Below are 57,671 nucleotides of genomic sequence, written 5' to 3' on the forward strand. Positions count from 1 at the left end.
CTCTTGATCCAACTGCCAGGTATGATTTAATGGCTAAGGCCTTTGGTGGTGATAATTATTTTGTAAGTGATTACGATGAGATGAAAAATGTTTTTGCAAGAGCTGTTGACTCGGGGCGACCAAATATTATTAATGTTCAAATTGCACCATCGATGGGAAAAGAATCTGGCCATATTGGGAATCTAAATCCAAAGCTTAATTTACAACCACTTGAAGAAAATGAGAGGAGCCATCATAATGACTGAACAAAGTGAAAATGCACCATTAAAAGGAATTAAAGTTGTTGACTGGACGCAGGTTCAATCGGGGCCTTCTTGTACTCAGCTTTTAGCATGGCTAGGAGCGGATGTGATTAAAATTGAACGGACTAATACCGGCGACCCAACTCGTAATGAACTGCTTGATATTAAAGATTCATGGAGTCTTTATTATTTACAATTAAACGCAAACAAAAAATCATTAACTCTTGATATTAAAACTCCAGAAGGTCAAAAAATAATGTATGACTTACTCAAGAAGGCTGATGTCTTTGTGGAGAATATCAGGCCTGGTGCGGCGACTAGAGCAGGCTTTGGCTGGAAAAAAGTACACGAATTAAATCCACGTTTAATCATGGCCTCGTTAAAAGGGTTTAATAAGGGATCACGTTTTGCCAATGTAAAAGCCTTTGAACCGGTTGCGCAATCTGCTGGTGGTGCGGCTTCGGCAACGGGATGGAATGAAGGAGATGCAAATATCCCAACGCAGTCAGCAGCGGCATTAGGAGATTCTAACTCTGGAATGCATTTAACGATTGCAATTTTAGCTGCTTTGCTACAACGAGAGCATACTGGTAAAGGGAGCTATGTTTATCAATCAATGCAGGATGCGGTTATTAACCTTTGTCGGATTAAATTGCGGGATCAATTGATGTTAGACAATCTCGGCGCATTGCCATTCTATGCAGTCTATCCTAACTATAAATGGGGAAAAGCAATTCCTAGGTCCGAAAATAGTGAAGGTGGGCAAGTGATTGGCTGGACTTATAAGGCAAAAGGTTGGGAAACGGATCCTAATGCCTATGTTTATATTAATGTCTTTAGACCTAGTTGAGTGCGCGAGCAGAGCGAGTGCACGAAACAAAAAACCACCTGCTATGCGGGTGGGCGATAAAAATTATATAAAAAAGGCCTCTTTTGCCTTAAGATGTAGGTGTTCAAGCCAAAGTCAATAAGGGAAAAGAGGTTATATAAATATGGCTAATAAATTAAATAGCTTAGCCCATACGAAGTGGTTATGTAAGTATCACATCGTATTCATACCAAAGTATAGACGTAAAGCGATCTTCAATCAATACCGAAGAGACCTGAGAGATTATATTCGTTTGTTGTGCAAATATAAGGGAGTAGAAATAATTGAAGGTCATATGATGCCAGATCATGTGCACTTGTTAGTAAGTATTCCGCCGAAACTAAGTGTCTCGCAGTTTATGGGATACTTAAAAGGGAAAAGTGCATTAATGATGTTTGATCGACATGCAAACTTAAAATACAAATATGGGAACCGACATTTTTGGGCTGAAGGCTACTATGTGAGTACAGTTGGATTAAATGAATCCACGATAAAGAAGTATATCCGAGATCAAGAGAAACATGATATAGCAATGGATAAGCTAACAAGTGTGGAATATTCGGACCCTTTTAAGGGTAAGTGAGGTAGTATAAACACCGCTTAAAGCGGTGGCAAAGTAGTCAGAGCATTTTGGCTTGAGCAAAGCGAAAGCCAGCGCCTTGAGACGCCGGCTTTTATTATCGGCTTATAGCCGATGTGCAAACCACCCGTTTGACGGGTGGTTATGATTGTTATTCAAAATAAAAACAAAAGCTGGGAGACAATTGCTAATACGATGGGTCATCCTGAATGGGCTACTGATGAACGATTTAAGGATTGGGAACATCGCCAGCTCCATAAACAAGAAATTTACCCATTGATTGAATCATATACCAAGAATTACGATAAGTATGAGTTAACTAAAAAACTCGGAGCGGCTGGTATACCAGTCGGCCCGGTTTTAGATTGGCATGAACTCGAAAATGATCCAGATTTAAATGAAGATGGTACCCTAGTTAAGATTAATCAGGGAGGAAATCGCGGCGAATTTAAGACGGTGGGGATGCCGTTTACGATGTCAAACTATAAACCAACCTATAAGCGAGCCCCAGATCTTGGTGAAAATAATAAGGAGATTCTATCTTCGCTTGGTTATGATCCGGAACAAATTGAAGAATTAGTAGCTAAGGGCGTAATCTCAAAAGTAGAAAAACCTCATAATCCGCGGACAAAAGTTATTAAGGATTAACTATGGTTTATGCTGATAAAAGAAAAGAGATCGGAAAATTGAATTTTTCGGTCTCTTTTACATGTGCGCCCGGCATGGGTATTAGCTAGGCGGTGAGAGTCCGCTATGGGCCGTAGTAGTCGGAACCATGAGCTGAGGACAAGGGTGTCCACTGTGAGGTGGAATCTGAAGGAAGTCTAAGGCAAAGTACTGCACCGATGAACAAGAAGTAGCTATAAGGCTGGAACTAACTGGATAAGACTGCATGACAAGTTAAAGTCCAACACTACTCGAAGTTACTTTCAGTAAAGCTACCGGTGACATGGTACGAAAGTTAATATCCTTACCCGGGGAGATCTGGCCTACACGTTTCCGACAAGAGGAATAAGTTTAATTTCCACAGAAACAAGCGGTGCAGTGATGTAGCGTTGAGTAAGCCAGAAGTCAGCCGAGGTCATAGTAGTCTGAGTAATCAGATGAAGGACTGAACGACAATAACTTGTAACTTATATCGGAGGTGTAATCAGGTGCGACAATCGCAGAAAACAGAACAACAAGCTGACCGCTTGTCGAGGATAGGTTTGGAAAACCGAAAGTACACAAGGGCGCGTAGTACCGATTATGGTGAAGGTAAAGGTATGAGTGTCACTATCCAAGACTTAGTCTTGGACCGCAATAACCTTAATCAGGCTTATTTGCGAGTTAAGAGAAATAAAGGGGCAGCAGGCATTGACGATATGACAGTCAATGACCTTCTGCCATATCTCAGAGAAAATAAGACGGAATTGATCGCTAGTTTGCGTGAGGGCAAGTATAAACCAGCACCAGTCAAACGGGTAGAAATTCCGAAGCCTAATGGTGGAGTAAGAAAACTCGGAATACCAACAGTGGTGGACCGAATGGTTCAACAAGCTGTGGCCCAAATTCTTACACCTATCTTTGAGCGTGTTTTCTCTGATAATAGTTTTGGCTTCCGCCCTCACCGTGGGGCTCACGACGCTATTGCAAAAGTAGTAGATCTTTATAATCAAGGTTATCGAAGAGTTGTCGACTTAGACCTAAAAGCCTATTTTGATAATGTTAATCATGACTTGATGATTAAGTATCTTCAACAATATATTGATGACCCATGGACACTAAGGCTCATTCGTAAGTTTCTAACTAGCGGAGTCTTAGACCATGGGCTTTTCGCTAAGAGTGAAAAAGGAACCCCACAAGGAGGGCCATTGTCACCAATACTGGCGAATATCTATCTAAATGAGTTGGATAAAGAGTTGACTAGACGTGGTCACCACTTTGTGCGCTATGCGGATGATTGTAACATTTATGTTAAAAGTCAACGAGCCGGAGAACGAGTAATGCGAAGCATTACCCAGTTTCTTGAAAAGCGATTGAAAGTTAAAGTGAACCCAGATAAAACCAAAGTCGGTAGCCCGCTACGGTTAAAGTTTCTTGGCTTTTCGTTGGGTGTAGACCACAATGGAGCCTACGCCCGTCCAGCAAAACAATCGCAACAACGAGTAAAGAAAGCATTGAGGTTATTAACTAAACGTAATCGTGGAATATCTCTGACAAGAATGTTTGAAGAAATTCAGCGAAAAATGCGTGGATGGCTTCAGTACTACTCAATTGGGAAACTAACTGACTTTATTCAACGCCTTGACAAGTGGTTGAGGGCCCGAATAAGACAGTATATCTGGAAGCAATGGAAGAAGCTTAAAACTAAGGTAACTAACTTACAGAAGCTGGGGCTGTCCCAGCGTGATGCATACGTCTTCGCTAGTACCCGCAAGGGCTACTGGCGAACTGCACACAGTAAGACCTTGAGCTATTCTCTAACAAATAGAAAACTGGAACAACTCGGACTTATGAATATGTCCAAGACGCTCCAGTCAATTCAAAGTGATTAAGTTGTCGAACCGCCGTATACGGAACCGTACGTACGGTGGTGTGAGAGGTCGATAATTGAACTAATCAATTATCTCCTACTCGATCTTTAAAGCTATCTTAGTCTTCTGTATTGTTCGCTTTTTGCGGATGTTTATATTAGTTTCTAGGTTGTTTTAGAATTATTTGTGGTATAAAACGAATATTAGTGTTGAAAACCCGACGATTATATGCAATAATCACACTATCATATTTATTTGGGGTGTGTATTTTGGAAGAAACACGAACAATCGACTTTTTCGACCGAACTTTTCATTTGTCAGAGAATAATACGAACATTAAGCAAGAATGTTTAGCTGGATTGACGACTTTTGTTTCAATGGCCTATATTCTTTTTGTTAATCCAAGCGTTTTAGGGGTAGCCGGAATGGATAAAGGGGCGGTTTTTACTGCAACTGCTTTATCAGCAATTATTGGCTGCTTTTTGATGGGAATTTTGGCTAATTATCCAATTGCGATTGCTCCAGGATTAGGTGATAATGCTTTCTTTACTTATTCGGTTGTATTGGCAATGGGAATTCCGTGGCAAAAGGCAATGGCTGGTGTTTTTGTTGCCTCTGTCTTGTTTACGATCTTGTCTTTCCTTAAAGTGCGGGAGATTGTAATTAATGCTATTCCTAAAGATTTGAAATACGCAATGGCTGCGGGAATAGGAATATTTATCTCCTTTGTTGGTTTGCAGGGTGGTGGAATCATTGTTTCAAGTAAATCATCATTAGTTGAATTAGGATCGCTGACGGTTCCTACAACCTGGATTACAATTTTTGGAATTTTCTTGATTGCAATTTTAATGGTCAAAAAGGTTCCAGGGGCAATTTTTATCGGCTTAGTTGCAACAACGCTTCTTGGTTTATTAACAGGATTGGTTAAGATGCCGGATCATTTAATTTCAATGGCTCCTAGCTTAGAACCGACTTTTGGAGTAGGGATTAAGTTCTTGCCAACAATGACTGATCCGAAGATGTGGGCTGTTGTCTTAATCTTCTTATTGGTAGCTTTCTTTGACACTGCTGGAACCTTAGTTGGGTTAGCTCAAGAAGCAGGATTAATGAAAGATAATAAAATGCCCCGGATTGGTCGGGCTTTAATGGCCGATTCGCTTTCGATGTTAGGAGGGGCGGTAATGGGAACAACCCCAACTTCTGCATATGTTGAATCTTCAGCTGGTATTGCGGTTGGTGGGAAAACTGGTCTGACTGCGATTGTAACAGGAACGCTTTTTATTTTAAGTATGGCTTTTTCTCCTTTACTTGAAGTTGTTACTACTCAAGTGACCGCCGCCGCTTTAATTGTGGTCGGAGTATTGATGGTTTCCGCCTTGAAAGATATCGAATGGGATAAATTTGAAATTGCACTACCGTCATTCTTGGTTGCTATTGGAATTCCGCTAACTTATAACATTTCTTATGGGATTGCATTTGGTTTTCTTACGTATCCGATCTTGATGGTTGCTGCAGGACGTCGCAAAGAAGTAAATGTTGTAATGTGGAGCATGTTTTTTGTTTTTATTGCATTGCTGTATATTTTGAATGTTTTACCGAAATAAAAAACACCCTAAGATTGTTTAAAGCTCAACAATCTTAGGGTGTTTTAATTTATGGTGATACATAAAAAAGGCATTCCCAATTCTCGGAGAATGCCTTTTTTAGAGTTGAACTAACAAGTAATACCTAGTGATTACTTGTTGTAGAATTCAACGATAAGAGCTTCATCAATATCAGCGTTCATATCTTCACGTGCTGGAATGCGGTTAAGCTTACCTTCAAGCTTGTCGGCATCAAAGTCAACGTATGAAGGACGAGAAACAACAGCTTCTACAGCGTTCTTGATGATGTCTAAGTTCTTAGACTTGTCACGAACGGCGATGATTTGACCAACCTTAACTTCGTATGATGGAATGTCAACACGCTTACCATCAACAGTGATGTGACCGTGGTTAACTAATTGACGAGCTTGACGACGAGTAGTGGCTAAACCAAGACGGTAAACCATGTTATCAAGACGACGTTCAAGCAATGCCATAAAGTTGGCACCGTGAGTACCTTCCTTAATCTTACCGGCACGAACGAAAAGGTTTGAGAATTGACGTTCAGTCATACCGTACATAAAACGTAGCTTTTGCTTTTCACGTAATTGTGTACCATATTCTGAAAGCTTACCGCGACGATCACGACCGTGGTCACCAGGAGCGTAAGCCCGACGTGCTAATTCTTTACCAGTACCTGAAAGTGAAACGCCAAGACGACGTGAAACACGCCAACTTGGACCAGTGTAACGAGACATAAATAAATTCCTCCAATAATTTTAGTTGGAGTAAAATAATCCGATTGTGAGCTTGGCATTCGTGCAGGCTGATTTGAATCTTTCACCCTAGCAGCCGGGTTACTAAAAACACCGTTAGGCACCAGTCTGTTGACGAGCTTGCCCCTCACTGCTGCATTATTTTACACAAAATCTAGTGTACAACGGTTCGTAATAATAAGTCAATCTTTTCTTTAGAAACCTCGTAACTTTTTTAGCAGAATGATGAACAATATAAAAGTTTATCAAACGTAGATGTTTTTTCATATCTTTTAAAGCACGTTCATTGTGGTATGCTATAATTTTGAATAGGATTATACGGATAATTATTGTGCAAGAGCAATAAACAATAAAAAGTAGTAGGTGGAAAAAGTGGTTTTTCAAGTATTGATTGGTATTTTAATTATTGTTGTAGCAATATTAGCTTGCGTATATTTTTATCAACGACGAGCTGTTAAACAGATCAACGACTTAATGGAAAGCGAGAAAAAGCTAGCAGATCAAAAAGTTGACCAGCAGATTAAAAATGTTGAAGAATTGCAACTAATCGGGGATGCTAAAAAGCAATTCGAAACAACTAAAAACAAATATGAAAAACAAGTGCGACCAGCAATCACGGCCTTTAATAAACGAGCTCCTCAATTGTTAGCAGATTCACGGACGAGCAAGTTGTTGACAATCAACACTCAGATTCGTGACCTGCAAGCAGATTTGGCAAAGTTAACGACAACTCTTCAACAGATCCAAAAAGACTTACAACATCTTCGTCAACAACAACATACCCATAAGCAAGCGGTCGAGCAGATTAAAAATAAATATCGTCAATTCCACCGGCAACTAAATGAGAAGAGCTTCGAATATGGAGACAGTGAAAAGCAGTTAAATAGCAGATTAAACGAATTAGAGGATCAATTCGCGCAATTTACTGATTTAACTAATAAAGGCGATATTGAGGCGGCTCAAGAAATTTTAAGCAATTTGCAATCTGAAAACGACAAATTTGAACAAGACCTTAAGAAGATTCCTCAGCTCTATAAGCCAATTGCAACCGAGTTTCCAGAACAATTATCCGAGCTAAAAAGTGGTTATGAGACACTCGTAAAACAAAATTTCCACTTTACGGAGAAAAATATTGATAAGCAAATTGAGCAACTCCAAGCTAAACTGGATCAGACGATTGATCAGCTTAACAATTTACAATTAGATGTTGTGGAACAATCTAATAAAGATCTTAGTGACCAGATTGATTACTTATACGGGGTAATGCAAAAAGAAATTGATGCTAAGAATGAAGCTATTCATTTGATTGAAGTGATGAAAGACTTTACAAAACATGCTCAACGGCAAAATGACGAACTTGGTGTAGAATTAGACCGGTTAAGTTTGAATTACACACTTACTAATCATGAACAAGAAACCGTTCGAGAACTTGGTGAACAAATTAAGGCGATTATTAAGCAGTATCGTGATGACGCAGAAGCAGTTGCCAATAAAACGGCTGTTTATAGTCAGGTGCTTGATCGACAAAAGTCTAATCAAAAGAACTTGACTGAAATTGAAAAAAGCCAAGAAAAGCTTAACGATGAAGTTGCTAAATTACAGACTGATGAGCAACGCGCCCGTCAAATGCTTCAAAAATATTCCACCCAGATTCGTACAATTCATCGACAAGTAGAACAGTTGAACCTTCCTGGCTTACCAAAGGATTACTTAGATTACTTCTTTGGTGTCAGCGATGAGATTAAAAAGTTAGCTGATGAATTGAATGAGTATAAGATCAATATGGATGAAATTACGAAGCAACTAATTATCGTCGAGTCAGACCTAGACACATTAAATGACAAGACTGATATTCTTCGTGATAGCGCGGAATTAACAGAACGATTCCAACAATATGCAAACCGGTTTAGTGATAACGAAAAGATTGCAGCAGCAGCTAAAAAATCCCAAGAACTTTTTAAGCAGTTTAACTACACGGCAAGTTTAGAGGCAATTGCGACAGTTTTAGAGGAGATTGAACCTGGTAGCTACAAACGAATTGAAGATACCTATTATCGTGAAATTGGTAAAAATTAAAAGAATTGAGAGGAAATTGGGCAAAGAATCCTGGTTTCCTCTTTTCTTATTAAATGATAGTGATAATTAATGCCTAATAGCTAATTTTCTGTTATAATATAAAACCGTTTTAAGAAGAGTCGAAATCTTCAGCAGTAGCCTATCCTATACTGTTGAAATCATAATCAGAGTAGGTTACCCATTTGTAACAACCCTGTGTATTATTTTTAGGAAGGAATTTAGTATGATCTATTTTGATAATAGTGCGACGACAAAGATACTACCGGATGTTTTGTCGACATACGAAACCGTGAGCCAAAAGATTTGGGGGAATCCAAGCAGCTTACATAATTTTGGTGAAAATGCTTGGAACCTTCAAGAACAGGCACGCCAGCAGATCGCAAAGCTATTCGGGGTTAAGCCTAGTGAGATTATTTTTACTAGTGGTGGTTCTGAAGGAGATAACTGGGTAATCAAAGGAACTGCAATGGCTAAGTACCGTTTTGGCAAACACATTATTACGACCAGTGTTGAACATGCGGCAGTAAAAAATGCATTGGAGCAACTAAAAGACTTCGGATTTGAAGTTACCTACCTCCCCGTTGATAAAGAAGGACGAATTAATCCTGCTGATGTTAAAGCTGCCATTCGTCCAGATACTATTTTAGTGTCTATCATGGCGGTTAATAATGAAATTGGAACGGTTCAGCCAATTAAAGAAGTGGGAGAAATCCTTAAAGATTATCCAAATATTCACTTTATGGTGGATGCTGTTCAGGCTATTGGTAAAGGATTAGATGACCAAGTATTTAGTGATCGCGTTGATTTTGCCACTTTTTCTGGTCATAAATTTCATGCCCCACGAGGAACTGGTTTTGTTTATGTCAAGAGTGGCCGTAAGTTAGAGCCCTTGATTGCTGGTGGTGGTCAAGAGCGAACACTACGAAATGGGACAGAAAATACACCGGGTAATGTTGCGATGGCAAAAGCAATTCGGTTAGTAAAGGAAAATGAAGCGGAATCAGTAAAACTTGAACAGGCAATCAAAGAACGGATTTACGACCATTTAAGTAAATTTGATCATGTGAAATTGATTTCTGGCCGTGATCAAGGTTTCGCTTCCCATGTACTATGCTTTGCAATTGTAGGGGTTCGGGGTGAAACGATTGTTCATGCCTTTGAAGACAAGGATATCTATATCTCAACTACTAGTGCTTGCTCGTCTAAAAAGCATTCCGAAGCCGGAACATTAGCTGCCATGAAAGTTCCAGAAGATATTGCGACAAGTGCAGTTCGGATTAGTCTTGGGGATCAAAATACCCTTGAAGAAGCTGATCAGTTTAATAAAACATTTGATGAATTATACGCTGGCTTTAAGAAAATTATTGAATAAAATCTGAAAGGAGGACATAACGTGCAATATACAGAAATCATGGTTCGTTATGGTGAGCTTTCGACAAAGGGACATAATAAAAAGTCCTTTATTGATCGTTTAGGGGTAAACGTACGAAAGGCCCTTCATAGCTTTGACCAGGTAAAGGTGCATGCCCAACGTGATCGGTTGCATGTTGAATTAAATGGAGCTGACTATGATCAAGTGATGAATCGGTTGAAGTTAGTGTTTGGGATTCAAAACTTCTCTCCATCAATTAAAGTTGATAAGACGTTTGAAGCGACTGCAGAGGCAGCAGCGCAAATGATCGCTGAACAAGTTGATAAACCAATTACCTTTAAAGTGGAAACTCGTCGATCAGATCACCAATTTGCAATTGATACCTTTGAAATGAACAACAAGCTAGGGGGATACCTCTTAGATAAGTTTCCTGATAAATTAAAAGTTGATGTTCACCATCCAGACCTAACTTTACGAGTTGAGATCCGTCTTAATGGGATTTTCCTTTCAAGTGAAACGATTAAGGGTGCCGGTGGTTTGCCAGTTGGTACTGCTGGTAAAGGAATGATGATGATGTCTGGTGGAATTGATTCACCAGTAGCTGCTTACCTTGGGATGAAGCGTGGTGTTTCAATGGAAATGGTTCACTTCTTTAGTCCGCCATATACTAGTCCCCAAGCTTTAGCAAAGGCCAAACAACTAACTGAACGTCTTGCAAAATATAGTGGAAGTATTAAGTTTATTCAGGTGCCATTTGCTGAAATTCAAGAAACAGTAAAGGAAAAAGTTCCTGAAGGCTACTTAATGACAATTCAACGGCGAATGATGCTTCGGTTGGCAGCTGCCTTAATGATTAAGCGTCATGGCCTGGCTATTTTTAATGGTGAATCATTAGGTCAAGTTGCTTCTCAGACAATGGAAAGTATGCTGGCGATTAATGATGTAACTTCTTATCCGGTATTGCGACCAGTATTGTCATTTGATAAGACCGAAATCATTAAAATTGCCCAAGATATTGATACTTATGATCTTTCAATTCTTCCATATGAAGACTGTTGTACTGTCTTTACACCGCCATCGCCAAAAACCCGGCCAAATGTTAAGCGGGCTCGTGAATACGAAAAACGACTTGATATTGAAGGATTAATGCAACGAGCTCTTGATGGGATTGAAATTACGGAAATTCATCCTGGTGAAGATTATTTAAACCAAAATGAAGATGTTTTTGCTGAATTACTTTAATTAGGCCTTGACGAGGTTTGATAATTTAGCTATGATACACTTTAATAAGCATTGACCGAAAGAGTAGTAAAGCGGCACCTAAAAAGCGAGATCCTGATAGTGAGAGAGGATTAGTTAAACTTTATGAAGGTAGTTCGGGAGCTGATATACTGAAATTAATAGTAGGTATGTCCGGTTCATTTACCGTTATGAAATGATAAAGTGGAGTATTTTATACTCAAATTAGGTGGTACCGCGATGATTCGTCCTATCGATTGTGATAGGGCGTTTTTTTAGTTAATGCACAAAATAAAAATGAAGATTGTTTTCTGAAAGGAGTTTCTGCCATGACAGAAAAAGATATGTCAACCAAGTATGATCCAGCGGCGGTTGAAGAAGGCCGTTATCAATGGTGGATTGACCAAGGATTCTTTAAACCAAGTGGTGACAAAAAAGCTCATCCATATTCAATTGTTATCCCACCACCGAATGTTACTGGTAAGTTGCACTTAGGCCACGCTTGGGATACAACTTTACAAGATATGATCATTCGACAAAAGCGGATGCAGGGTTATGATGTATTATGGGTTCCTGGAATGGACCACGCTGGTATCGCTACCCAAGCAAAAGTTGAAGCCCGGCTTCGTAAACAAGGAATTTCTCGTTATGACCTTGGTCGTGACAAGTTTGTTCAACAAGTTTGGGACTGGAAAGATGAATATGCTGATATTATTCACCAGCAATGGGCTAAGATGGGGATCTCTGTGGATTATGACCGCGAACGTTTTACCCTTGATGAAGGATTAAATAAGGCTGTTCGAAAAGTCTTTGTTGATCTCTACAATAAGGGCTTAATTTACCGTGGAACTTACATCATCAACTGGGACCCACAAGCACGGACGGCCTTATCAGATATTGAAGTTATTCATAAGGATGATAAGGGTGCATTCTACCATGTTAAGTATCCATTTACTGATGGAACTACTTTTAACGGTAAGGATTACATCGAAATCGCTACTACTCGGCCAGAAACAATGTTCGGGGATGAAGCGGTTGCTGTTAACCCTAATGATGAACGGTACAAGGACTTAGTTGGTAAGAAGGTCATGGTACCGCTTGTCAACCGGGAAATTGAGATTATTGCTGACGACTACGTAACACCTGAATTTGGTACTGGGATGGTTAAGATTACCCCCGCCCATGATCCAAACGACTTTAAGGTAGGTAAGCGTCACAATCTTCCTGAACTGAATACAATGAACGAAGATGCTACCATGAATGAAAATGCTGGTAAATACGAAGGTATGGACCGCTTTGAAGCTCGTGAAGCGATCGTTAAGGACCTTCAAGACCAAGGTTACATGTTGAAGGTTGACCCAATTGTTCACTCTGTTGGTCACTCAGAACGGACAGGGGTACAAGTTGAAGCTCGTCTTTCAACGCAATGGTTTGTTAAGATGAAGCCATTAGCCGAAGCAGCTCTTAAGAACCAAGATACTGATGACCGGGTTAATTTCGTTCCAGAACGATTTGAACACACCTTTACGCAATGGATGGAAAATATTCATGATTGGGTTATTTCTCGTCAATTATGGTGGGGTCACCGGATTCCAGCTTGGTATAACAAACAGACTGGCGAAGTTTATGTTGGTATGGAAGCTCCTAAAGATGCCGAAAATTGGGAACAAGATAAGGACGTCCTTGATACATGGTTCTCCAGTGCACTTTGGCCATTCTCAACGATGGGCTGGCCTAATACTGATTCAGCAGACTTTAAGCGCTACTTCCCAACTAACACTTTGGTTACTGGTTATGACATCATCTTCTTCTGGGTTTCCCGGATGATTTTTCAATCGCTTGAATTTACGGGTCGGGCACCATTTAAGAATGTTCTTCTCCATGGTTTGATTCGTGATGAACAAGGACGAAAGATGAGTAAATCCTTGGGAAATGGTATTGACCCAATGGATGTTATCAAGAAGTACGGGGTAGATGCCCTACGGTGGTTCTTAATTACTGGTTCAACTCCTGGTCAAGATATTCGTTTTAGCTACACTAAGATGGATGCAGCTTGGAACTTTATTAATAAGATTTGGAACGCGAGTCGTTACGTTATCATGAACCTTGGTGAGATGCCTGCTCCTGTCCTTCCTGATAAGAGTAAGTGGGATTTAGCTGATCGGTGGATTTTGAGTCGGTTAAATGCAACTGTAAAGCAGGTTAACGAACAGTTTGACAAGTTTGAATTTGGTGAAGCTGGTCGGGCGCTTTACAACTTCATCTGGAATGATTTCTGTGACTGGTATATCGAAATGACCAAGGAAAAACTCAATAATGGGACTGACGAAGAAAAGAATAATACTAAGAATATTCTTGGTTACGTTCTTGATCAGACTTTGAAGATGTTGCATCCAATCATGCCATTCGTTACCGAAAAATTATGGCAATCAATGCCGCATGATGGTGAATCAATTATGGTTGCAGATTACCCAGTTGCTAATGCTGAACTTGATGATCCAGCCGCAACTGAACAAATGAATAGTTTGATTGAATTGATTAAGGCTGTTCGTAACATTCGAAATGAAGCTAATGCGCCAATGTCTAAACCAGTTGATATTTTGGTAAAGGTTGATAACGATCACTTGGCTCAGATGTTGAAGGATAATCGTGACTATATTGAACGTTTCTGTCATCCAGAAAACTTAACTATTGGTAAAGATGTTGAAGCTCCTAGGCTTGCGATGAGCGGGATTTTGACTGGAGCAGAAGTTTACATCCCAATGGCTGAATTAGTTGACCTTGATGAAGAACGAGATCGGATGGAAAAAGAAATTGCTAAACTTGAAAAAGAAGTAGAACGTTCACAAAAGAAGCTTGGCAATGAAAAGTTTGTTAATAATGCGCCAGAAAAGGTTGTTGAAGCTGAACGGCAAAAGGCAACGGAATGGCAGCAAAAATTAGCAGCTGCCAAGGAACGTCTTCAATCGCTCCAACAAGCTTAGCGTCAATTTATAGTAGGATAATTAACATTTTTAACAATAAATGAAAATTATATCATTTTATTAAATAGGTTAGACTACTATGGGAATGCTATTAGCTATAACATTTATAAATATAGTTTAAAAATAGATTAAAAAAGGAATCGGCAATTGTCGATTCCTTTTTTTTTAGTATGAAAAAGTAATCATACATCGCTTGAAAATATTTATCTATTGATAAGGATTAAATAACTGATAATTAAGCGGTTTATTTAAAAATTATTTCACATATTTGCCATTTATTTATTGTAATTATTTATCACAAGTATTATGATTAATTGTGGAGAAACAGGAAACGGTTTCAACTATTCTTTTTATCGATATACTTCGGAGGGAGGTATTTATAATGACTATTCTTAGTCTGGCACGTTTCCAATTTGCTATGACGACGGTTTACCACTTCTTCTTTGTTCCTTTCTCTATTGGAACAGCTTTTATCGTCGCCATTATGGAAAGTATGTACGTTTCAACTAAAGACGAGACGTACAAAAAAATGGCAAAATTTTGGGGGAATATTTTCTTACTTAGTTTTGCTGTCGGTGTTGTTACAGGTTTGATTCAGGAATTCCAATTTGGGATGAACTGGTCAGATTACTCACGGTTTATGGGTGATATCTTTGGTGCTCCATTAGCCCTCGAAGCTTTGCTATCATTCTTTATTGAATCAACATTTATTGGCTTATGGGTATTTACCTGGAAAAAGGTTAAGCCGGGGTTGCACCTTTTCTTCATTTGGATGACGAGTTTTGGTTCTTTAACATCTGCTTTATGGATTTTAACTGCCAACTCATTCATGCAACACCCTGTTGGTTATGAAATCAAGGGTGGCCGTGCAGTAATGGTTAATTTTGGCGCATTGCTTAAAAACCCTCAATTATGGTATGAATTTGGGCATGTTATCCTTAATGCTATCATGATGGGTGGTATTATTATTGCTGGTTTAACAGCATTCCAACTTCTCAAGAACCAAAAACTTTCTGAAGCTAATAAGAAGTTTTACAAGAAGTCAATGCGTTTAGGACTTTTAGTATCATTGATTTTCTCTATTGGTGGAATTGCGTTAGGGGATGCCCAGATGCAATACTTAATCAAAGAACAACCAATGAAGTTTGCAGCTACTGAAGACGTATTCACGACTACTGGTAAGCATGCACCGTGGACAATTGTTGGTATTGCCGATATGAAAGACCATGAAGTAAAAGGCAATATCGATATTCCCTATGCCCTAAGTATTTTGTCATACCACAAAACTACTGGTGCGGTTACCGGGATGAATGAGCTCAATGCCCAATATAAGAAAAAGTATGGCAAGAATCTTGATTACTACCCACCAGTAAATACACTGTTCTATAGTTTCCGGATTATGTGTGCAGTCGGTGCTTGGATTTTCTTAGTTTCATTAGTTGGATTAATTATGACAAGGGAAAAGAGCAAGAAACCACTTGCACAACGCCGCTGGGCACTTTGGTGTATTGCAATTACCACTTTCTTACCATTTATCGGTAATACTGCTGGTTGGTTTGTAACGGAATTTGGTCGTATTCCATGGACGGTTTATGGCTTGTTTACAATTGCTGAAAGTGTATCGCCAAATGTTTCAGTTGGATCATTGTTAACATCAAATATTGTTTACTTTGTATTATTTACAACTCTTGCAATTACATTAATTTGGTTAATTGTTCTTGAGTTACGTAAAGATCCATCGGAAGCAATTGAACCTAAATTCAAGAAGGTTCTGGACCCATTTGACAAGGAGGCGTTCTAGATGAGTTTTCTTCAATTATTATGGTTTGTATTGATTGGAGTGCTTTTTGCCGGCTTCTTCTTCCTAGATGGATTTGATTATGGGGTAGGAATGGCGGTTGAAACACTTGCTCATAACGAATCAGAGCGTGATCAACTTGTGCGGACAATTGGACCAGTTTGGGATGCAAATGAAGTATGGTTAATCACGGCTGGTGGTGCAATGTTTGCCTCTTTTCCATATTGGTATGCTAGTCTTTTCAGTGGGTATTACTTAATCTTAATGATTATCCTAGCTGGTTTAATTATTCGTGGAGTTTCTTTTGAATTCCGTAAAAATAGTCCAATGCCACAAAAACGGATTTGGGATTGGGCATTAGCAATTGGTAGTGCAATCGTTCCATTTTTCCTTGGTATTATGTTTGTTAGCATGATTCATGGAATGCCAATTGATGCTAACGGCAATTTTCACGCAGGATTCTTTGACTATTTCAACTGGCTTTCAGTTGTTGGTGGGATTGCCTTATTGCTTTTAACCTACTTACATGGAATTAATTATATTGCCTTAAAGACGACTGGTCCGGTTCAGGAACGAGCCCGGAACTATGCTGAATTTTTGTACTGGATTCTTTATGCTGGCGAAGTTGTCTTTGCATTATTATTAATCTTTATGACTGACTTTATGGCTGTTCACCCAGTTGGTACAATCATCATGCTTGTATTGATTGTTGGTTTTTCAGTCTTGGCTCAAGCAGAAACCTTTGCTGGTCATGAATTGGTTGCATTTATTTCAAGTGGGTTAACCTTAGTATCATTGGTTGTATTGATCTTTATTGGTCTTTTCCCACGGGTACTAATTAGTAGCATTAGTCCGAAATACAGCATTCTTATTCAAAATGCTTCCTCAACAGAATATACGTTGACAGTGATGACAATTGCTACTTGCTGTCTTTTACCATTTGTTTTGGCATATACAATCTGGGCTTACTGGATTTTCTGTAAACGGATTGCAATGCCAGCTATTCCGGAGGTTAAATAAAAATTTATGATTGATCGACTACTCTTCAAAATCGAGGGGAGCAGACATATCATGATTAAGCTTGTGGGGCTTTATGTCCTGCAAGCTTTTCTTATCCTTGGTCAGGGATTAAGTTTGGCTGCTTTACTAACAGGCTTATGGCAGGGACATTCTCTTTTGAGTCAAATATATGGCTTAGGTGGATTCATTGCTTGTTACCTTTTGCGTCATGGGCTAACCGAAATTGGGAATGATTGGCTTGATAAGTATTCGGCTAATGCTGCCCAAAACTTTCGTCAGCAATTATTAAAAAAAGTCTTTGCGCTTGGACCAGTAATTGTTCAGCGGGAGGGAACCGGGAATATGGTGACTCTGGCCCTTGATGGCATTAAAGAAGTCGAAAATTATATTCGACTCATCTATAGCAAGGTGATCAGCATGATGATTATTCCAGTCATTATTTTGGTTGTCTGTTTTTGGCTTGATTGGATTTCTGGCATTGTTATGCTGTTAGTTTATCCTTTGATTGTTTTATTCATGATTATTTTAGGCTATGCAGCGAAGGCTAAGGCAGATCGACAGTTTGCAGCTTTTCAAATATTGTCTAATCACTTTATTGATTCTTTGCGGGGGATTGACACATTGAAGTACTTTGGCCTTAGTAAGAAGTATTCACAAAGTATTTATCGGTCAAGTGAGCGTTTTCGCAAGTCAACAATGAGTGTGATTAAAGTAGCAATGTTATCAACGTTTGCTCTTGATTTTTTCACTACATTAGCTATTGCAATCTTAGCGGTCTTTCTTGGCTTACGGTTAATTAACGGTCACTTATTGCTATTCCCGGCACTAGCAATCTTGATTTTGGCACCTGAGTATTTTTTGCCGATTAGGAACTTTGCAAGTGACTATCATGCAACATTGAATGGTAAAAATTCATTTCATGCGGTTCGGCGAATTCTTGAGATGCCATTACCAAAGAAGCCGACTGTTGAATTACACCAGTGGACAGGAGTCGATGAGTTAAGTTTTGAGAATGTTGAGTTTATGTATCCTCAAAATGGCAGTGAATTAACAAACCTTGATTTAACTGTTAAGGGAAACCAAAAAATTGGCATTATTGGAATGAGTGGGGCCGGAAAGACAACTTTAATTAATCTTTTAAGTGGCTTTTTAGCGCCGACAAGTGGCCAAATTATCATTCAAGGAAAAAAAGTAACGACTTTGGATATTCATGACTGGCAAAAACAGATTCTCTACATTCCACAGACTCCCTATATTTTTGCAGATACGTTAAAAAATAATATTGCCTTTTATACTCCAAATGTCAGTGAAGATAAAATAAAAGAAGCGATTCATGTTGTCGGCTTAGATGATCTTGTTGCTGAATTACCTCAAGGATTAGGGACGATGATTGGCAGCGGCCACCGAGCATTAAGTGGTGGGCAGGCACAGCGAATTGCCTTAGCACGAGCATTTCTTGATCCAGAACGTCGGGTAATGATTTTTGATGAGCCAACCGCCCATCTTGATATTGAGACCGAACTAGAGTTGAAAAAAAGGATGCTTCCGTTGATGGAAAATAGGTTAGTCTTTTTTGCTACCCACCGTTTGCATTGGATGAAGCAGATGGACTACATTTTAGTGTTGAAGAATGGCAAGTTAATTGAACAAGGAACATATCAACAGTTGCTTGATGAACATGGTTACTTTACAGAACTGATGGACCAAACACGCGGAAAGGAGATAACCCATGAATAAGATTCCTTTACTTAAAGCAATGAAACATGATCGGTGGGTGAAACCCTTCCTGAAGCGTTACAAGTGGACCTTGGTATTAGCAATTACCCTGGGGATTGTTACCTTTATTTGTGCTAGTGGATTGATGTTCACCGCGGGCTATTTAATCAGTAAGTCCGCGACGATGCCTTTTAATATCTTGTTAGTATATGTTCCTATCGTTCTTACTCGTGCCTTTGGGATTTTTAGGCCAGTGACTAATTATTTTGAACGATTGGTTAGTCATAATTGGGTTCTTAAAATGACTTCTGCATTTCGGAAAAAGCTTTATGATTCGTTAGAGCAGGATGCTGTTTTCTTTAATAGTAAGTATCGAATTGGAGACATTCTTGGGTTACTTTCAGAAGACGTTGCCCACATTCAAAATTTATATTTACGAACGATTTTTCCGATGCTAGTTGCATTTGGGCTTTATGCCATTATCGTTATTGGAATGGGAATAATCTCTCCACTAATGGGGCTTTTAATGTTAGTTCTATTTGGGTTAATCATCATTGCTGTTCCTGTGTGGTCAGTGCTTGTTAATGGCGCACGCCAGCAACTAGAAAAGCAATATACCAATACCTTGTATGCTGATCTCACTGATAATATCATGGGGATTACAGACTGGGTATTTGCGGGGCGCAGTGCGGATTACCTGCAGCACTATGATCAAAGCGAGAAAAACGTATTAGCATCTCAAAAAGCGATGAAACGTTTTGAGCATTGGCGTGATTTTATTCTTCAGGTAATGATTTTATTGGTGGTTGTTAGCCTTATTATCTGGGGAGCAGCGCGTTTTGGCGGTCATTGGGGAGGAAGTGCAAATTGGATTGCGGCCTTTGTTCTTTGTGTCTTTCCCCTTGATGAAGTGTTGTCTAGCTTGCCAGCAGCTGCTCAAGAAACTAATGTATATACGGATTCATTAAAACGATTGAATGAACTGCCACAACCGCCAGCTCCTTCTAAGGTTAATGTTGAGATTGCCGCTCCTTATCATCTTAAAATTACGGATGTTTATTATCGCTATCCTAAGACAGAGAAGATGATCTTGCGGGGGATTAATCTTGATGTTAATCCAGGCGAAAAACTTGCCATTCTTGGTCGCAGTGGGGCCGGAAAGAGTACGTTAGCTAGTTTAATTCGTGGAGACCGGAAACCTACGTCGGGCACTGTTACTCTTAATAATGTGCCAACAGACGAATTTGGTGATGAGATTTCGAATTATATTGGGATCGTTCACCAATCACCATATTTGTTTCATACCACAATCTTAAATAATATTCGTTTGGGTAATGAGGATGCGACAGAGGATCAAGTATGGGATGTCCTTGAACGTGTTGGGGTGGCCGCTATGATTAAGCGACTGCCAAAAGGACTTCATACGATGGTTGATGAGGCAGGGCTACGGTTTTCTGGCGGAGAGCGTCACCGGTTGTCTCTTGCCCGCATTTTGCTCAAAGATGCGCCCATTATCCTTTTAGATGAACCAACTGTAGGCTTAGACCCGGTAACAGAAGAAAAGGTAATTGAGACTTTTATGGAGCAGTTACAGGGAAAAACTTTGATTTGGATTACTCACCATTTACAAGGGATAGAAATGATGGATCAAGTTGTTTTCATCGAGGATGGTAAAATTTCAATGCAAGGCAGCCCGGCAGAATTACAAAAAACAAATGAACATTACCGGGCGTTAAAAATGGCAGATGAGGGTATCTAGCTAGGTTAGAAATGTTATAATAAAGTAGGACTATTGATGAAGGGATGAATAGTAATGAAAGAAGTTGTTGTACTTGGAGCTGGTTACGCTGGCTTAAAGACGGTCGTATTATTACAAAAAAAGCTAAAAAATAATGTTCATATTACACTAGTTGATCGTAATAATTATCATTATGAAGCTACTGATTTACACGAAGCTGCTGCGGGAACGCAAAGTGCTTCAAGGATCACTTATCCAATTAGTGATGTTATTAATCCACAAATTACTACCTTTATTCAAGATGAAGTTGTAAAGATCGATCCTGATAAAAAGACAGTTAAACTTGCTGGTCATGAAGAGCTACTGCACTATGATTATTGTGTATTAGGACTCGGTTTTGTTTCAGAAACCTTTGGAATCCCTGGTGCTGAAGAAAATGCATTACCGATGACTAATGTTAAAGAAGCTTTAGCAATTTATGACCATATCATTGCCAAAATGAAAGATTATCGTACCACTCACAATCCTGATGATCTTCAAATTGTTATTTGTGGTGGTGGATTTACTGGAATTGAATTGGCAGGGGCCCTTGTTGACGCTCGAGCAAGTTATGCCAAAATCGCTGGAGTTTCACCAGATGAAATTAAAATTACGCTGATTGAAGCTTCAACAAGATTACTTCCAATGTTTAGTGAAAAACTTGCTGAATATGGGGTGAACCTTGTTAAGAGCCTTAACGTACAACTACTTGATGGTTCACGGATTAGCAAGATTGAACCTGGCAAGGTTATCTACAAGCATGGAGATGATGATGAAGAGTCCCTTAATGCTGGTACAATCATCTGGACAACTGGAGTAAGTGGTAATCCATTGATGGAAGAATGTGGCTTTGATGCTAAGCGTGGTCGGGTAATCGTTACTGACCACTTAACAGACCCTAAGCATGATGATATTTATATTATTGGGGATGTTGCTGCCGTAATGCCACCGGATGGTAAACGCCCATACCCAACCACTGCACAAATTGCCCTAGCAATGGCTGATTACACAGCTGAAGACATTGTTAGCCGTATTAAGACTGGCAAGCATGAAGCTAAGCCATTTACTTACAAGTCCTTAGGAACAGTTGCTTCCGTTGGTAATACGCGGGCATTTGGTGAAGCAATGGGTCATGAATTACGTGGATATCCTGCTTCAGCAATGAAGAAAATTATTGCTGACCGTTCCTTGTTAGAAACAGGTGGTTTGAAAGAGCTATTTGCTAAAGGACGATTTGACTTATATCACTAGAAAATGAATGAGGCTGAGAAAAAACTTTTGTTTTTTCAACAGCCTCGTTTTTATACTTATATGCTAAAAAGGTATGGCTATAATAAATAAAGGGTGAAATAAATGATTAAAACTTATGATGAAGCATTATCTTTTATCCATGGACGAACACAATTCAAGAAAATTCCAACACTCACACGGATGAAACGATTCTTGGCAGAATTAGGGAACCCACAAAAAGGACTTAATTACATTCACGTTACAGGAACTAATGGTAAGGGATCAACCGTTGCAATGATGCGGTCTGCTTTATTGGAAAGCGGCCTCACTGTTGGAAGTTTTACATCGCCTTTTATTACACGGTTTAATGAACGAATTGAGTACAATGGAATCCCAATTAGCGATGCTGACCTTTTAAGATTAGTTCAAAAAATTGCTCCAGTTGTCAAAAAACTTGATAATACATTGGAAACAGGCGGACCAACTGAATTTGAAATTGATACAGCATTAATGTTTTGTTATATGGCTGAAAAAAAGCCTAATGTTGTATTGCTTGAAGTAGGAATTGGGGGACTATATGATTCTACCAATGTAATTACGCCAGTTGTTAGCGTGATTACGACAGTTGGCTGGGATCATATGAAGTATTTAGGTGATACTTTGGCTAAGATTGCGGCCCAAAAAGCGGGAATAATCAAAAAAAGCGTCCCGGTTGTTTTAGGGGACCTTCCAACTGAAGCGCGCGAAACTATTCTCGCAGATGCAAAGGAGAAAAAATCCCCGTTTTTTGAATTAGGAAAAGACTTTACTGTTCACAAACTTAATGGTCATCAGTTCCACGCGAAAATTCGGTATCAAGGAAAAAATCTGAAAAAAATAGAAACAATTCTTGGCTTGCCGGGCGACTATCAGATAGAAAACGCAGCAGTTGCTTTGATGGCTGTTGAGCTTTTTATGGAGAAGCATGGACTGGCAATTGATCGCCGTGCTTTGATTGCGGGATTAGAAAATGCTGCTTGGCCGGGTCGATTAGAAGAAATAAATACTACTCCTCTGGTCTTACTAGATGGCGCTCATAATCTTCCTGGTGTTCAGGCCCTAGTTCATACTATTAAGAATGATTTTGCCGATCGGGAAGTTTACCTTTTGGTGGCGATTCTGGCTGATAAGCAATATGAATTAATGCTTGGTGAATTAGCAAGTTTGGGGAATGTTCACTTAACCGTCACTCACTTTGCTGGCCCCGGTCCTAAAAGGCCAAGTGCAGACTTAGCAAAGGCTATTGCTGATATTCCAACTAAATACCCCATCCAGACTATTAACGACTGGCAATTAGGGATCGGGCAGGTGGCAAGTCAAATGAGTGCGGATGATGTAATGATTATTACTGGTTCTCTTTATTTTGTTTCAGATGTTCGTAAATTCTTTTTAAATTAAAAAGTGTAAAAGCACAAATTTTCCGTATTTAAATATATAGAGTGTAAAAAGGAGAATTATTTATTTATGGAAAATGAAGTGATTAACGAATATACAAAATTAGTCTGGACGGCTATTCCTGATAAACTGGGAACAAAGAAACAGGAATTATGTCAACGTTTCTTACGTAAGTGTCCTACTCCATTAGCAATTAAACGGCTTTCACGTATTGAAAAAAATGAGATAAATGAATGGGCGCCAGAAATGCTTAACTTTTTTGCTGCCATTGAATTAGGAAAAATAGTAACCAAAAGTCACGAAGAAATTATCGGCCATGCTTATTCGAGCATCGAATTAGGCCGCAAGATGGTTGACCATTTTCAAAGTGAGGAGCAAGAAAGTGTTTGTATTGCTTGTACAGATATCCATAACGAGATAATTGATTGGAAAATTTTGTTTGTAGGCGGCGGATGCGAATGTATTCTTTATCCTGATAAGATTTTTCAATATGCGCTCCGGTGTTCAGCCCAAGGAATTATTATGATCCACAATCATCCGACGGGAGACATTCATCCTTCCAAGCAGGACGAATCTTTCACTCGCCGCTTAGAACGAGGATGTGAGATTATTGGGCTTCATTTAGTTGACTTTATGATTGTTGGTCGCGATACATACCATAGTTGGCGTGAAGCTAGTCTCGTTAATGAGCTTAAAAAGTAAAGAAACTTTTAATTTATTGCAATAATTACGCTTTCTTTGTTCTTATTAATGTATATTAATGTTCGTATGTACCGAGTGGCTATGGTATAATATGCACGATATTAATTTGATTTTAAGACGAAGGGAAGAAGCAGATTGCTAGGAATTGGAACAAAAAATCTTGGCATTGACCTTGGAACTGCTAATACAATTGTCTACCTTGAAGGTAAGGGTATTGTATTAAGAGAACCATCAGTTGTTGCTCGTAATTCTAAGACTAACGAAGTAATCGCTGTTGGCAGTGATGCCCGTGATATGATTGGACGGACGCCAGAAAGCATTGTGGCTATCCGACCAATGAAAGACGGTGTTATTGCTGATTACGACACAACAGTTGCAATGATGAAGTATTACATTGATAAAGCGTTAGGAAATAATGGTAAGCCATATGTTATGGTATGTGTTCCTAGTGGGATCACGGAAGTTGAAAAGCGGGCAGTGATTGATGCTACTCGAGTTGCAGGTGCTCGTGATGCTTATGTTATTGAAGAACCATTTGCAGCAGCCATTGGAGCAGGTTTACCAGTTATGGATCCAACTGGTAGTATGGTTGTTGATATTGGTGGAGGTACTACTGATGTTGCTACCATTTCATTAGGTGGTATCGTCTCAAGTCGTTCCATTCGAATGGCTGGTGATAAGATGAATGATGCGATTGTTCAATATGTTCGCCAACATATGAATTTATTAATTGGTGAACGAACAGCTGAAAAGCTTAAGTGGGATATTGGATCTGCATCTGTTGAAGCTGCTGAAGAAATGGGAACAACACAAGTTCGCGGTCGTGATCTTGTAACTGGATTGCCAAAGACAATGCAAGTATCTGCAAAAGATGTTTCAACGGCCCTCCAAGATGTTGTTGATAGCATTATTACGGCAATTAAAGGAACACTTGAAGAAACTTCCCCAGAAATTGCTGCTGATGTTATTGATCACGGGATTGTATTAACTGGTGGAGGCGCATTATTAAAGCATTTGCCAGATGTTATTGCAGATGCAACTAAAGTACCAGTATTCATTGCTAATGATCCCCTTGACTGTGTTGCTATTGGTACCGGCGAGTCATTAAAGAGTATTGATGTAATGAAGAAAAAGTAAAATGATTCTCTGACAATGACGTCAGCGATGAATCATCATTAGTACTAACTAATGATTGACGGGGCTGATTGCCAAGCAGGATTGTTTGGCAGGCCCCGTCTTAATTACCTTGTGTAAGCATTGGAGGGTCATAATGCAGAAATTTTTTTCCAATCGCCGATTAGTTATTGCTGTGATAATTCTAGTTGTCTGTTTTGGACTAATGGCAGGTTCTGTTTCTTTACGGAATAGGCGAAATACACCACCGATCATCCAACAATTTGGAAATGATATTGTTGGCTTTGTTGATAGTGCAGTTGCTCTCCCTGTAAATTGGGCACAGACAAGTGTGAGTTCAATAAATGGGTTGATGAATACTTATTCTGAAAACCGTGAACTTAAACAGCAAGTAACTGAATTAGCACAAACTAAAGTCCGTGATCAGACCTTAGCTCATGAAAACAAACAATTAAAACAACAGTTAAAACTTAATAATTCAATGACCGACTATAATACAGTTACAGCGGCTGTGTTAATGCGCACACCTTCTTCGTGGCAAAGACAACTCGTGATTAATAAGGGGCAATCTAGTGGTATTAAGAAGAATATGCCCGTTATGAGTGGTAGTGGGTTAATTGGTCGGATTACAGAAGTAAATAAAACTAATAGCAAAGTTGAATTATTGAGTGATACCAGTGAATCATCAAACCGTTTTGCAATTACTCTTAATGGTCAAAATGGGAAGGTGATTAATGGGATTATCACCGGATATAATGCAAGAAATAACGAGCTTGAAATGGGACAAGTAACTTCTAAAGCTAAAATAAAAAAAGGTACCCGAGTAGTAACCAGTGGAATGGGTGGTGTGACACCTAAGGGACTTTATGTTGGCCGCGTGTCACGTGTCGGTAAAGATGATTATGGTCTCGCCCAGAAAATCTATATTACTCCAGCAACGGACTTTAATGATATTAATATTGTTACAGTTGCTGAAGCGGCCTCACAGGAGTGATAAATTATGTATCGTTTATCACGCTTAAAATATATATTCCCAATTGGTTTATTTGTATGTCTGTTTTTGGACGGCGCCTTAAGCCATGTGTGGGCACCATTATTTTTCAGTTATCCCTATTCAATGGTGAGTGAACTTGTCTTACTATGGTTAGTCTTATCGTATTTCTTTCAAGATGATATTGAGATTCCATTAATTCCATTTGCAATTGCTGCCGGTGCAGTTTACGATTTATACTTTTCGGGAATTTTAGGATTGTATATTTTCTTGTATCCATTAGTAGTCGAAATAACTAAAATTTTATCTCGTTATTTTAGTTCATCATTTCTTTCGATGATTATGATTTTCTTTGTTGATATTGTCATTTTTGAGACCTTTAATTATTGGGCATATTATTTAGTAAATATTACTAATGTTGGTTTTGGCGACTATCTTATTTATACGCTTGCTCCAACGTTAGCATTGAATTTAATTTATTTTGTTGTCCTCTTCTGGCCAATTCGCGCAATATATCGCTGGGCATTAGACGATGATCAAATTTAAAATTAGTGCTTGACACAATAGATATTCCAGTATAGGATATTTACAACATCATAAATGACAGTGAACAGACTAGTAGAGCTTTAGGCATTGCAAAGAGAGTCCTTAATGATGGGAAGGGATCAATGTTTCGGCTTGAATCACATCTGTGAGTTGGCCTTCTGAAAGCCATAGTAGGAAGACCCGGGGAAGCCCGTTACAGCGCGGAGTTTATTTTAATGAACTCACTAAGGCTATTATTCGTGAGAAAATAGCAAGATGAGGTGGAACCGCGGAAACGCCCTCGTAGCCAGTTTAGGCTCGAGGGTGTTTTTTGTTTCATTAAAATAGACTTATTAAGGCAAATATTGCGAAATATTTGTAAACATGAGGTGGAACCACGATGTACTCGTCCTCTAGGAGGTATCTCCTAGAGGATTTTTTCTTTTCCTGTTATTTCTATTAGTCAATAATTTAAGGAGGCAATAGTAAATGTCAATGCAATATATAAGTGAAATTCTACCTTCATTATTCCAGGGGGCTGCTCTTACATTACAAATTTTCTTCTGGACATTAGTTGGATCTCTGCCATTAGGGATTTTGGTTAGCTTAGGACTTACTTCTAAAATTAAACCTTTGAAGTGGATATTAGAAATTTATGTTTGGTTAATGCGGGGAACGCCTTTGCTGCTTCAACTGATCTTTGTATTCTATGGGTTACCAATTATTGGCATTGTTTTTGAACGTTACGATGCCGCCCTAGTTGCTTTTATTTTGAATTATGCAGCTTATTTTGCTGAAATTTTCCGTGGTGGTTTCCAATCTGTTGATCAAGGTCAGTTTGAAGCAGCTCGTGTCTTACGCCTAAGCTACTGGCAAACTCTTCGCAAGATTATCATCCCCCAGGTAATAAAAATCGTTATTCCATCAATTGGGAATGAAGTTATTAACTTAGTAAAAGATTCATCGTTAGTTTACGTAATTGGTCTCGGTGACCTACTTCGAGCAGGAAATGTAGCAACTTCGCGGGATGTTACGCTTGTTCCATTGATGTTAGTCGGATTAATCTACTTGATCCTTGTAGGAATTTGTACATTAATTCTACGGCAAGTTGAAAAATGTTATGCATACTTCAAGTAAAGGAGGGAATCTAAATGTTAGAAGTTCGAGATTTAAAAAAGAGTTTTGGCGATCGGCAAATTTTAGATGGGGTTAATTTAACAGTTAAAGATGGTGAAATTCTTTGTATTGTTGGTCCATCAGGTGCTGGGAAAACGACCTTACTTCGTTGTATTACTGGACTGGAAACTCCTGATAGTGGTGAGTTTTTCATTAACGGTCGTCGATTTGACCCTCAGGGAACAGATGCAGCTGACCGAGTAATCGGTGTGGTTTTTCAAGACTTTAAGCTTTTCCCAAATCTTTCGGTAATGGAAAATATTACGTTAGCGCCGATGATGGTATTGAAAAAGGATAAACAAGAAGCAATTGCTGAAGCACAAAAACTGCTTGAAGAATTAGGCCTTAATACAAAAGGAAAATTGTACCCCTACCAACTTTCAGGTGGACAAAAGCAACGGGTTGCCATTGCTCGTGCATTAGCAATGAAGCCTAAAATTTTGTGCTATGATGAACCGACATCAGCGCTTGATCCAAACCTCCGAAAAGATGTGGCTAATATTATTTTAGGATTAAAGAAGGATGGAATGACTCAGTTAATTGTTACTCACGATTTAGAATTTGCGGAAGATATTGCTGATGATATTTTACGAGTACAACCACTTGATCAACGTCAGAATAAATAAGGAGAGGAGAAATACTGATGAAAAAAGCGAAAGCAATTTGGTTACTTATTTTATTAGTAGTACCTGTTCTCCTTCTTAGTGGCTGTGAAAGTGTAACAAAGCGTGCTGATACGCAAGATACATGGAACCGGATCGAGCGACGGAAAAGAGTAATCGTCGGCCTTGATGACAGTTTTGTTCCAATGGGTTTTCGCCAAAAGAATGGAAAACTAGTTGGGTATGACGTTGATCTTGCCCGGGCTGTTTTTAAGCAGTATGGAATAAAAGTTGATTTTCAGCCGATTGATTGGTCAATGAAAGAGACTGAACTAAAAAACGGTACGATTGACTTGTTATGGAATGGGTATTCTGTTAATCCTAGCCGTGCCAAAAAAGTTGCCTTTAGTCGTTACTATCTAGAAAACCGGCAGATATTAGTAACTAAAAAGAAGAGTAACATTAAAAATTTGAACGGAATGACGGGCAAAACACTCGGAGTGCAGAATGGTTCAACGGGAGTAACTGTTTTGGATGAGAAGCCAAAGTTGTTAAAGGATAAAATAAAGAACCATACACCAGTTCTTTATGATACATTTCCTAATGCATTCATTGACTTAAATGCAAATCGAATTCAAGGAATTTTAATGGATGAGGTTTATGCTAATTACTATATTAAGCACCAACCAAATAGTAATTCATACCGCACTTATATCAGCAAAGAGTTGCCAATGGAACATTTTGCAGTGGGAATGCGGAAAGGTGACAAGACCTTAAAAAAGAAAATTAATCAAGGTTTAGGTAATTTGCAAAAAAACGGTGAATTACGGAAGCTTAATGAAAAATGGTTCGGTCAAGATAGTAACTACTTGGGACCAGATAACGCTAAATAAAAAGAGCAGGGACTTGGAAAATAGTCTCTGCCCTTTATTGTTTCCTACAAACAAATTAATAAAAATATGATGAATTTACGTAATCGGTTTGTAATTTAGTCATATTTAACGTATCATTATTCAGTATGATAATTCGAATGTAACTAGGTTGCAGCTAGTGGAACCCCTCTTGCTGCATTTTATATTGAAGGGAGAAAGAGAACGTGGATTTTAATCTTGCTCGTGGCGTGGACTTGCACATTATACCCACAAAACAATTTAAGATGAATCACGTCTTAATAGATTTTGCGACTCCGCAAACACCAACGAATGCTACTGCACGAAATTTATTGGCAAACCTATTAGAGACCAGCACGCATCGCTATCCAACACAGACGGCTTTGGCTCGTCAATTGGCATCTTTATATGGTGCCTATGTTAATTTATATGTTAACCGGCTGGGGACATTGCATACTGTCCGATTACGAGCGAGTTTTGTCAATAATCGCTTTGTTGATGAAGATTTATTTGAAAAGATTAGTGGCTTAATAAATGAGATCATTTTCCATCCGCTAATCGATGACGGGGAATTTGATGGTCCTACTTTTAGAATTCAATCTAATAATTTAAAAAGTGCGATAAAGTCTCTTTATGACGATAAACAATTTTTGGCTAATCAACGTCTTATGGACTTGTATTACCAAAATGATTCTGTAATGAAGGTACCTAGTTTCGGTCAAATTGCTGATCTTGAGAACTTAAATGCTAAAAGTTTAGTTTCAACGTATCATTCAATGATTAATGAAGATAAAATTGATATTTTTGTGTTAGGTGACATTGATCCGATGCGTGCTCAGCAAGTTATTGCTAAGTTGCCTTTTGAAGATCGCGATATTGTTAACAAGTCACCTTTATATCATCAAGCATTGTATGATCAAGTTCAGAGAAAAACAGAATATCAACAAGTAAATCAGGCAAAGTTAAATTTGGCATATTCTTTGCCTGTCTATTATCATGACGCCGATTACTATGCTGGCTTGGTTTTTAATGGACTTTTTGGTGGCACGCCATATTCAAAGCTTTTTACGAATGTCCGTGAAAAAGCTAGTTTAGCTTATTATGCTTCTAGCCGGCTTCTTCCATTCAATGGGATTGTAAGTGTTCAAACGGGAATTCAAGCGAGTGATCAAGAAAAAGTTCAAAATATGATTCAGGAACAATTAATCGCTTTACAAAATGGTGATTTTACTACTGAGACGCTAAGTGAAGTTCAAGATAGTTTGATTAACCAATACCGGGCAGGGCATGATTTGGCAAGTAATGTTTTGGAACAACAATTAGTTACCAAATTAGTTAATGAATCGGATAAGAACTTTATTACCGAAATAAAAAAAGTAACCGTAGCTGACGTTATGCGTGTTGCTAAACAGATGAAGCTTCAGGCAGTTTATTTATTAAGTGGTGAGAAATAATTATATGGATAGAGAAGTTTATCAAAATTTTAACCAGTCCATTTACCGTGAACAATTATCAAATGGTTTGAAAGTCCAGCTCTTACCAATGGAAGGCTACCATAAGACATATGCTATTTTAACAGCAGATTTTGGTTCCATTGATAATCATTTTATACCGTACCATCAAAAGAAGGCGATTACTGTTCCAGACGGGGTTGCCCACTTCCTTGAACATAAAATGTTTGAGAAAAAAGATCATGATGCCTTTGACTTGTTCGGTAAACTAGGAGCTGATTCAAATGCCTTTACTAGTTTTACCCAAACAAGTTATCTTTTTTCGACGACCAGTAATCTCCATGAGAATTTAGATGTTCTATTGGATTTTGTTCAAGATCCATACTTTACTGCAGAAACGGTGAAGAAAGAGCAGGGAATTATTGGCCAAGAAATTCAAATGTATGAGGATGACCCGAGTTGGCGGCTTTACTTAGGTATTTTAGGTAATTTGTACCCCAAAGATCCAATGCGGATTGATATTGCGGGAACGGTTGAATCAATCAGTCATATTACACCAGAAATTCTGATGGATAGTTATCGGACTTTCTATCAACCAACCAATATGAACCTTTTCCTTGTAGGACGCTTAGATCCAGAAGAAACAATGGCATGGATCAAGCAAAATCAAGAACAAAAGATTTTCGCTCCCGCAGAGACACCCCAACGGTTATTTAGCCTGAACGATCCAACTGCGCATGATGTAATTCCATTCCGTTCATTAACGATGGATATTGTTCGTCCTAAAGTGATGGTAGGCTTACGAGGGACCAAGCAATTTGATGATGGTAAAGAACGGCTCCACTACAAATTAGCAATTGATCTTTTGTTAGATGTTTTGTTTGACGATACTTCAGATAACTATTTGCGTTTGTACAACAATGAAACATTGGATGACACGTTTAGCTACAACTTTGAAATGCAACGGGGCTTTCATTTTGCGTACTTTAGCTCTGATACTGATCAGATGGAACGCTTTGCAGATGAGGTTATTGATATTCTTGAAAGTGCTGATCAGCAAATTGAAGCGGCGCGGACAAGGTTTGAGGGAATTAAAAAGGCAGAACTAGGGCGGTTAATTGGCTTATTAGATTCGCCAGAAGCAATTGCTAATCGTTATGCTGGAGACCTCTTTGCTGGCGCTAGCTTGATGGATGAGATAGCGACCTTGGAAACTATTACGATTGATGATCTTTATCAAGTTGCAAAAGAGTTTATTACTCCGCAAGGTATTTCGGTATACCAAGTTGTTCCGCAACATCAATAAACTAAACTTTTCCTATAGATTTATTCCGATAAGCTAATATATAATTGAGCATGATATAATATCCAAGAGTAAAGATAAATGAAAATGGAGATAGAATAATGAGTGAGAACGAGAACGATCAAAAACGACTTGAAATCGGTAAAATTTTACGAAAAGCACGGGAAGAAAAGGGCTATACCCTTGATGACCTTCAACAAATGACTAAGATTCAAAAGCGGTATTTAATCGCGATTGAAGATGAAAATTTTGATGAACTTCCTGGTGACTTTTATGTTCGTGCGTTCATTAAGCAATATGCCAATACGGTAGGCTTAGATGGTAATGAATTATTGCAAAAATATGATGATCAATTACCACAGACTAAAACGGAAGAGTATTCCGATCATTTAGCTCAAGCGGTTGAAACTCGTGCGAACCAACGGAAGACGGTTAGCGGGAGCGTAGACAAGGTTCGTAACTACATGCCAACGATTATTATTGCTTGTGTGATTGTTTTAGTGTTGGCAGCGATTTGGATTACGGCCATTGCTCGCAACCATCGCGATTCCTCTACACGGATTGATAATAGTTCGGTATCTGTTTCTGGAGAGAGTCGTAAGAAAGCCGCTACCTCTGCTAAAAAAGCAAGTACAAAGCAGAGCAAATCGACAGCAATCAAGCTCCAAGAAGCACCTAATCGGAATGACACAAGCGTTACTTATACAGCAAGTCAACTTACTAAAGACACAACGCTACAAATTGAACCAAGTGATCGTTCATGGATGCAGGTAAGGGCAAATAATAATGACTTATTAAACAAAACTTTGAATAACAATGAAAAAACTAGTGTAAAAATAAGTCGTGATACAACTTCATTAGTAATTACGGTCGGCAATGCTCGAGCAACAAAGTTAAAGCTCGGTAATCAAGAAATCTACTTTACTAATAATGGCCGTTACCAAAACACGCGGAATGTAACGATTAACTTTGGTAATGCCCAAACAAGCAGCAGTTCAGCAAGTCAGTCAGCAAATAGTTCAAGTCAAGCTTCTTCATCCTCGGCTCGTCCTAATAATGCTACGCAACCATCTGCTGCTAATAATAACAGTCGTCCTCAGACAAGTGCTAGTCAGCAAAATAATCAACCAACTCGTTAATATAAGAGGACTAAAGGAGTTAGAACATTGAATTTACCAAATAAACTAACTGTTATACGTTTAATTATTATTCCCTTTTTCTTATTATTAATGGTTCTGCCATTACAAAGCTGGGGAGCTGTAAGTTTTTGGGGAGCAACTATCCCGATGGCTCAGCTTATTGCTGCTATTTTATTTATTGCAGCAACAATTACTGATAATCTTGATGGACAAATTGCGCGACGGCACCATCTTGTAACTAATTTTGGGAAATTTACGGATCCACTTGCTGATAAGTTGCTTGTTATGACTGCATTTATCGTTTTAACTGGAAATGGTGTTGTTCCATCATGGGTAACTTCAATCATTATTTGGCGAGAATTATCTGTTACGGGCTTACGCTTATTGTTAGTGGAACAAGACGGGGTAGTATTAGCTGCTAAAATGCCGGGGAAGATTAAGACAACTACTCAGTTTATTGCAATTATCTTCTTACTCTTAAATAATGTTATTTTTGCTATTTGGAATATTCCATTTGGTCAAATTATGTTATATATTTGCTTGTTCTTTACTATTTATTCTGGAGTGGATTACTTCATTCAGGGACGCGATGTCTTTTCGGATGGATTTAAATAGGATATGGAGGGTGAGAAAAAACTTTTGTTTTTTCTCACCCTCATGTTTTTTATATTCATAGTTTTAAGATTTTAGTGAAAATGACTATACTTTACGTATATATATTAATAGGGGATGGAGTTTTATGGATGCAGAAATTATCTCAGTAGGAACTGAAATAGTCCTTGGACAAATAATTAATACCAATGCCGCGTACTTAGCTAACAGACTAACCCAACTTGACTTACCGGCTACCTATCAAACAACTGTTGACGATCAATCACAGAGGTTAGAGCGTGTTATTAATCACGCTTTGACTCGTGCTCAATTAGTTTTTGTTTGCGGGGGTCTTGGACCAACTGCAGATGATATTACGATGCCTACAGTTGCTAAAACCCTAGGGAAAGAGTTGCAGACTGACGAAGAACACTGGAAATGGATTCAAAAAACATTTGAACAACGACAAATAAAAATGGAACCAGAGAATATTCGTCAAGCCCAGTATCCACGAGGAGGAGAGCCGCTTGCTAATCCTGTGGGGCTTGCTCTAGGATGTTGGTATGAAACTAAGGGTAAAGTTGTGGTTGTCTTACCAGGACCACCCGCCGAATTTAAGGCAATGGTTGAAAAGAGCCTGGTTCCTAAACTCCAGCAATATTTTCAAACAAGAAAACAAATTACTAGTCGGACATTAAACTTTTTAGGGCGGCCGGAGTCACAATTAATGGATGAAATTGAAGGTGCTACTAACGATATCCCAGGGATAAGCATTACTTCTTATGTTCAACCAACGGCAATCCAGGTTCGGCTCACCGTACGTGACTTACCAGTGATTGAAGCTGAAGAAAAAATTGATCAGGCACAAAAAGCAATTCTTGCAGTTGAAGAACCGTTTTTCTTTGGAGTGGGGGATGACCTTACACTTGCCAAAGTCGTCGTTGAACAATTAAAAAAGCGCGGGTGGAAATTGACAGCAGCAGAAAGCTTAACAGGGGGGATGTTCCAAAGTGCTATTTGTTCCGTACCAGGAGCCTCGACTGTTTTTAATGGTGGTTTTGTTACCTATGCTGCTAGTGCAAAGGAAAAGTTATTAGGAATTCCCCACGCCACGATTGACCGGTATGGGGTAGTAAGCTCTGAAACTGCTGCGACAATGGCTGAAGGGTGTCAACGAAAATTAAATGTTGAAGTTGGAATTGGCTTTACTGGTGTGGCAGGTCCAGATATGCTAGAAGGACAACCGGCAGGGACAGTCTGGATTGGACTAGCAATGAAGGGGCGCTCAACTAAAACCGTTCAATTACATCTTGCATCCTATGTTGGAAGACAGGCGATTCGTACATTAAGTGTTCAGTATGGACTTCAATTAATTTACCATGAACTAAAAAAATAAACGAACTTTTGTTCACTTTTTTCTTGTTTTTTTGGCTAAAACTGTTATTATTAGTTATCGGATAAACCGTAAAAAAGGAGGAATTTGATTTGGCTGACCAACGAAAAGCAGCATTAGATGTTGCTATCAGAAAGATCGAAAAGAACTTCGGTAAGGGTTCTATTATGCGAATGGGTGATGCCACTGATATGAAGGTTGCTTCAGTTTCTAGTGGTTCCCTTGCTATTGACAAGGCACTTGGAATTGGTGGATATCCTCGTGGTCGGATAGTTGAAATTTATGGTCCTGAAAGTTCTGGTAAGACTACTGTAGCATTGCATGCAGTTGCAGAAGTACAACGGCAAGGCGGGACAGCAGCCTATATTGATGCCGAAAATGCTCTTGATCCTCAATATGCAGAAGCCTTAGGTGTTAATATTGATGACCTATTGCTTTCGCAGCCTGATAGTGGTGAAGAAGGATTAGAAATTGCTGATGCATTGATTTCAAGTGGAGCAGTTGACTTAGTAATTGTTGATTCGGTTGCAGCATTAGTTCCTCGTGCTGAAATTGATGGTGATATGGGTGATACCCATGTTGGATTACAAGCTCGTTTGATGTCTCAGGCTCTTCGGAAGCTTTCCGGTGAAATTAATAAGACAAAGACAATTGCTATCTTTATTAACCAAATCCGTGAAAAAGTGGGAGTGATGTTTGGTAACCCTGAAACAACAACTGGTGGACGGGCACTTAAATTTTACTCAACTATCCGGATGGAAATTCGTCGTGCGGAACAAATTAAGAATGGTACGGATGTTATTGGAAATAAAGCTAAAGTAAAGATTGTTAAAAATAAGGTTGCTCCGCCATTCAAACGTTGTGAAGTTGACATTATGTATGGTGAGGGGATTTCTAAGACTGGTGAATTGCTAGATATGGCAGTTGAAAACGATCTTGTTGATAAGAGCGGTGCCTGGTACTCATATGGTAGCGAACGTATTGGGCAAGGTCGTGAAAATGCTAAAAAGTGGCTTAAGGAACATCCAGACAGCATGAATGAATTAATGGATAAAGTTCGTGTTGCAAATGGAATGGAACCGTTAAATGAAAAGTCAACGAAAGAAACTGCTGATGATAAAGCCAGTGGTAAGACCGGTGAAAATAAACAAGAAACAATTGAAGAAGCAAGTAAAGAATAAATAATAATATTTGAAGTTGAAATTCCCTAATTTTTTAGCATTAATAGCTGAATATTAGGGATTTCCCTTTTTATGCTGGCTGTTTAAGCAATTGATAAATTCAATAGTTGACACCTTAGTGTGGCAAGATTAAAATTTAACTTGTGTGATGTTTTTTTGACGTTACACGGTGAAATTAATTTATTCATACCAACAACATAATAGTTGAAGCGGAGGTGAAATAGTGAAAATTTTAATGTTCGCCGCGCTTGCTATGGTTGTCGGAATTATTGTCGGCTATGTAATTCGCAAGGTTTCATATGAAAAACAAGTTGCAGAAGCACATAATGATGCTAAAGGTATTATTTCTAAAGCAAAACAAGAAGCAGTAACGGCGAAAAAAGAAGCTATTTTAGAAGCGAAAGAAGAGAGTCATCAATACCGCGAGAGAGTGGAAGATGAGTTAAAACAGCGGCGGAGTGAGGTCCAACGACAGGAAGACCGATTACTCCAACGAGAGGCTTCTTTAGATCATAAGGATAGCGCTCTAGAAAAAAGAGAGAATGCAGTTGGCGTTCGTGAACGTAAATTAGATCAAGAAAAAGAGCAGCTTCATCAATCAAAGGAACAAGCAGAAGCCTTAATTGAACAACGCAAACAAGAAGTTGAAAAAGTCGCTCAAATGTCACAAGAAGATGCTAAGCAGTTATTATTATCTGAAGTAAAAGAACAGTTAAAAACTGAACGAGCAGTAATGATTCGTGACAGTGAACAAGAAGCGGAACTTTCTGCAGAACGTAATGCAAAGAAATTAATTGTTGAAGCAATTCAACGTAGTGCTGCGGATGTTGTCTCAGAGACGACTGTTTCGGTTGTTAATCTTCCTAATGATGATATGAAGGGAAGAATAATTGGTCGTGAAGGTCGAAATATTAGAACTTTAGAGACGTTAACAGGTATTGATTTGATTATTGATGATACGCCAGAAGCTGTCGTATTGAGCGGCTTTGATCCTGTACGACGTGAGATTGCTAAGATCGCGCTTGAAAAATTAATTCAAGATGGTCGTATTCATCCTGCACGAATTGAAGAAGCAGTTGATAAGGCTCGTAAGCAGATGGATACTCAACTACGGGAGACTGGTGAGCAAGCATTGTTTGATCTAGGAATTCATTCAATGCATCCAGACCTAATTAAGACGGTCGGAAGAATGAAGTACCGGACTAGTTACGGTCAAAATGTCTTAGACCACTCAATCGAAGTTGCTAAGTTAGCCGGAATTATGGCTGCTGAACTTGGGGAAGATGTTACATTAGCAAAACGTGCTGGACTCCTCCATGATATTGGGAAGGCAATTGATCATGAAGTTGATGGTTCACATGTTGAGTTAGGTGTAGAACTAACCCGCAAGTATAAAGAAAATAAAGTGGTTATCAATACGATTGCCTCTCACCATGGAGATGTCCCTGCTAATTCTGTAATTGCTGTTCTTGTACAAGCAGCAGATGCAATTTCAGGGGCCCGTCCTGGTGCACGAAGCGAGTCATTAGAACAATACATTCAACGTTTAAAGAAACTAGAAAGCATAGCAAACAGTTATGATGGTGTCGACCATAGTTATGCAATTCAAGCTGGTCGAGAACTTCGCGTGATTGTCAAACCGAAGAAGATTTCTGATTTGCAGGCAACAACTTTGTCACATGATATTAAGAACAAAATTGAAAAGCAATTAGAATATCCAGGACATATTAAAGTAACCGTTATTCGGGAAGTTCGAGCAGTTGATTATGCTAAATAAACTGATTTTTCAGTTCCTATAAAGAGGCTGGGTATAACCTTCAGTCTCTTTATTATTTTAAATAACATCCATCATTAACAGAGATCTTGCAGTAAATTTAGACAAAAAATATAATTAGTTTATTATTAACATTAAAAAATATATTAACGGGGTGAAACTTAGTGGCAAAAAAAACAACACCGATGATGGAACAATATCAAAAGGTAAAAGATCAATATCCAGATGCCTTTTTATTTTACCGACTTGGTGATTTTTATGAGCTATTTAATGACGATGCAGTTAAAGGAGCGCAACTTCTTGAGCTAACATTAACCACGAGAAACCATAGTGCGAAAAATCCGATTCCAATGTGTGGAGTGCCCCATCGCGCGGTTAACAACTATATTGATATTTTAATTGATAAGGGTTATAAAGTAGCAATCTGCGAACAGATGGAAGACCCTAAAAAGGCGAAGGGAATGGTTAAACGAGCCGTTACCCGCTTAATTACACCTGGAACGCAAATGGATTTAAATGGTGAACAGGCACGTGATAACAATTATCTTGCAGCGATTAGTGGACAAAATGGGGTATTTAGTATTGCCTACACCGACTTATCGACTGGGGAGCTTAAAACGACAAGCTTAAATAATGCAAATGATGCGGTCAATGAATTGGTTAATCTCCAAAGCAAGGAAGTAGTTGTGGATGGTGAGTTGCCAGTTGAAATAACAACTCAGTTTAAGCAACGAAATATCCTTCAATCACATCAGCCAACGGTCCTTAAAAATGCTGAGATTAGCTATCTTACTCAAGACCTTGATGATCAAGCCCAACAGCACGTTGTTGCGTTACTTGTGTCATACTTATTAACGACCCAAAAGCGCTCTTTGGCCCATATGCAAAAAGCAATTGCATATCAACCAAGTTCTTTTATGAAGATCGACCACTATTCAAAAACAAATCTTGAATTAATGCGCAATATGCGAAGTGGGAAGCGTCAAGGGACCTTGGCATGGCTTTTGGATGAGACAAAAACAGCGATGGGCAGTCGTCTCCTTAAACGGTGGATTGACCGGCCGCTGATTAATCAAAATGCAATCAGTGAACGACAAGATAAAGTCCAAGAGTTATTAGACCACTATTTTGAGCGAAGTAATTTGCAGCAAGAGTTAATTAAAGTATACGACCTTGAACGCTTAGCAGGGCGGGTTGCCTATGGAAGTGTTAATGGGCGTGATCTTATTCAACTTAAGACTTCTTTAAAGCAAGTTCCTAAAATAAAATACGTTTTAGAAACCCTTGATTCACCTGTCTTTGAAGAATTACAAAAACAATTGGATCCCTTGGACGATGTGGCAGATTTAATTGATCAATCAATTATTGAAGAACCGCCAATTGCTGTTACTGAAGGTGGCGTAATTAAGGATGGCTATAATGACCAATTAGACCAATACCGTGATGCGATGAATAATGGAAAACAGTGGATTGTGGACCTGCAAGAACATGAACGGAAATTAACGGGCATAAATAACCTCAAAATTGGTTATAATCATGTATTTGGCTATTATATTGAGGTTACAAAAGTTAATCTTGATAAGCTTCCTAAAGATCGCTATGAGCGTAAACAAACATTAGTTAATGCTGAACGTTTTTCTACTCCAGAATTAAAAGAAAAAGAGGCATTGATAATGGGGGCGCAAGAAAAGTCAACAGCCTTGGAATATGATATTTTTGTTAAAATCCGTGAACAAGTCAAGGGACAAATTACACGCCTGCAAAAATTAGCACAACAACTTGCAGAATTAGATGTACTTCAAAGCTTTGCGGTTGTTAGTGAAGACTACCACTTTGTCCGTCCTGAAATGAATACTGGTCACGTATTAAAGATTAAAGATGGTCGTCACCCAGTTGTGGAAAAGTTTATGGGACACCAAGAATATGTGCCTAATGATGTTTTGATGGGAGAAGATACTGATATTCTCCTGATTACTGGGCCAAACATGTCAGGGAAGAGTACTTATATGCGTCAGCTAGCATTGATTGCGGTAATGGCACAAATTGGCTGTTTTGTTCCTGCCAAATCTGCTGAATTGCCAATTTTTGATCAAGTCTTTACCCGAATTGGGGCAGCTGACGACTTAATCTCTGGGGAAAGTACTTTTATGGTTGAAATGATGGAAGCAAATAATGCTTTGACCCATGCCACAGATCGTAGTTTGATTCTCTTTGATGAAATTGGCCGAGGAACCGCAACTTATGATGGGATGGCATTAGCTCAAGCGATTATTGAGTACGTTCATCAGCATGTTCGTGCCAAGACGCTATTTTCAACTCACTATCATGAACTGACAGCTCTTGAGAATAGCTTGGCGCGGCTTAAAAATGTTCATGTAGGGGCAACGGAAAAAGATGGGGAGTTAGTATTCTTGCATAAGGTAAGTGCAGGTCCTGCAGATAAGTCGTATGGAATCCACGTGGCTAAACTAGCAGGAATGCCATCCTCATTGTTAAAACGTGCAGATACTATTTTGCAAAAATTAGAGCAAAAGGATGTAAAACTACCGAATACGCCTAAACCGGCAACAGATAATTACCATACAGAACCAATATCAGCGAAGATAAATGAAGCGGCACCGGTAAAGAAAGAGGCTGCACCAGTCGTTGAAGATAATGGTCAACTTGAATTATTTGCCACTCAGCCTGAGAAAAAAGAATCGAGTGTTGATCGGCGGATTTTGCACCAATTAAAAGAACTTAATTTAATGGGGATGACACCCATGGATGTAATGAATCAAATTTATAAGTGGCAGCAGAAATTGAAATAAGGTGATATTTAATGGGAAAGATTCATGAATTAGATAATATTTTAGCCAATCAAATTGCTGCCGGTGAAGTGATTGAACGTCCAGCATCAATTGTAAAAGAATTAGTTGAAAATTCATTGGATGCCCATAGTCACCGTGTAGATATTATTGTTGAAAATTCAGGTTTAGACAGCGTGCGCGTGATTGATGATGGTGACGGAATCGCTGCTGAAGATATTAGTCTAGCATTTCACCGTCATGCAACTAGTAAGATTAATTCTCGCCATGACCTCTTTAAGGTGCAGACGATGGGCTTTCGTGGGGAAGCGTTACCTAGTATTGCTTCAGTCGCTGATGTAACTCTTACGACTGCTCAAGCTGGTCAAGAAGAAGGAACAATGATTCATTTGCGGGGCGGAAAAGAATTAGTAGTGAAGCCGGCTGGTGCGCGTCAAGGAACCGATATTAAGGTAACCGACTTATTCTTTAACACTCCTGCGCGATTAAAGTACTTAAAATCACCTCAAACGGAGCTAACCAGAATTACGGACATCATTAACCGACTTGCCCTTGCAAATCCAGCGGTTGCTTTTAGCTTTACCCATAATGGGCGGGAATTATTTCGTTCGGCAGGTAATAATAACTTACAGCAAGTAGTTGCCGCAATTTATGGCGTTCAAGCAGGACGTAAGATGCTTGAGATAAGTGGTGCAGATGATGATTTTAAGGTTAGTGGTTTTGTTTCCTTGCCAGAATTAACACGTGCATCACGTCAATATATAACAATCACAATCAACCATCGGTATATTCGTAATTTTGAATTAACAAAGGCCATTATTCAGGGATATGAATCAAAACTAATGGTTGGCCGTTATCCGATCGCGGTAATTAACATTGATCTAGATCCAGTTTTAGTTGATGTGAATGTCCATCCGGCTAAACGTGAGGTCCGTTTGAGCAAAGAACAGCAACTAATAAAATTGATTGCTGAAACGATTCGGCAGCGGATAGCGGTTGAGAACTTGATTCCGGATGTCGATGCTGACCAATTCATTCCTAATGATGATGAGGTAGCGGACCTTGATCGCCGGTTAAAGGAAGCATCACCTGTTTATCATGCCGCCCCGATTTCAGCAGTGCCAGCAACAGAGAAGGCGGCAACTGAGATTCCAACTCCCGAAGCTGATAATCCAGCACATGCTGACGCGCTTGATAGTGAGATTCCAGCACCGATCGTTATCCACCATCTTGAAGATTTAAATACGCCCGCAATGCAAAAATTTGATGAGCGTTATCAAAATGAAGGTGAAGTTACGCCATTTTCTGCTCCAGTTCCCACTATGACTAAGAAGCCAGTAAAACCTGCAAATATTGAATTAGATGTCCATGATAAACAAGATCAGCAGCAAAATCGGTTTCCTGATCTTCAATATATTGGTCAGCTTCAGGGAACCTTTTTATTAGCACAAGCAGGAGATGGTCTTTACATTGTTGACCAACATGCTGCTCAGGAGCGAATCAATTATGAGTATTACCGCCAAAAAATTGGGGAAGTGAGCGCCGATCAGCAAAATTTCTTGGTTCCGCTTGTTCTTAATTATTCGACTGTCGATGCAATGACAATTAATCAGCATCTCGATACGCTGGCAGCGGTTGGATTAGAATTAGAGTCATTTGGTCAGAATAGTTTTATTTTGCGTTCCCATCCAACCTGGTTTAAAGAGGGGCAAGAAGAAGACACGGCCGAAGAAATGATTGATTGGTTAATTAAGAATGGAAAACTAACCGTTAAAGAATTTCGAATGAAGACAGCGATTATGATGAGCTGCAAGCGGGCCATCAAGGCTAACCACCACCTTGACGAACGGGAAGCTAAAGCCTTGCTGAAACGGTTGCCACAATGTGAGAATCCTTTTAATTGTCCACATGGGCGTCCGGTAACTGTTCATTTTAATGATCAGGATTTAGAAAAAATGTTTAAACGAATTCAGGATTCACACACCCCGTATGCGGATGATTTTGATGACCATGAATTTTAAGGAGGAATTACCTTGTACGAATACTTAACAGGCCTTGTAACCGTTGTTGCACCACAATATATCGTTGTTGATGTTAATGGGGTTGGCTATAAATTATTAGTTGCTAATCCCTATCGTTATCAAGAGGATCGGACTAAGAAGGTCCAAGTATATGTTTACCAAGCAGTTCGTGAAGATAATATTTCCTTGTTTGGTTTCACAGATCAAAATGAAAAAAATCTATTTATGCAATTAATCAATGTTTCCGGAATTGGGCCAAAGAGTGCTTTAGCAATTTTAGCTAACCCTGATCATCAAGGGCTTGTTGATGCAATTACTAATAATAATGTTAGCTATTTAACTAAGTTCCCAGGAATCGGGAAAAAGACAGCTTCGCAAATTGTGTTAGACTTACGTGATAAGCTCACTAATGAAAGCAGCAGCTCACTATTTGCAACAACTCAGCTTACCGTTGATGCAACAGTAAATCGTGAGTTGAAAGATGCTTTGGAAGCATTGGCCGCATTAGGATACAAGGAACGGGACATTAAAAAGGTTCAAAAGGCATTAATGAAAGAAGAACAAATGGCAACCGATGAATACTTAAGACAAGCATTAAGGTTGCTTAACTAGGAGGTGCAAGACTTGTGGAAAATGATCATGGTATTTTATCAGATCACCCATCAGGAGAAGAAGAAAGCCAAGTTGAGATAACTCTTCGACCACAGAAACTAAGGGAATATATTGGTCAACCTAAAATCAAGCACGAACTAGAAGTATATATTAAGGCGGCCCAATCCCGGGAAGAAGCCCTTGACCATGTATTGTTATATGGTCCTCCAGGATTAGGAAAGACAACTTTAGCGATGGTAATAGCTAATGAGATGGGCGTTAATATCAGAACGACTAGTGGACCAGCGATCGAAAAGCCAGGAGATTTGGTTGCTTTATTGAATGAGTTGAAACCAGGGGATGTCCTTTTTGTTGATGAAATCCACCGGTTACCCAAAGTTGTGGAAGAAATGCTTTATTCAGCGATGGAAGATTACTATATTGATATTGTTATTGGTGAGGGACCAACTGCGCACCCCGTTCATTTTCCCCTTCCGCCATTTACATTAATTGGGGCAACGACACGGGCCGGAATGTTATCGGCACCATTACGTGATCGTTTCGGGATCGTTGAACACATGAACTACTATACTCAAGATGAACTGACAAAAATTATTTTTCGTTCTGCCAAGATTTTCCATACTAGCATTCAAGATGAAGGGGCCCATGAACTATCTCTTCGTTCACGTGGTACGCCGCGAATCGCAAACCGCCTTTTAAAACGGGTACGTGATTTTGCTCAGGTAGCAGGGAAACAAAGCATTGATTCAGCAATTGTTAAGCAAGCATTATCCCTTCTCCAAGTTGATGATCGGGGCTTAGATGAGATTGATCGGAAAATGCTATTAACGATGATCAATTTCTACCATGGAGGTCCAGTGGGATTAAAAACAATTGCGGCAAATATTGGTGAAGAAACTAATACGATTGAAGAAATGTATGAACCATATCTATTACAGATTGGCTTTATTAGTCGCACCCCTCGCGGCCGGTTAGTGACACCGACAGCGTATGAACATTTAGGGATTGAATATCCTACTGATAAAAATTGATTGAGGGAAATTATGTGTAAGTTAGAATTTACAATTAATCAAAGTGATCACCAAGCACGAACTGGGCTTTTGCAGGTTAATGGACGACAAATTGAAACACCGGCTTTGGCTGCAAGTGGAGATGAATTAGCAAAGTTATCACCTATCCAGCTTAATCAGGCTGGTGTAAGCGTAGTTAAGACAAGTGGGTTAAAGCGATGGCTAAAATATGATTCGATGACTGAAAAATTAGGAGACCTCCATCGTTTTTTCCAGTGGGATGGTCTTTTACTTGTGGACTTGGAAACTGAGGAGGCCTATCACTTAGCAAAACCGCGTGGAAAAAAACACGATGGCGTTCGGTTTCATGATCCGGCAACTAGACAACTAAAATTCTGGCAACCAGAAACTGCCCTTCAAGTTCAAGAAGCACTTGGGGCTGATATTTTTCAAAGTTTTGACCAGGCAACAGATTATTATGCGCCAGTTGATGATCTGAAAGCAGGGGTAAAACAAACTAGTGACTGGTTATCTGTTGTTAAGCCCCAAAAAGGACAATCCCTTGGTTCGATTGGTGGGGGCGGCTTAAAAGATTTGCGGACAGCCAGTATTAAGGCGGTCGATGAGGCTGAGTTAAGCGGCTATCGTTTGAGTGGGATCCCTAACAACTTAGATGATCAAGAGTTTAGCCGAATCATTAATGAAATTACGCCTAAACTAGAAGAGGAGAAACTGCGCTACCTCCCTGCTGCACTTTCTTTTGACCAAATGATAGAGGCAATTTTAGCAGGAGTAGATTTAATTGATAGCAATCTAGCAGCTAAAAAAGCGGCAAATGGGATTGCACTAGTTAATCAAGGAGCGACAGTTCTTCATCTTGATCGTCAACATTTTAGCTTCGATTCAGAAGTACTTGATCGTCAATGTGCGTGTGCAACTTGTCGCGCGGGCTATTCAAGGGCATTGCTCCATAGCTTAATTACCAACCATAGCTTTTACGGTGAACAACTTTTGCTGCAGCATAATCTGTTTACCCTCAATAAATTAATGAGTAGTCTACGACAAGCAATTAAATATCATCAAACAAAAAAATTTGTTCAAGAATTATTGCAGAATCAATAGAGCATATAGCTTTTTGCAGTAAAGTTTGTTAAAGTTAATATTAGTTAACTTTTTGAAGGGATGGATAAACCGTGAATAGTTTGAGTAGTTTTGTTCTTGGTGCTGCTTCATCTAATAATGCAAGTGGTTACTCAGGAATTATTTTAATCATCTTAATGGTAGCATTAATGTACTTCTTTATGATTCGCCCACAACAAAAGCAACGTAAAGAACACCAAGAGATGATGAATGAATTACACCCAGGTGATGAAGTTGTTACGATTGGTCGGATGCATGGTAAGATTGATTCAATCAATAAGGCTGATCGGACAGTTACTTTAGATTGTGAAGGGATCTACCTTACTTTTGATATGGTGGCAATTGCCCGTGTTATCAAACGAGCAGATGCACCAGCTAGTGAAGCTCCCCAAGATAATAAAGCTGTTGCTAGTTCTGCAGCTGACAGTTCTGCAGCTGCTTCAGCAGATAGCGCTGCTAGTGAGCCTGCATCTGCAGCGAGTGCTAGCGATGAACAAAAAGACAGCGAAGAAAAGTAATTTAATTTAGATGAAAATAGTCGTAAACAGGCGAATATTTTCATCTTTTTTATTTGGTTGTTAATCGCGTTTATTGCTATACTAAAAGATAGTGTTAAATTTTATTCGGGTAAGGAGAATAGCATAATGGCAGATCCATTAACAGCAATTTTTGAACAAATCAAAAAATACAATAAAATAATTATTCATCGGCATCAACGCCCTGATCCAGATGCAATTGGCTCCCAAGTTGGCCTTGCGGAAATTTTACGGGCTTCATTTCCATACAAGCAAATTTATGTTGTAGGGAAGCATATTCCAGGGTTTGATTGGATCGGTGAGATGGATACGATTGACAATCAGACGTTTGATGATGCATTAGTAATTGTTACGGATACAGCAAATGCGCCACGAATTGATGATCGGCGCTTTGATAATGGGGACGAGCTTATTAAGATTGATCACCACCCTAACGATGAACCCTTTGGCGATATTATGTGGGTTGAACCAGATGCTTCTAGCTGTTCTGAAATGATTTATAGTTTTTATCAACGATTTGCAAAAGAATTAACGCTTCCCCAGAAGGCTGCCCATGCCTTATACGCAGGAATTATTGGCGATACAGGTCGTTTCCTTTATCCAGCAACAACTCCTCGAACTATGCTAGTTGCAGGTTCGTTAATGGCGGCCGGCGCAAATGCAGCGGAAATTAGTCAGCACGAAAATGAAATTACCTTACCAGTGGCCCGTCTATCAGCATATGTTTATGAGAATTTGCAGATATTAGATAATGGAGCCGCATATGTTATCTTAACCAATGAAATTTTAGAGCAATTTGGATTAACTGAAGCCGGGACATCCGCAATTGTTTCTTTACCAGGTCGAATTCATGATGTTATTGCCTGGGCGATCTTTGTAGAACAAGAAGATGGCCATTATCGCATTCGTCTCCGTTCAAAGGGGCCAACAATTAATGAATTAGCTAAGCAGCACGACGGCGGTGGACATCCCCTTGCTAGTGGCGCCAAGGCTAAAGATGAAGCAGAAATCAAACAAGTGATTGATGAATTGGACCAATTAACACAAAGTTATGCAAACCAAAAATGAAAGGGAAATAGCTATGAGTGATAAAAAATTTGCTGATTTTCAGTTACAACCTTATCTGTTAACAGCGATTCAAAAAATTAATTTTCGTCAACCGACACCGGTCCAACAACGAGTAATACCAGTGATTATGGCTGGACGAAGTGTTGTAGGGCAATCAGCGACCGGTAGTGGGAAAACACATGCCTTTCTCTTACCGATTTTTTCAAAGATCAAGCCAGAAGATCAAACCGTTCAAGCAGTAATCACAACTCCTAGTCGGGAATTAGCATACCAAATTTATAATGCGGCCAAGCAACTTAATAAGTATGCTCCTCATCCTCTTACCATTCACAATTATGTCGGTGGTACAGACAAGCAGCATCAAGTTGACCAATTAAGCCGAAAACAACCTCAATTGGTCATTGGAACTCCAGGAAGAGTATTAGACTTAATCAAGAGTCAGGCATTGGATATTCACACAGCGAAAATGTTTGTGGTGGATGAAGCGGACATGACCCTAGATATGGGATTCTTACATGAAGTTGACCAAATTGCCAGTCATTTTCCTAATGACCTTCAAATGATGGTTTTCTCAGCAACGATTCCGCAGAAACTGCGCCCATTCTTAAAAAAGTATATGGAAAATCCAGTCGTTGAAGAGATTCCTACTGAAGCAGTAATTAATCCAGATGTTGATAATTGGTTAATGTCAACTAAGGGGCAAGATCGTAACCAGCTAATTTATCGTTTGCTGACTCTTGGTGAACCATATCTTGCGTTGGTATTTGCTAATACAAAAGAGCGAGCAGTTAAATTAACCCAGTACTTAGAAAATCAAGGGCTCAAAGTAGCAATGATTCATGGGGGACTAGAAGCTCGCCGTCGTAAACGGACAATGCGGCAAATCCGTGATCTTGAATATCAATATGTTGTAGCAACTGATCTAGCAGCTCGTGGAATTGATATTGATGGAGTATCACTAGTAATCAATGACGACTTGCCAACTGATCTTGAATATTTTGTTCATCGAGTTGGTCGTACCGGGCGAAATGGGATGAAGGGAACAGCCATTACCCTATATGAGCCAGCAGAAGACGATTTGATTGCTAAGCTTGAGGAACGGGGAGTTAAATTTGTACCAAAAGAATTAAAGAATGGTCAACTAGTAACTACCCATGACCGTAATCGTCGGAAGCATTATAAGCGGCGGCAAAATGAACTTGATCCGTCAATGAAGGGTTACGTAAAAAAGACTAAGAAGAAGGTTAAACCTGGTTATAAGAAACGGATTAAAAAGGCGATTAAAGAAGACGAACAGCAAAAACGAAAGCTAGAATTACGGCATAAAATTCGGAAAGCTAAGCGTGCTCGCCAAAAGCAACATCGCCGTGAACGAAATGCCCGTTGATTTTAAAGTAATTGTTCGCTATAATATGACACGTCTGGGACATGCTATAGCTAACGGAAAATTCCAGAGACAGTTGGTGAGGTGTGACAACTGATTTCCTAGCTTTAGTGCTCCCCATTCGGATAATTTGATATTTAACCTTGGGTAACCAAGAAGTAAAGAGGTAAACGAATTCCATCGTTGCAAGCAGAGTGGTACCGCGTCAATCCGGCGTCTCTGATTCGCAATGGTGGTTTTTGTTTTAGAAAGGGCGATTTGATGAAAGAGTTAAAGAAGCTAAATAGTGCTCAAGTACGGCGGATGTACTTGAAGTTTTTTGAAGAGCATGGCCACCAAGTTATGCCGAGTGCATCATTAGTTCCAGTAAATGATCCAACATTACTATGGATTAACTCTGGAGTTGCCACAATGAAGAAATACTTTGATGGGAAAGTTGTTCCTGATAATCCACGGATGACAAGCTCACAAAAGAGTATTCGAACGAATGATATTGAAAACGTTGGTAAGACTGCCCGGCACCATACTATGTTTGAAATGTTAGGTAACTTCTCTGTTGGTGATTACTTTAAAAATGAAGTAATTCCATGGGCTTGGGAATTACTAACAAGTGATGAATGGTTTGGTTTTGATCCCGAACGGCTATACATTACTTATTATCCTAAAGACCATGACGCTTACAATCGCTGGCGTGAAGTAGGCGTTGCTGAAGATCACTTAATTGCTGATGAGGATAACTTCTGGGATATTGGTCAAGGTCCATCTGGTCCAGATACGGAAATTTTTTATGATCGTGGTCAAGAATTTAATAATTTAGCCGATGATGATCCAGAAAACTATCCTGGCGGTGAAAATGAACGCTACCTTGAAATTTGGAACATTGTCTTTAGTCAATTTAACCATACGCCTGAAGATACTTATGAACCACTTCCTCATAAAAACATTGATACGGGGATGGGGCTTGAACGGGTTGTTTCGATCTTTGAAAATGCCCCTACTAACTTTGAAACCGACTTATTTATGCCATTAATCAAGCAAGCTGAAGAGTTTAGTGGTACTAAGAAGTATGGTCAAAATAAAGAAGACGATATTCAATTTAAGATTATCGCTGATCATATTCGGACAATTACCTTTGCGATCGGGGATGGCGCCTTGCCTTCAAATGTTGGTCGCGGATACGTTATTCGGCGGTTGCTTCGGCGAGCAGTTGTTGCTGGAAAGAAGTTGGGAATCGATGAACCATTTTTAGCAAAGATGGTTCCAACAGTCGGCAAAATCATGGAAGATTACTATCCTGATGTTCTTAAAAATGCTGACTATATTGCTTCAGTTATTGAATCAGAAGAAGACCGCTTTAGTGCAACCTTAAATGGCGGATTAAACTTGTTGAATAACGTGATTGCTGAAGCTAAGGAAAGTAAGACCAACGAAATTGATGGACGAACAGCCTTTAAGCTTTATGACACTTATGGCTTCCCAATTGAATTAACCAAGGAATATGCTGAAGATGAAGGACTAACAGTTGATGAAAAGGGCTTCCAAGCAGCAATGACGGAGCAGCAAAATCGTGCTCGTAATGCCCGTGATATGGATAACGGGATGGGTGTTCAAACTGATTTATGGACTTCATTCAAAGAAGATAGCAAATATGTTGGCTACACTGATTTGACCGTTGATAATGCAAAAGTTATCGGCTTAGCACATGATGGTCAACAAGCGGATGAAGCACAACCAGGTGATAAGAACATTGAACTAATTTTTGATGTAACGCCATTCTATGCAGAAATGGGAGGTCAAGTCGCTGATACTGGTGACATTATTGATAACTATGGTAAAAAAGTTGGCCGTGTGGTTGATGTCCAACACGCACCAAACCAGCAAAATCTTCATCGAGTAGAATTAACTGCCCCTATTAAAAAGGGTGCCCGTTACAAACTAGTTGTTGACCGTATTCGTCACCTTAAGATTGAAAAGAACCATACAGCAACGCACTTGTTAGACCAAGCATTACGGAACGTTCTTGGTGGTCATACTCAACAAGCCGGATCATTAGTTGAAGAACATTACCTACGTTTTGACTTTAACCACTTTGGTCAAGTAACTGCTGAGGACCTCAAGAAGGTTGAGAACATGGTTAATGAGCAAATCTGGAAGGAAATCCCAGTCAAGACAGTTGAAACTGATATTGATTCTGCTAAGGAAATGGGTGCTATCGCCTTATTCTCAGATAAGTATGGTGATAAGGTTCGGGTTGTTAAGATTGGTGACTTTAACACTGAGTTCTGTGGTGGTGATCACGTTAAAAATACTAATGAGCTTGGTCTCTTCAAAATTGTTTCTGAAGGAGGAGTTGGTGCTGGAGTACGGCGGATCGAAGCAGTAACTTCTAGTGATGCCTTTAAGTTCCTCCAAGATCGTGATGACCTCTTAACAAAGAGCGCTGCTAGTTTGAAGGTTGCTCAGATTAAGGAAGTTCCTCACCAAGTAGAAACATTACAAAATGAACTTAAAGAAGCTCAAAAGCAAAATGAGTCTCTTCAAGCTAAGATTGCTGCTCAACAAGCTAATAATGTTTTTGAAAACGTTCAAGCAACTAAGAATGGAAGTTTAATTGCTGCCGAAGTTCAAGTTGCTGGAATGGGTCAATTACGGCAACTTGCTGATGCTTGGCGCTCAAAGGCTCTTTCTGATGTTCTAGTTCTTGCTACAGCCAGTGATGGTAAAGCAAACTTATTAGTGGCTGTTAGTGATGATAAAACTAAGGAAGGCTTAAAAGCCGGTGACCTTATTAAGGCGATTGCACCAGCCATTAATGGTGGCGGTGGAGGTCGGCCAAACCTCGCCCAAGCTGGTGGAAAGAATCCAGCTGGAATTAAGGAAGCCTTAAGTCAAGCTAAAGGTTACCTCGATAAGTAAATCAAAAATGAGAAGGAAATAACCATCTCATAGTCTAAGAGATTGAAAGAAACCAATTTTTGAGTTCTTTCAATCTCTTTTTGTAAGAACTTCTTAAAGTAATAAAAAAATACTATCAAGAAATCCTATTATCAGCTATAATTATAAAACTTGTAGTTTGAGATAAAACTAATATTACTGTTTACTTACAATTGACAAATGTAAATTGTGATTTTAATAAGAATATAGTAAAATTGATGGTTGAAAGGAATATCTGGAGGTGACGATTGATGGCTACAAATGATAAAACGATGTTCTTTGATTTTGGTCAAGAACGTCAAGAAGATATTAAGCAAACATTAAAGACGGTTTATGAATCATTAGAAGAAAAGGGATATAACCCGATTAACCAAATTGTTGGTTATCTTTTATCTGGTGATCCTGCTTATATTCCGCGTTTGAATGATGCACGTAACTTGATTCGTCAACATGAACGTGACGAAATTATTGAAGAGCTTGTTCGGTCATACCTAAAGAATAACGGTGAAACTAAATGAGATTAATGGGATTAGACGTTGGCTCTAAAACGGTTGGCATTTCTGTAAGCGATCCTCTCGGTTGGACGGCCCAAGCAGTTGAGATTATTCCAATTGATGAAGAAAACGAAATTTTTGGGATTGATCGTGTTGCCGAGCTAGTGAAAAAAGAACAGGTAGCTGGGTTTGTAATTGGCCTTCCTAAAAATATGAATAATACAGAAGGCCCTCGTGTTGAAGCATCTCAGCACTATGGCAAGCTATTACAACAACGTTTTCCAGATATTCCTATTGACTTTCAAGATGAACGTTTAACGACGGTTGAGGCACACCGAATGCTAGTTGAAGAAGCGGACATTTCACGTGCTAAGCAGAAAAAAGTTATCGATGAAGTTGCAGCAACATTCATTTTACAAAGCTATTTGGATCGCCATGGCCGCCTTGTGAATAAGCTAAAATGAGGTATTAAAATGAGTAAACAAGAAAATAACGAAGACATGATTACGTTAATTGATGAAAATGGTAATGAACAATTATTTAAGGAATTGTTTACGTTTGATTCTGATGATTATGGCAAATCCTATATCTTTATCTATCCAGCGGAACAAGAAAATGACGATTCCGTTGACATTCAAGCTTACATTATAGCTGATAATGAAGATAACGATGGACAGGACCTTGTCCCAATTGAAGATGATAAGGAATGGGACATGGTTGAAGAAGTATTAAATACTTTCCTTGATAATGATGGCAACTTCAAGGCCTAATTAAAATTACTGGATAAATAAAATATTAACAAAAGGGAGCTGTAGACACATTTGTCACAGTCCTTTTTCTTTACAAGCAGAATGAAAGGATCATTAGGATGATTTTAACAACCTTTATTATTTTGATTTTAATGGGGTGCTTTATTAATGGTCATCGCCGCGGATTATTGACAATGACGTTAATGCTGGGGACATATATAGTAGCTTGGATTGTTGCTCGCCAGGGAGCCCAATTGATTGGTGGCTGGTTAAAATCGTTATTACCAAGTATTGGAACCCCGGCAACTTTTTCCGAGAGCTTGCTTGCAAATGTAAATAGTAATCTTTTCTTTTATAATGGGATTGCATTTATGATAATTTTTACAATTGTTTCAATTCTTTGTCACTGGGGAATTCGTCAGTTAAACTGGATAAAGAGGATTCCAGTGGTGGGAACAGTTGATAAGATCGCAGGTGGGTTAATCTCATTTTTAATTGGCTATTTGATTATTTACGTTGTTTTACTAATTATGCAATTATTTCCAGCAGGTTGGTGGCAAATGCAAATAGCAAACTCGGAACTAGCGCGTTTTATGATTAATCAAACACCAGGAATAGCGCATTTAGTAATTGATACGCTAGTACAGGGAGGATAAAATGAATAGCAAAATTTTAGAAACATTAGAATTTGATCGAATAAAAGGACAACTGGCACAATACCTTGTTTCTGCCGCTGGTCATCGCGAATTGACGCAGCTTGTTCCACAGACTGATTATGAGGCAGTCAAAGAACTTTTGACAGAAACTACTGATGGGGCCGATATTTTAAGGTTAGAAGATGGGATTCCTATTCCGCAATTAGCTGATATCAAACCGCAATTGAAACGTTTGAAAATTAAGGCAAATCTGAACGGCACGGAATTAGCTCAAATTACTAAAGTGCTGCAAACTAGTATGAGTGTAAAAAACTTTTTTGATCAGATGCGGGAGAAAAAAATTAAACTACGGGTTTTAACTACCCAAGTTGACCGCCTAGTTACAATTCCTTCAATTACCCAGCGGCTAGTTCGTTCGATTGATTCTGATGGACGGATAAATGATGAGGCATCAGCTAAACTCCATGGTATCCGGCAATTAATTACCCAAACGGAAACAGAGATTCACCAACAAATGGAAAGGTATACTCGTGGGAAAAATGCGAAATACTTAAGTGACCCTATTGTCACAATGCGGAATGACCGCTATGTAATTCCAGTAATCGCCCGCTATCGAAATAAATTTGGTGGGGTTGTTCATGACCAAAGTGCTAGTGGACAAACATTATATATTGAACCTGCAGCCGTTGTGGAGACCAATAATCGGTTACGACAAGCGCAAATAGAAGAACGGCAAGAAATGCAACGCGTATTAATTGAGTTATCACAAATGATTGCTCCTTATCGACATGATATTGGTCAGAATGAAGCAATTCTTGGACACCTTGACTTTATTAATGCAAAGGCACGCTGGGCACATGATACTAAGGCAACGCTACCGCTCTTAAGCAAAGAAAATCATGTTTCATTACGGAAAGCGCGTCATCCCCTGATCGATCCCCAACGAGTAGTGACAAATGACATTAAGATTGGGGAAGATTACCAAGCGATTATTATTACTGGACCCAACACTGGTGGTAAAACCATTACGCTTAAAACTTTAGGAATTATTCAATTGATGGGACAATCTGGCCTATTTATTCCCGCAGAAGAAGGCAGTACAATTGGGATCTTTGATAATGTATTTGCGGATATCGGTGATGAACAATCATTGGAACAAAATCTGAGTACTTTCTCTGGTCATATGGATGGAGTAAAAGCCATTCTTGAACAAATTACAAGTCGTAGCTTAGTCCTTCTAGATGAGCTTGGTGCTGGGACTGATCCCAAAGAAGGGGCTGCTTTAGCAATGGCAATTCTTGATAATATTGGCAGTAAAGGAACCATGGTTGTAATTACTACCCACTATCCTGAACTTAAAGTTTATGGTTATGATCGTGCTAAGACGATTAATGCTAGTATGGAATTTGACCAAGAAACTCTTAAGCCGACGTATAAATTACTACTAGGGATTCCTGGGCGGTCAAATGGATTAGAGATTGCTCAGCGATTAGGAATTAGTCTCCAGGTTATTGATGAAGCACGGACATTTGTTAGTGATAATAGTCAAGACCTTAACAATATGATTGGTGATTTAGTAGAGCAACGGAAAAAAGCACGTGAAGAAAGTGAAAAGCTAGCAAAACTAGTAGCCAAAAATGAAAAAGTTCAGCGTGACCTTGATGAGAAACTCACCCGCTTTAATGAGCAGCGCGATAAGCTATACGAACAAGCACGTTCAAAGGCCAACCATCAAGTTTCGATGGCTAAGAAAAAGGCTGACCGAATTATTCATCATTTGCGCCAGTTAGAAGTTCAGCAGGGCGGAAATGTAAAAGAAAATGAATTAATTGATGCGCAAGGGCAATTAAACGCTCTTCATCATGATAATCCACGGTTGCAACACAACTCTGTATTACAACGGGCTAAGCAAAAGCATGATTTGCATAAAGGTGATGCAGTTTTGGTGAAATCTTATGGTCAATATGGAGAACTTTTATCTAAGCGAGGGAACCACAAGTGGGAAGTTCAGATTGGAATTCTTAAAATGGAAATTGATGAGAATAATCTTGAAAAAGTAGCTAAGAAAGATCTTCCACGAGAAAAAGATGCAAAGCGGCGACCACGAGCTGCTGTGAGAACGACACAAACACGAAAGACCTCGGCTCGTCTTGATTTGCGCGGTCATCGCTATGAACAAGCAATGAGTGAGCTAAGTAACTTTATTGATCATGCATTGTTGAATAATCTTTCAACGGTAACAATTATTCACGGAAAAGGGACCGGTGCTCTTCGTAAGGGAACACAACAATATTTGCAAAGCAATCCACGAGTTAAATCATTCTCCTATGCTTCCCCTAATGCTGGTGGGGATGGGGCAACAATTGTTAATTTATAATTACTTACTATAAAAAAGTAAGCAAATTAAATGACATTTAAGAAGTGATTTGTTAGAATAGCGTTAAGAAAAACAAAGGAGGAATTGAAGATGGCTGTAAACGTAACTACAGATCAAACCTTTGAACAAGATACTGCCACTGGTGTCGATTTAATTGATTTTTGGGCAACTTGGTGTGGTCCCTGTCGGATGCAATCACCAGTAGTTGATGCATTATCTGATAAGATGCCCGATATTAAATTTTTTAAGATGGATGTTGACCAAAATCCAGAAACTGCACAAAAATTCCGGATTATGAGTATCCCTACATTAATGGTTAAGAAAGATGGTAAGGTAGTAGACCAAATCATTGGTTACCATAGTGAAGATCAATTAAAGCAAATTTTACAACAATATGTTGATTAGAAAAAAGCTGGAGAAAAACTTTTTGTTTTCTTCCAGCTTTTTCGTATTTTAAACTTATTTTTTATCTTTTTTTCGTCGCTTTAGTAGGGAATGACGAGTTTCTTTTTTGAGGGCGTCTTCTTTTTCGTCAGGGCGATCAACAGTAATGAATGTTACCATCTCAGATCGTTCATTATCAGCTGAACTTTGTGGATCGTTTTGAATCAAAATATCAACATAATCACGGTGCCAGTCAAAGATCTTTGCCTCTGCAACCGTTCCAAGTTGAAACTCTACTTCTTGAGCAAGAAAACCACACTCTAAACCAAAGGAGGTTTCCTCTTCGTCTCTTTGAATCCGTTCCTTTACAATTACCCCTGATAACCGCCAAACTTGAGAAGTATTGCTTTTTTTACGTAAAGCTAAACGGCCAAAGCCAAGTTGATTAGTGAGATATACTAGATCCTCGGCTGTAGCAACAGGATATACTCGAGCGAGATCTTTACCAATCCAATATAGCATTTCATCGGTCTCTTTACCCAGGATAGCTGGTAAAATCACGTCGCGCATTGTTCCAGCTCCTAGTCCTTGATGACCGGCTATTAACTGATTATATAATTTCTGACTCATATCCACTCGCTCCTTTTTAACAATCATTATTATTATACTTAAAATTCAAGATCTTAATAGGGTTAAACCTGAAAAACTTGCAAAATCTTATGGAGAAACGGATAATATAGTTTCAAGGTTTTAAACGTTTTAATAAATTAACGAGGTGAAGAGAATGGATAAACGACCAATCGGAGTTATGGATTCAGGATTAGGCGGCCTATCTGTAATTCGTGTACTTCGTGAACAACTGCCCCAAGAATCTGTAATTTTTGTGGGGGACCAAGGGCATTTTCCATATGGAACTAAAACAAAAGAACAGATTCAGCAATTAGCATTACGTATTGGAAAATTCTTGTTAGAACAAGACGTAAAAATGATGATAATTGCATGTAATACCGCGACTGCAGCAGCTCTTCGACTTCTTCAAAACGAATTACCAATTCCAGTAATTGGGGTAATTAAACCAGGAGCCATGGCTGCTACCCAACATCATTATAAAAAAATTGGGGTAATTGGCACTGAATCCACTATTAAAAATGGCGCTTATGCTAAAACATTAGCTAAACTTAATCCTGATCTAAGTGTTATCAGTTCTCCCGCACAGCCACTTGTCTCAATTGTTGAGCATGGGCAAACAGGAACAAGTGAGGCACAAAAAGCTGTTGACACTGAATTAGAAGTATTTGATAACCAATCGATTGAAGCTTTGATCCTTGGGTGTACTCATTTCCCGTTTTTACAAAAAGAAATTCATAATAAATTAGGATCTAATGTTCAGTTAATTGATCCTGCATTTGAGACAATCAGACAGGCAAAGGAATTGT

The 57,671-nt window shown here is 39.1% G+C and carries 46 protein-coding genes, 2 pseudogenes and 2 other annotated features (2 of these 50 running past the window's edge); of the genes and pseudogenes, 46 read left to right on the top strand and 2 right to left on the bottom strand.

Translation table 11 applies throughout. The features are described 5' to 3' along the window. The 6 genes and pseudogenes from oxc to LREU_RS02605 form a co-directional block, all read left to right on the top strand. Positions 1-245, top strand: the end of a protein-coding gene (oxc, locus tag LREU_RS02580; protein ID WP_011953416.1) for an oxalyl-CoA decarboxylase. It extends 1,486 nt beyond the left edge of the window; the window shows 245 of its 1,731 coding nt (coding positions 1,487-1,731); the start codon falls outside the window, past its left edge; the stop codon is at positions 243-245. Then, a pseudogene (locus LREU_RS02585) lies at positions 238-1,071 on the top strand (formyl-CoA transferase); the annotation flags it as partial. The gene oxc and the pseudogene LREU_RS02585, both read left to right, overlap by 8 nt. A gap of 163 nt (positions 1,072-1,234) precedes the next feature. After that, on the top strand, positions 1,235-1,693 hold the full coding sequence (gene tnpA / locus LREU_RS02590) for an IS200/IS605 family transposase (protein WP_003664118.1): 459 nt from the start codon (positions 1,235-1,237) through the stop codon (positions 1,691-1,693). Positions 1,694-1,831: 138 nt separating this feature from the next. After that, positions 1,832-2,338 (top strand): annotated as a pseudogene (locus LREU_RS02595) (CoA transferase); the annotation flags it as partial. A 506-nt stretch (positions 2,339-2,844) separates the two neighbouring features. Then, on the top strand, positions 2,845-4,227 hold the full coding sequence (gene ltrA, locus LREU_RS02600; RefSeq protein ID WP_003666987.1) for a group II intron reverse transcriptase/maturase: 1,383 nt from the start codon (positions 2,845-2,847) through the stop codon (positions 4,225-4,227). Between the two features lie 248 nt (positions 4,228-4,475). Then, positions 4,476-5,810, top strand: a complete 1,335-nt coding sequence (locus LREU_RS02605) for an NCS2 family permease (RefSeq protein ID WP_003667588.1) — start codon at positions 4,476-4,478, stop codon at positions 5,808-5,810. A gap of 131 nt (positions 5,811-5,941) precedes the next feature. On the opposite strand, the gene rpsD is transcribed toward LREU_RS02605, so the two are convergent. Next, a complete protein-coding gene (gene rpsD / locus LREU_RS02610) occupies positions 5,942-6,547 on the bottom strand; it encodes a 30S ribosomal protein S4 (protein ID WP_003666632.1) in 606 nt (201 codons plus the stop codon). 390 nt (positions 6,548-6,937) lie between these two features. On the opposite strand from rpsD, the gene ezrA reads away from it, so the two are divergent. The 39 genes from ezrA to trxA all read left to right on the top strand — a co-directional run bounded on the left by ezrA (position 6,938) and on the right by trxA (position 56,256). After that, entirely contained in the window at positions 6,938-8,641 is a 1,704-nt protein-coding gene (ezrA, locus tag LREU_RS02615) for a septation ring formation regulator EzrA (protein WP_011953417.1), read from the top strand. Between the two features lie 223 nt (positions 8,642-8,864). Beyond that, on the top strand, positions 8,865-10,013 hold the full coding sequence (locus LREU_RS02620; protein WP_003667592.1) for a cysteine desulfurase family protein: 1,149 nt from the start codon (positions 8,865-8,867) through the stop codon (positions 10,011-10,013). 21 nt (positions 10,014-10,034) lie between these two features. Next, positions 10,035-11,255 (top strand): tRNA uracil 4-sulfurtransferase ThiI, encoded by a 1,221-nt coding sequence (gene thiI / locus LREU_RS02625; protein WP_003667593.1) that lies wholly within the window; start codon positions 10,035-10,037, stop codon positions 11,253-11,255. Positions 11,256-11,297: 42 nt separating this feature from the next. Beyond that, positions 11,298-11,508: a binding site (T-box leader), on the top strand. A 73-nt stretch (positions 11,509-11,581) separates the two neighbouring features. Continuing rightward, on the top strand, positions 11,582-14,236 hold the full coding sequence (locus tag LREU_RS02630) for a valine--tRNA ligase (RefSeq protein WP_003667595.1): 2,655 nt from the start codon (positions 11,582-11,584) through the stop codon (positions 14,234-14,236). A gap of 382 nt (positions 14,237-14,618) precedes the next feature. Beyond that, the gene (locus LREU_RS02635; protein ID WP_011953418.1) at positions 14,619-16,037 is read left to right on the top strand and encodes a cytochrome ubiquinol oxidase subunit I; all 1,419 of its coding nucleotides are present in this window, start codon (positions 14,619-14,621) and stop codon (positions 16,035-16,037) included. Then, positions 16,038-17,054 carry a cytochrome d ubiquinol oxidase subunit II gene (gene cydB / locus LREU_RS02640; protein ID WP_003667598.1) on the top strand — a complete coding sequence of 339 codons (1,017 nt, stop codon included), beginning with the start codon at positions 16,038-16,040 and terminating at the stop codon, positions 17,052-17,054. Positions 17,055-17,060: 6 nt separating this feature from the next. After that, entirely contained in the window at positions 17,061-18,791 is a 1,731-nt protein-coding gene (gene cydD / locus LREU_RS02645; protein ID WP_003667600.1) for a thiol reductant ABC exporter subunit CydD, read from the top strand. Continuing rightward, complete coding sequence (gene cydC, locus LREU_RS02650) at positions 18,784-20,529, top strand: thiol reductant ABC exporter subunit CydC (RefSeq protein ID WP_003667602.1); 1,746 nt, start codon at positions 18,784-18,786, stop codon at positions 20,527-20,529. Before cydD ends, cydC begins: the two co-directional genes overlap by 8 nt. 54 nt (positions 20,530-20,583) lie before the next feature. Then, positions 20,584-21,798, top strand: coding sequence for an NAD(P)/FAD-dependent oxidoreductase (locus LREU_RS02655; protein WP_003667603.1), 1,215 nt, complete (start codon positions 20,584-20,586; stop codon positions 21,796-21,798). 102 nt (positions 21,799-21,900) lie between these two features. Next, on the top strand, positions 21,901-23,214 hold the full coding sequence (locus LREU_RS02660) for a bifunctional folylpolyglutamate synthase/dihydrofolate synthase (protein ID WP_003667604.1): 1,314 nt from the start codon (positions 21,901-21,903) through the stop codon (positions 23,212-23,214). Positions 23,215-23,280: 66 nt separating this feature from the next. Beyond that, entirely contained in the window at positions 23,281-23,913 is a 633-nt protein-coding gene (locus LREU_RS02665) for a JAB domain-containing protein (RefSeq protein WP_003667605.1), read from the top strand. 135 nt (positions 23,914-24,048) lie between these two features. After that, positions 24,049-25,050 carry a rod shape-determining protein gene (locus tag LREU_RS02670; protein ID WP_003666650.1) on the top strand — a complete coding sequence of 334 codons (1,002 nt, stop codon included), beginning with the start codon at positions 24,049-24,051 and terminating at the stop codon, positions 25,048-25,050. A gap of 133 nt (positions 25,051-25,183) precedes the next feature. After that, positions 25,184-26,041, top strand: a complete 858-nt coding sequence (gene mreC / locus LREU_RS02675) for a rod shape-determining protein MreC (RefSeq protein WP_003667606.1) — start codon at positions 25,184-25,186, stop codon at positions 26,039-26,041. A gap of 6 nt (positions 26,042-26,047) precedes the next feature. Next, positions 26,048-26,584, top strand: a complete 537-nt coding sequence (mreD, locus tag LREU_RS02680; RefSeq protein ID WP_003666652.1) for a rod shape-determining protein MreD — start codon at positions 26,048-26,050, stop codon at positions 26,582-26,584. Positions 26,585-26,635: 51 nt separating this feature from the next. Beyond that, positions 26,636-26,869 (top strand) — a binding site (T-box leader). Positions 26,870-27,052: 183 nt separating this feature from the next. Further along, complete coding sequence (locus LREU_RS02685) at positions 27,053-27,700, top strand: amino acid ABC transporter permease (protein WP_003666654.1); 648 nt, start codon at positions 27,053-27,055, stop codon at positions 27,698-27,700. 14 nt (positions 27,701-27,714) lie between these two features. Beyond that, complete coding sequence (locus LREU_RS02690; RefSeq protein WP_003667608.1) at positions 27,715-28,365, top strand: amino acid ABC transporter ATP-binding protein; 651 nt, start codon at positions 27,715-27,717, stop codon at positions 28,363-28,365. Positions 28,366-28,382: 17 nt separating this feature from the next. Further along, positions 28,383-29,234 carry an amino acid ABC transporter substrate-binding protein gene (locus LREU_RS02695; RefSeq protein ID WP_003667610.1) on the top strand — a complete coding sequence of 284 codons (852 nt, stop codon included), beginning with the start codon at positions 28,383-28,385 and terminating at the stop codon, positions 29,232-29,234. Positions 29,235-29,437: 203 nt separating this feature from the next. After that, positions 29,438-30,685 (top strand): EF-P 5-aminopentanol modification-associated protein YfmF, encoded by a 1,248-nt coding sequence (gene yfmF, locus LREU_RS02700; protein ID WP_003667612.1) that lies wholly within the window; start codon positions 29,438-29,440, stop codon positions 30,683-30,685. 4 nt (positions 30,686-30,689) lie between these two features. Then, positions 30,690-31,988, top strand: a complete 1,299-nt coding sequence (gene yfmH, locus LREU_RS02705; protein WP_003667614.1) for an EF-P 5-aminopentanol modification-associated protein YfmH — start codon at positions 30,690-30,692, stop codon at positions 31,986-31,988. A 98-nt stretch (positions 31,989-32,086) separates the two neighbouring features. Continuing rightward, positions 32,087-33,124 carry a helix-turn-helix domain-containing protein gene (locus LREU_RS02710; RefSeq protein WP_003667616.1) on the top strand — a complete coding sequence of 346 codons (1,038 nt, stop codon included), beginning with the start codon at positions 32,087-32,089 and terminating at the stop codon, positions 33,122-33,124. 27 nt (positions 33,125-33,151) lie between these two features. Next, positions 33,152-33,739: a CDP-diacylglycerol--glycerol-3-phosphate 3-phosphatidyltransferase gene (gene pgsA / locus LREU_RS02715; protein WP_003666663.1), complete on the top strand. Its 588-nt coding sequence runs from the start codon at positions 33,152-33,154 to the stop codon at positions 33,737-33,739. A gap of 124 nt (positions 33,740-33,863) precedes the next feature. Further along, positions 33,864-35,111: a competence/damage-inducible protein A gene (locus tag LREU_RS02720; protein ID WP_003667618.1), complete on the top strand. Its 1,248-nt coding sequence runs from the start codon at positions 33,864-33,866 to the stop codon at positions 35,109-35,111. An 89-nt stretch (positions 35,112-35,200) separates the two neighbouring features. Next, positions 35,201-36,289, top strand: a complete 1,089-nt coding sequence (gene recA, locus LREU_RS02725) for a recombinase RecA (protein ID WP_003667620.1) — start codon at positions 35,201-35,203, stop codon at positions 36,287-36,289. A 235-nt stretch (positions 36,290-36,524) separates the two neighbouring features. Continuing rightward, positions 36,525-38,066: a ribonuclease Y gene (rny, locus tag LREU_RS02730; RefSeq protein WP_011953420.1), complete on the top strand. Its 1,542-nt coding sequence runs from the start codon at positions 36,525-36,527 to the stop codon at positions 38,064-38,066. 161 nt (positions 38,067-38,227) lie between these two features. After that, positions 38,228-40,873 carry a DNA mismatch repair protein MutS gene (gene mutS / locus LREU_RS02735; RefSeq protein ID WP_003667622.1) on the top strand — a complete coding sequence of 882 codons (2,646 nt, stop codon included), beginning with the start codon at positions 38,228-38,230 and terminating at the stop codon, positions 40,871-40,873. An 11-nt stretch (positions 40,874-40,884) separates the two neighbouring features. Continuing rightward, entirely contained in the window at positions 40,885-42,891 is a 2,007-nt protein-coding gene (mutL, locus tag LREU_RS02740; protein ID WP_003667624.1) for a DNA mismatch repair endonuclease MutL, read from the top strand. Positions 42,892-42,903: 12 nt separating this feature from the next. Continuing rightward, the gene (ruvA, locus tag LREU_RS02745; protein WP_003667626.1) at positions 42,904-43,503 is read left to right on the top strand and encodes a Holliday junction branch migration protein RuvA; all 600 of its coding nucleotides are present in this window, start codon (positions 42,904-42,906) and stop codon (positions 43,501-43,503) included. Between the two features lie 14 nt (positions 43,504-43,517). After that, on the top strand, positions 43,518-44,534 hold the full coding sequence (ruvB, locus tag LREU_RS02750; protein ID WP_003667627.1) for a Holliday junction branch migration DNA helicase RuvB: 1,017 nt from the start codon (positions 43,518-43,520) through the stop codon (positions 44,532-44,534). 12 nt (positions 44,535-44,546) lie between these two features. Further along, positions 44,547-45,635 carry a tRNA guanosine(34) transglycosylase Tgt gene (locus LREU_RS02755; RefSeq protein WP_003667629.1) on the top strand — a complete coding sequence of 363 codons (1,089 nt, stop codon included), beginning with the start codon at positions 44,547-44,549 and terminating at the stop codon, positions 45,633-45,635. 71 nt (positions 45,636-45,706) lie between these two features. Continuing rightward, positions 45,707-46,171, top strand: coding sequence for a preprotein translocase subunit YajC (yajC, locus tag LREU_RS02760; RefSeq protein WP_003667630.1), 465 nt, complete (start codon positions 45,707-45,709; stop codon positions 46,169-46,171). A gap of 126 nt (positions 46,172-46,297) precedes the next feature. Further along, positions 46,298-47,257: a DHH family phosphoesterase gene (locus tag LREU_RS02765; RefSeq protein WP_011953421.1), complete on the top strand. Its 960-nt coding sequence runs from the start codon at positions 46,298-46,300 to the stop codon at positions 47,255-47,257. Positions 47,258-47,270: 13 nt separating this feature from the next. Next, entirely contained in the window at positions 47,271-48,644 is a 1,374-nt protein-coding gene (locus tag LREU_RS02770) for a DEAD/DEAH box helicase (RefSeq protein WP_011953422.1), read from the top strand. Between the two features lie 258 nt (positions 48,645-48,902). Beyond that, positions 48,903-51,557 carry an alanine--tRNA ligase gene (gene alaS, locus LREU_RS02775; protein WP_003667637.1) on the top strand — a complete coding sequence of 885 codons (2,655 nt, stop codon included), beginning with the start codon at positions 48,903-48,905 and terminating at the stop codon, positions 51,555-51,557. A 269-nt stretch (positions 51,558-51,826) separates the two neighbouring features. Then, complete coding sequence (locus tag LREU_RS02780) at positions 51,827-52,093, top strand: IreB family regulatory phosphoprotein (RefSeq protein WP_003666685.1); 267 nt, start codon at positions 51,827-51,829, stop codon at positions 52,091-52,093. Then, on the top strand, positions 52,090-52,533 hold the full coding sequence (gene ruvX / locus LREU_RS02785) for a Holliday junction resolvase RuvX (RefSeq protein WP_003666687.1): 444 nt from the start codon (positions 52,090-52,092) through the stop codon (positions 52,531-52,533). Before LREU_RS02780 ends, ruvX begins: the two co-directional genes overlap by 4 nt. 9 nt (positions 52,534-52,542) lie before the next feature. After that, a complete protein-coding gene (locus tag LREU_RS02790) occupies positions 52,543-52,839 on the top strand; it encodes a DUF1292 domain-containing protein (protein WP_003666689.1) in 297 nt (98 codons plus the stop codon). A 98-nt stretch (positions 52,840-52,937) separates the two neighbouring features. Next, positions 52,938-53,474 carry a CvpA family protein gene (locus LREU_RS02795; protein ID WP_003666690.1) on the top strand — a complete coding sequence of 179 codons (537 nt, stop codon included), beginning with the start codon at positions 52,938-52,940 and terminating at the stop codon, positions 53,472-53,474. A 1-nt stretch (position 53,475) separates the two neighbouring features. Continuing rightward, the gene (locus LREU_RS02800) at positions 53,476-55,851 is read left to right on the top strand and encodes an endonuclease MutS2 (protein WP_003667640.1); all 2,376 of its coding nucleotides are present in this window, start codon (positions 53,476-53,478) and stop codon (positions 55,849-55,851) included. Positions 55,852-55,941: 90 nt separating this feature from the next. Further along, a complete protein-coding gene (gene trxA, locus LREU_RS02805) occupies positions 55,942-56,256 on the top strand; it encodes a thioredoxin (protein ID WP_003666692.1) in 315 nt (104 codons plus the stop codon). A gap of 54 nt (positions 56,257-56,310) precedes the next feature. On the opposite strand, the gene LREU_RS02810 is transcribed toward trxA, so the two are convergent. Further along, positions 56,311-56,865: a YslB family protein gene (locus tag LREU_RS02810; RefSeq protein WP_011953423.1), complete on the bottom strand. Its 555-nt coding sequence runs from the start codon at positions 56,863-56,865 to the stop codon at positions 56,311-56,313. Between the two features lie 154 nt (positions 56,866-57,019). Here LREU_RS02810 and murI point away from each other — a divergent pair, with 154 nt between their 5' ends. Beyond that, positions 57,020-57,671, top strand: partial view of a glutamate racemase gene (gene murI, locus LREU_RS02815; RefSeq protein ID WP_003667643.1) — the 5' portion only. It continues 152 nt past the right edge of the window; the window shows 652 of its 804 coding nt (coding positions 1-652); it begins with the start codon at positions 57,020-57,022; its stop codon lies off the right edge, out of view.

It is taken from the genome of Limosilactobacillus reuteri subsp. reuteri, from assembly GCF_000016825.1.
In the GTDB taxonomy this organism is placed as follows: Bacteria; Bacillota; Bacilli; order Lactobacillales; family Lactobacillaceae; genus Limosilactobacillus; species Limosilactobacillus reuteri.

Bases quoted from the DNA above. Each gene is read 5' to 3' on its own strand.
- LREU_RS02755 (WP_003667629.1), top strand. From the start codon at position 44,547: ATGTGTAAGTTAGAATTTACAATTAATCAAAGTGATCACCAAGCACGA.
- rpsD (WP_003666632.1), bottom strand. From the start codon at position 6,547: ATGTCTCGTTACACTGGTCCAAGTTGGCGTGTTTCACGTCGTCTTGGC.
- LREU_RS02810 (WP_011953423.1), bottom strand. From the start codon at position 56,865: ATGAGTCAGAAATTATATAATCAGTTAATAGCCGGTCATCAAGGACTA.
- cydC (WP_003667602.1), top strand. From the start codon at position 18,784: ATGAATAAGATTCCTTTACTTAAAGCAATGAAACATGATCGGTGGGTG.
- LREU_RS02765 (WP_011953421.1), top strand. From the start codon at position 46,298: ATGGCAGATCCATTAACAGCAATTTTTGAACAAATCAAAAAATACAAT.
- LREU_RS02710 (WP_003667616.1), top strand. From the start codon at position 32,087: ATGAGTGAGAACGAGAACGATCAAAAACGACTTGAAATCGGTAAAATT.
- LREU_RS02685 (WP_003666654.1), top strand. From the start codon at position 27,053: ATGTCAATGCAATATATAAGTGAAATTCTACCTTCATTATTCCAGGGG.
- LREU_RS02665 (WP_003667605.1), top strand. From the start codon at position 23,281: ATGGAAAATGAAGTGATTAACGAATATACAAAATTAGTCTGGACGGCT.
- cydB (WP_003667598.1), top strand. From the start codon at position 16,038: ATGAGTTTTCTTCAATTATTATGGTTTGTATTGATTGGAGTGCTTTTT.
- LREU_RS02660 (WP_003667604.1), top strand. From the start codon at position 21,901: ATGATTAAAACTTATGATGAAGCATTATCTTTTATCCATGGACGAACA.
- ruvX (WP_003666687.1), top strand. From the start codon at position 52,090: ATGAGATTAATGGGATTAGACGTTGGCTCTAAAACGGTTGGCATTTCT.
- LREU_RS02770 (WP_011953422.1), top strand. From the start codon at position 47,271: ATGAGTGATAAAAAATTTGCTGATTTTCAGTTACAACCTTATCTGTTA.
- LREU_RS02800 (WP_003667640.1), top strand. From the start codon at position 53,476: ATGAATAGCAAAATTTTAGAAACATTAGAATTTGATCGAATAAAAGGA.
- LREU_RS02720 (WP_003667618.1), top strand. From the start codon at position 33,864: ATGGATGCAGAAATTATCTCAGTAGGAACTGAAATAGTCCTTGGACAA.
- tnpA (WP_003664118.1), top strand. From the start codon at position 1,235: ATGGCTAATAAATTAAATAGCTTAGCCCATACGAAGTGGTTATGTAAG.
- LREU_RS02790 (WP_003666689.1), top strand. From the start codon at position 52,543: ATGAGTAAACAAGAAAATAACGAAGACATGATTACGTTAATTGATGAA.
- cydD (WP_003667600.1), top strand. From the start codon at position 17,061: ATGATTGATCGACTACTCTTCAAAATCGAGGGGAGCAGACATATCATG.
- LREU_RS02690 (WP_003667608.1), top strand. From the start codon at position 27,715: ATGTTAGAAGTTCGAGATTTAAAAAAGAGTTTTGGCGATCGGCAAATT.
- mreC (WP_003667606.1), top strand. From the start codon at position 25,184: ATGCAGAAATTTTTTTCCAATCGCCGATTAGTTATTGCTGTGATAATT.
- LREU_RS02655 (WP_003667603.1), top strand. From the start codon at position 20,584: ATGAAAGAAGTTGTTGTACTTGGAGCTGGTTACGCTGGCTTAAAGACG.
- LREU_RS02795 (WP_003666690.1), top strand. From the start codon at position 52,938: ATGATTTTAACAACCTTTATTATTTTGATTTTAATGGGGTGCTTTATT.
- LREU_RS02780 (WP_003666685.1), top strand. From the start codon at position 51,827: ATGGCTACAAATGATAAAACGATGTTCTTTGATTTTGGTCAAGAACGT.
- alaS (WP_003667637.1), top strand. From the start codon at position 48,903: ATGAAAGAGTTAAAGAAGCTAAATAGTGCTCAAGTACGGCGGATGTAC.
- yfmH (WP_003667614.1), top strand. From the start codon at position 30,690: ATGGATAGAGAAGTTTATCAAAATTTTAACCAGTCCATTTACCGTGAA.
- mreD (WP_003666652.1), top strand. From the start codon at position 26,048: ATGTATCGTTTATCACGCTTAAAATATATATTCCCAATTGGTTTATTT.
- LREU_RS02620 (WP_003667592.1), top strand. From the start codon at position 8,865: ATGATCTATTTTGATAATAGTGCGACGACAAAGATACTACCGGATGTT.
- LREU_RS02635 (WP_011953418.1), top strand. From the start codon at position 14,619: ATGACTATTCTTAGTCTGGCACGTTTCCAATTTGCTATGACGACGGTT.
- mutL (WP_003667624.1), top strand. From the start codon at position 40,885: ATGGGAAAGATTCATGAATTAGATAATATTTTAGCCAATCAAATTGCT.
- LREU_RS02695 (WP_003667610.1), top strand. From the start codon at position 28,383: ATGAAAAAAGCGAAAGCAATTTGGTTACTTATTTTATTAGTAGTACCT.
- rny (WP_011953420.1), top strand. From the start codon at position 36,525: ATGTTCGCCGCGCTTGCTATGGTTGTCGGAATTATTGTCGGCTATGTA.
- trxA (WP_003666692.1), top strand. From the start codon at position 55,942: ATGGCTGTAAACGTAACTACAGATCAAACCTTTGAACAAGATACTGCC.
- LREU_RS02630 (WP_003667595.1), top strand. From the start codon at position 11,582: ATGACAGAAAAAGATATGTCAACCAAGTATGATCCAGCGGCGGTTGAA.